Raw genomic sequence first — 57,671 nt, 5'->3', positions numbered from 1 at the left:
CTGGTCGGATGACACGACCCACGCCATCCATGAATCGCAGACCTTGCGTATCGAGCGCGTCCACGAAGCCCCTGCTCACGAGATCGCATGGACTGTGGCCGCCTACGAGACACCCGTCTCCGACCGCATGTGGGTCCTCACCGCGACGGGGGCCACCCCCGCGCCGGTGCTGCAGGATCTGCTCACCCACCTCGCCGACGGCGACGGCTGGAACACGGCCGTCGGTGCCCCGGCGGACAAGAAGATGGTCGCCGCAGCCACCCAGCCCCTCTCCGAGGCCGGATGGAAGCACACCATGGACGGGCGATGGATCCGCTGGACCTCCCCCGACGGGGACGCGGGCGTCCAGTTCGACGCCTTCACCACACAGCACCCGAATCAGAACCTCGCCACCTGGACCGTCTGGGCCGGCCCCGACCGGAACCGAGCCACCTGGACCATCACCGCGTCCCCGTGCACACCGAGCGCACTGCTGGCCGACCTCTCCGAGAACCTCGCCCACGCAACCGCCACCCGCCAGCCCCAGCCGAGGAAGACCACCTCGCCGAAACTGCCACCGTCTCTCCTGCCCAGGTCCCCGGCATCACACCGCCTGTGACCAAGCGCGTTCCCGAACGTCTCACCGTGTATCGGATGACGCCGTGGTGGGGCCTGCGGTGGGAGCAGCCAGCGGAAAGCTCGGGCGATGTACGTCTTCGTGCGAAACCTGGCTGATCTCGCCATCTATATAGGTGAAACCTCTCGGCCCCGAGGATGCGGGTGAGCTGCGACGCGTGCACCCGGGCGCCTTATTCGGCCATTCTCTCCCGCCCGCATACGACCACCCTCGCACCTATGTGCTTTTCCTATTTATCTCTCCATGGGGGGCGAGAACACCCCTTCGAGGGACAGCGTGACGAGATCCAAAAGAGCTAGACTCCTGCACGTTCTCACCGGAGCATGCAAATTTCACGCAGCCAGTGAAAACAACGACAGCAGAGTCCGGACTGACCCAGCCATTCAGGCATCCACGCTGGTCAGGGCACGAAAGCGGGTAGGCCATGGAGAAACTTTTCAACGGCATGAGCGCCGCGAAACTGGAGGGGGTGCGATGGATCAAGGCATCTCGCAGCGACGGCTTGAACGAGTGTGTTGAAGTCGCCAAGGCCGGTGAAAACGTCGCAGTGCGCAACTCCCGCGACCCCGAGGGTCCGGCGCTGATCCTCACACGGGGCGAGTGGGCCGCGTTCGAAGATGGCATGCTCAAGGGCGAATTCCGGGCAGTAACTGCCTGAAAGACCTTTGGCCTGAACTTGCTTTGAGCTGAATGGGCGAATAATGCTGTGTGCGCCGCGGCACAGGTGCCGCTCAAGCACAAGGAGTTCGCCTCGTGGCTGGTCGTCTCATCTCGCTGCCCGGTTCAGGTAAGAAGAAGTCGTCGCGGACCGCACCGCATCCACTGGCGCGGTCCGTCGGCGCGATCCTCCGGCAGTACCGCAAGCAACGGAATTGGACTCTGTCCCAGGCGGTCGCCGAGGTGCCCACCATGGGGTCGATCTCCACCCTGAGCCGCTACGAGACCGGGGGCACAGCGCAGGACCCGGCGAAGGTGGACGCCTTCCTGCAGGCGTGCAAAGCCCCGCGTTACGTCCGCGAGGAGGCGGCGCAGTCCCTGCAGCGGATGAAGAGTTCCCCGGCATGGGCAGTGCAGTCCGACGTGGTCTCCGAGCCCGTGGCTGGCCTGTACGCCCTGGAGGCCACCTCCAAGGTGATCCGCACCTATCAGGAGAACGGCATCCCCGGGATGCTTCAGACGCGCAGGCATGCCAAGGCCGTCATGATGGACCTCGTCCTCGCGCAGACCACCGAAGAGGGCCGGCGGACCCTCCAAGCACTGCTCAATCAGCGCCTGGGGATCAGGCTGCAGCGGCAGACGCTCCTCGACGAGGACGACGATGCGCCCGTCTTCGAGGCCATCCTCGGGGAGCCGGCACTCATCCTGGAAGTGGGCGGTCGCGTCGTCCACCGAGAGCAGCTGATGCACCTGCTGAGCCTCACGGTGAACCGGCCAAACATCCACATCCGTATCCTGCCGGGCACCGCCATGCACCAGGGCACAGCTCTGCATCCCTCGATGATGCTGCTCAAGCCGCACGACGACAGCGTTGGCCGCGCGGTCTATCTGGAGACCAGGAACCGCTCCGGCGACCTGCTCCTCGAAATCCCCGACGTCGAGATGTACCAGGCTTCCTTGGACGACCTGTGGACCAGGGCCCTGCCGAAACAGGAGACCGTGGATCTGCTGGTGCGCCACATCAAGCGCCTCAGCGACTGACCAACACACCCTGGTCCGCCACGCCTACCGGATCTTCCCAACGCCGCCGTACTCGATCCACTCGTCGGTGCGCTGACGCGGCGCGAGGTCGCTGTCGGGCTGCCAGCGCGAGACCTCCACCGGCTTTGCGGCGCCCACGAGTTCGAGGCCCTCGAAGAACCGGTTGACGTCACCGATCGACCGGACCTCCCCCCACTCGCCTCCGGTAATCTCCGCCATGAACTGCGTGATCTGCGCGCGCAGCCCGGCATCATCGCTGGCTAGCTGGGAGATGACCACGTAGCTGCCAGCTGGGAGACGGCCGGCCACTCGCCGTACGAGATCCCACGGGTCATCACGGTTGGGAATGCAGTGCAGGACTGAGACGAAGAGAGCGGCAACAGGCTGATTGTCCCTCAACAGATGCCGGACTTCAGGACTATTGAAAATTTTGTCGGTGTCACGCATGTCCGCCTGGAGGACGGCCGTTGTTGTCGGGTCCTCGGCAAGGATCATGCGTCCGTGAGCATGAACGACGGGGTCGTTGTCGATGTAGACGACCTCGCTCAACGGGTCGACGTCCTGGGCCACCTGGTGAACGTTCGGTCGGGTGGGCAGGCCGGACCCATGGTCGAGGAATCGCCGTACTCCACATTCGCGAGCGAGATATCGCACCGCGCGCACCAGGAAACCCCGGTTCACAAGAGCAAGGTCCCGAGTACTGGGCGCGAGCTGGAGTAATTCCTCGCACGCATCCCGGTCGACCTGATAGTTGTCGGTCCCGCCAAGAAGATGATCGTACATTCGAGCAACACTGGGTTTGCTGAGGTCAGGAATGAGCCGCTCCCCGCACTCTGGGCCGCACACGTCAATCCCTGACGAGGCGGACTCCGGTGGTAGAGACGCCATGTTAGGAGGTCGTACCAGCCGACTGCTACCCGTCACCACCAACGGGCGAAACCCGATGGGAGCTATCCCGACAACAACCTGACTCGAAAGCGCCCCGGCGCACTTCTCGCAGGTCAGAGTGCATCCGACACTGGCATATGCCCACCCCAGTCGAGGTCCGCGGCCCGGCGCAGTGCAACACGTCTGAGCAGTTCGAAGGTGCTGGGCGAGACCCCCATCGCGCAGCCGCCCTGCTGCGCCGTCAGTCCGAGCCGGTAATACAGTACGAGGGCGTCGGCCTCCCGCGCACTGAGGTTTCGCTGAAGTGTTCGCACGGTGGATGTCCGGCTCGCAGCTGTCGTGGCGCGGAGCAGGGACCACCCGAGCACGCACGGACCGGCGCCACGCTGTGCGGCCGGCCACTGGGCGGCGAGTTCCCGCAGGGCTTCGTGAGCGAGGATCGGCCCGTATGGCGTACTGCCGGTGACGGCGCCGGCGTACTGCTCGTAGACCGGCCGATGGTCGTGGCAGAAGGCGGTGTAGGCGGCAGCCGCCCCCAGACCGACGCCACGGTGATGCGGGAATGGTGGCAGAAGGGGCTGCTCACCGAAAAATTGCGTGGTCTGCGGTCCTGGCTGACGAGCGTGCGGCAGCATGGGGATCACCTCACAGCTGATCGCCTCTTCGCACGCGCAGCCTGAAGGCTCGCGCCGCGCGGCAGAAGCGCAAGTACGGTCGGCGGCATACTCGTTGGGGCCGACTGCCTCCTCGTCGAGCGGCAGCCGGCCATCACGCGGCGTTCCGAACCGGAAGGATCAGTGGGAGCGGCGGACCCTGATACGCGTGAACCCGCTGCGATCACAGGCAGCGCAGACCAGCACCGCGGTCAGGAGCCGCGCGGGGAAAGAGTGCGGGCACATCGCGGCGCCGCCGATCGCTCCCACCGACACGGCGGTGCCAAACCGGAGCGTCAAGGTACTGACGCTCTCAACTCGCGCCTGGATAGCAGCTGAAAGCGGAATGCTAGTCTCCCTGGCTGCCGGTAGGACGCGCGCGACCATCCGGCGGACGTGCTGAGTCATGCCCTTCTCCTTACGTGGGCTCGGCCAGGCACGTCGAGAAGGGCCTCGATGCTGACTCGTAACCACCTCGGGGCCCTTTTCCGTGCCGTGCTGCACGTTAATCGCACTTCAACCGCTCCAGGCACGCCCGAAAGCCGCGAAAACAACCCCGGGAACTCAGTACACCTGTCGGCCAGTTACCGGCGGCACACCTTGGATCGAAGCCAAACACCCCTTCTCGGGGCCCAGTCGGACAGGCTTGCTTTCTGTGCGGGTAAGAAATCCTTCCCAGCCCGGGGTGAAAACGCCTGATGCCCAGCGCTTACGGCGTCACTCTTTCGAGTGATCTGCGCGCCCCGCCGCGCGGAGCGGTGAAAGATCCGGCTCGGCCCGGAATCTTGAGTCAGCCCGAGCAGCGCTGCCTCGGCGGTGGCGCCGGTTCACGTCAGTCGGCCACCGCGGTGTCGGACTGGGCAAGGCCGCGGTGCAAGGGATTTCGCCGGTAGGCTCTCGACAGGCGCACCGCTCGGGGACTAGATCAGGCCGTTCCCGAGTCCTGCCTCCGCGGTACAGGACATCGGCGCATGCGGCACTCGCCCGCAATGGTCGCTAGACCAAGTCGGTCCGCCAGTGGGCGGCGACCGACAGGACAGGGCCCTCCAGACTCCATGGTCGGCCTGTGCGCACCGGGTCGCCGCACTCCTGCCGCGACGCGGCGATCAGCGACCCAATCCGCACCGGCCCCGCGTCAGCGCAAGCGGCTGCTCCCCGTGGGCGGCCGCAAAAAGAACCCGATGGTCCGCAAGGCACTCGTCCGCACCGTCTCCGGCGTGGGCCTCAGCTTCGGAGACCGGTACTGGGCGCTCGTGGCGCAGCCGGTGCGGGCCGCGAGGGCGCGCATGGGTGTCCAGACAAGCGGGGCAACATAGCCCGGGATCGCCGGTTGGCCAAACCGGCGATCCCGCGCACCACTGATGGTCCACCGCCACAACCTGCCCGCACGTCGAAAGGCAACCACCCACGACCGCACGCACGACACGAAGCGCAGCCCGCAAGGAGGCAAGCAGCGGCCCCCGATCACGCCGCCGCGTAGCTCGCCCGGAACAGATCCTGGGCCCGCTCCACATCCCTCTGCGTACGGAGCTGGACCTCCAGGTCGCCCGTCCCGTGGTGACCGAGACCGGACACGTCCCGGGTGAAGCCCGGAACGAGGTCGACGTCCTTCGGGTTGACCTTCAGGTAGACCAGCAGCTTGCTCCGCTGCGGCGGGCACAGGCAGGCGAAGTTCCGCAGCCGCTGGTACGCCCGGTACTGCTTGCGCTCGACACGGTTCACGCCGTCCCCGAGCCCGAGCAGGACCTCGTCGACCGCGCTCGCCAACTCCGCCATCAACGCGCCCTCGGCGCCGGCCGCCGCCCTGGCAACCGCCTGACGGCGCGCCCTGCGCGCTACCTGGATGCCGCCGCTCACCGACGCCACGGTCTCAAGCCCGAGCAGGTCGCTGCCGAAGAGTCGGTAGCGGACCAGGTCGATCGACCTCCGGTGCTCGCGCACGGCATGCACGTCGTAGCGAGTGAAGTCGCCGGCGATGCAGATCAGGCGCGGGCTGCTCCACAGGACCTGGGACGCGGCCGTCGCCCCGAGCCGGTCGCGGACCAGGTACTCGAACTCCGCTCGGTGGTCCATCAGCCACGCCAGATAGTAGAGCGCCTGGTTGATGACGCCGGCGTCGACGCCGCGCTTGTACTCGACGATGACCGGCGAGCCGTTCTCGTCCAGCCCGAGCGAGTCGATCCGGCCCCCGTGCACTGGCCCGGTGCCGTACTCGCTCGCCAGGAACCGGACCCCCAGCAGCGTCTCCATGTACGCCTCGACGAAGCCCTGCACATCGGCCTCGACCTCAGCAAGACGCGGCACGACCTCGGTCATGCCGCCATTCGTCGTATCTGTGCGGAACAGCTTCAGGCCCGACACCTTCCTCTCTTCGGCTCGGAGATCATCAACGCCGACGGGGTGCAGGATTGTTTCCGCGAGAGGCTACGGGGGCGTGAAGATGGTGTGAGATCCTACGTGCGCCCGGTCGGTAAGCGCTCGCGTCTCCTGGGCACCGGGAATCGACGATTCCCCCATGCGTCCCCCGCACCCTGGGGGACAGCGTCCGGAAGCTGCGTTTGCCCACGTCAGCCCCCGTAGCTCAGCGGATAGAGCAGGCGCCTTCTAAGCACTACCCCTATCGCGCAAACCGGATCAAACCACCTCATTCCGGAGCATCGTCGGAGGCCCGCGGTAGGTGGCTTCCGCTGTGCGAGCGGTCGGGCAGACTCACCCAAGGCACGGCAACGCCGCGGGGCACGCCGAGACGGGGGTGGGACATGAGCGACGGTGTCATATTGCGAGGACCCCTTGGGGAAATGGCGCAGGCAGAAGCCGGCGCTGCTGGAATCGATCCGTCGGACCTCTACGCGGCGGCGATCAGCTGGTGGTCTGCTTCCATCACCCCAGCAGTCTCGATCAGTTCATGGCTGGAGGCCCCGATGACGGTCTGGACGTCCTTCGTGCGTTCTGACGGGTGTGCAGGCGAGCCGATCGATCATCTCTTGGGCCGTCTCCTCGACGGGCTGGGTCCGTTGGCAATTCGCCGCGACGTCACGGATGAACGACAATTCGGCGCTGCCGCCCACGCCACCCGCCGAGCGGACAACGCCGGCGCAGGCACGCCTGTGTTCCTCCTGACTGGTTCTCCATTCACGTCAGGTCGCAGCGGCTCCGCGATCAGCACGGCCATGGAGAGGCAGATACGCATGGCATGGGACGGGCAGCACACACTGCCCACGCGGGGCGTCGGACGCTATCGGGCAACGAGGAGACCCGTCCCGCCGCACGTGGGAGCCGCGTGGGACGTGTTCATCCGGGATTGGCGAAGCTTTCTGTCCACGGACGCCGCCACGTACTCCCGCGTCCTGCACTTCGTTCGGCGAGCAGCGCCAGTCGCCCCCCGCGTCGACTCGGCGTCGGGCGACTGGCGGGACGCGCTCGCCGCGGCGTACGCCTGGGCCTTCAACACCCGTCCCGTCCTCACCTACACCACGCGCGCAACATTGCAGTGGGACATGGTTCGCGCAGCGGAGGCCGAGTGGGACACCGTTCTGCCCGAGCCGCACGCCGACTTCTTCGTCCGGGTCGGCGACCATGTCTCGCGTATCGCCGGCACGCTCGCCGCGACTGAACGCACCGCCATCCACAGCGTTCATATTCAAGCCGCCTGGACACTGGTCCGCCGCGCCGTACTGGACACCGCACGCCTCATCGCCATGGACCGAAGCACGGTAGATCGGCTCATCCGAGCCATGGACGACGGACTGGGTGGCATACCGGGACCTGAGGAAGACGCCCCGCTGCTTCTCCCGAACGCACTCGAGGCCGGACACTGGGGGCCGACGGGGAGAAGAGGCACTTACGGGGACCGGCCGCAGGCCGATAGCAGTGCCGTCCGCAAGCTGAAGGAGTGGTATCAAGACCGCTGCCAGATTTGCGGCACCGTCCTGGTCCTGCCCCCGCCTCGCCATCGATCCAGCGAAGCAGCCCATATCCGAGCGAGGGAGGACGGTGGGCCCGACGTCGTCGAGAACCTGCTGTGCCTCTGCCCGAACTGCCACACGCGCTTTGACGCGGGAGCATTGGTCCTGACCGACGGTCTCATGATCCTCGACACGGTGACAGGCAAACTCGGAGAGAAGATCACACTCCACCGGTGGCACTTCATCGACCCCCGGTACGTTCGTCACCACCGCCACCGCTGGACCGCCAGCGGCCCGGCACCGCTCGCAAGCGCACCGAAGCCAGCGGAGCACTGAGGCAGACGGGCAGCACCCGCCCTCAGGAACTGTGCGCAGTGCACACCTGGGGAGACACCACCGCAACACCTGGAAACTTCCCGGTGGTTCCGGGAGCCGGGGCGAGACCTTCACCGAGGCCGCGGTCCAAGAACTTGCCGAGGAGTCCGGCCTCGAAACGGGCGGGCGGAGCACGGACGTTCGCTTACGACAGCACCCACGGGGATCGCTCGCTGCGCCACCGTGTTCAGGCCAAGATGTCCGCCGTACGTTTTTGGACGGCCCTGCCTGCGCAGCCTTCAGCGCAGCACCAGTGAGTGGACACTGGCTGCGCCAGGGGGATGTCACCGTGCCGACTGAGCCGACCGAAACAGCGTGGAAGATCCAGTCAGCCGTCGCGGATGCGACGGCCAGGGCGGACTCGAAAGCCGCGCTCGCCTTAACCCTGCAATCCACCACGCTGGCCGTACTGAGTCTGCTGGCGAGTTCCCGGCGGACGGCGGGCGGGTTCGAGTCCGTCGCGGCGCAGACGCTGTTGTGGCTCGGTGTCGTACTCATCATGGCGGGTGCCTGTTGCGCCGCGTGGGCTGCTTCTCCCCGGCTCGGCAAGGAGCGGCGAGGGCCAGAACCAGATGGCGACTTCCTGTACTTCGGACACCTGCGGCTCATGGAACCAGCCGAGCTGGAGAGGGCGCTGCGGAACACGGACCCGCTGCCTTCGCTTACACGGCAGGTGGTGGTGATGAGCGAGATCGCCTGGGCCAAACACCGCCGGGTGCAGTGCTCTCTCGTCCTGGCAGTCGCGGGCTGCGGCTGCTTCGCCGTGGCCACCGCCTTCGCGTGAGGACGAGGAGGTATCACGGTGAACTTCCTCTCCCTCGTCTCTCCTGAGGTCTGGCGTGATTTGATTGAACGCGGGCATCGGCGCGCCTACCGGAGCCAGGCGGTGCTCCTGGCCCAGGGCGAGTCGCCCGACGGTGTGATCGCGCTGGTCGACGGTCTCGTCAAGGTGGTGCAGGGCAATGAGGCTGGGGACCGTCTGACGTTGATGCTCCGCGGTCCCGGCGAGGTCCTCGGTGAGATGGGTGTGCTGCTCGACCGGCCGCGTTCGGCGACCGTGACCGCAGTACGCCCCTGCGCCGGTGTCGTCATGGCTGCACACGCCTTCCGCGGATTCGTGACCCGGCATCGCCTGGAGTCTGTCGTGTACAGGCTGAGCGTGGACCGGCTGAACAGTCAGGAGCGTCTGCGCGCCGACCTTGCTCATCTGCCGCCGCCGGCGCGCTTGGCACGGGTGGTCGTCCATCTCGCGGACGAGGTGGGGCACCGTGACGGGACGGGCGGTGTCGTCGTCGAGCTGGGCATACCGAGGGAGGATTTGGCCACGATGGCGGGCATGAGCCGGTCATCAGCGTTTACCGCCCTCGCGCGTCTCCAGTCCGACGGCATTGTCACGCTCGGCCGTCGGCGGCTCATTGTCAGAGATCCTGCCCTGCTGAGGGCCGCCGCCCAGGACGACGGGGTGGGTGACGGCGACCGGCCGCCGCGCGGAGCTCCTGTGATGTGACGCGGCGCACGCCCGTACCGTCCAGCGCTGGACGGTCGGCTCCCGGCTCCTCGAACAGGGTGGTGCTCTCCCGCCGCGTGGGCGGGGAGAGCGACGAGAGGAGCGGCGCATGCTGCCGTCATGGGAGCCCTTGTGGCCCTACCGGGCCGTGCTGGCCGTGGACGCCAGGGACTTCGGATCACTCGACAGCAAGGGGATGCAGCGGGTAAATGCCGATATCCCACCTCTGTTGGCCCAGGCGTTGAGCGCCAGCAACGTCAGCGCGCACTGGGAGCGGCGCGTGTTCGGCCAGCACACGGGTGATGGCTACGTCGCCGGCATGGACCCCGAGGTCCTGCCCGCGCTGGTGGGGCACTTTCCCGACGCACTTCGCCAGGCGCTCGCCCTGCGGCGGGCTGAGAACCCGCATCTCAAGCCGCTGCAGCTGCGGGTCAGTATCCACGTCGGGCCGTTGCCTCAGAGCGGGTTGGGCGTGCCCATGGTGTACACCCACCGGCTCCTGGACGACAAGACGCTGCGGGCTGTGCTCGAGCGCGGACATCCCGACATCACCAACACCGCCGTGATCGTCTCCCAGCGGGTGTACGAGGACGTCTTCGACAGCGGTTGCGTCAACGAAGACGTACTGCCGGCGCACTTCCACCGGCATCTGGTGAGGGTGAAGAAGTTCGAGCAGCCAGCCTATCTCCACCTTCCGGGTTTCGACTGGGGGCTCGCGGATCCGGACATCTTCGAGCCGTCCGCTGCGGCGGGCGATGAGGAGGAGCCGGGAGCCGGGGCGCACGTGGCGTCGGCTCCCACGACTCCAGTGGGTTCCGGCGCGGTGACGTTCCACCAGTACGGCGAGCACGGCAAGCAGGGTTACAACTTCTACGACAAGCGGGGGCGGCAATGAGCGACCTCAGCAGCGAAGCACCCGACCCGACGGACCACGGAATCGATCCGGTGAGGCCCGGGGCGCACGAGGACCCGGCCGGCGCGCCGCCATCGAATGCGTCGGAGTTCCACCAATACGGCGACCACAGTGTCCAGGCGGTCCACTACGCCGTACACCTGAACGGTGACTACGTCCAGACCCTGTCCATCGACGGCCGCGACCCCGCCTACCGTGCGAGCGAAGACGGGCGCTTCGTCGAACCCCGGGAGCCGAACCGTCTGCCCGACGCCGCCAAGATCCTCGAAGGGCACGGCGTCGTGGTGCTGTGCGCGCCCACCGGCAGCGGCCGGCGGACCGCGGCGGTACGGCTCCTGCGCCGTACGGCGGTACCGCGAGAGCCGGAGCTGTTCGACCTGGAACCGGAGTGGGCCAAGCCCGGGACCCAGTGCCTGCCGATGCGCCCGGCGACGGGCTACCTGCTCGACCTCTCCGACCTCCCGGACGAGCCGCCCGCCCGCTTCGGCCAAGACCTGGTCCGTCATGGAGCGGCGCTGCGCAAACAGGGGTCCTTCCTGGTCGTGCTCGCCACCCCGGGCGACTGGCAGGGCGCGTGGGCCGATGCCACCGGCGACGTCACTGTACGGCTGGAGTCCCCCAGTGCGCGGCGTCTGGTCGAGGCCGAGCTCGACGCGCACGGTCACGGGGACCGGGTGGCCTGGCTGACGGACGAGAAGCTTTCCCCCATCTGGGAAGCCGACCCGTCCGCCCGTGAGGCGTGCCGGCTGGCCGGACTCATCGATGCGGCCAAGGGCAGGGAACAGCTCAAGGAAGCCGTGGACCGATTCGGCGACTGGCACATCACGGTAGAGAAGCTCCTCAACAAGCGCGGTGCGGTCGACGGGAGTCCGTCGTTGCTGTCCACTCGGGTCACGGTGTGGGCTGGAGCGCTGCTCGACGGAGGGCGGCGCGGTTCCATCGTCCGCGCGTCCGACGACCTGCTCGCCTCCCTGGGCCAGGCCCGCGGACCGGCCGACGTGCTCACTGACGCGACCTCGTCCCGTCGGCTCCAAGCAGCCGAGATCGAGCCCGTCGGCGAACGTGCACACCACGACCGCAAGTGCCAGGGGCTGCCCGCCGCCATCCTGCGTCATCTGTGGGACGAGTTCCCCACCCAGCATGACCTGCTGACGACGTGGGCGGTCGGTGTCGCCGCGAATCGGTCCGTCCCGGAGGACGACGCCCGACTCGCAAGCGAAGCCCTCCTGCGCCTGGCGGTACGTCGGCACGACAGGAAGGTGCTCGACGCCCTCGCGACGGGGCTCACCGGCCCTCGGCGCATCTTGGCCGTCGAGGCGCTCACGAAGGCCGCAACGGACGCCGAACTCGGCCGCTACGTCCGCGACCGCCTCCTCAACTGGGCGGAGTCCAGCAACAAGGAGAAGGTCGACCTGGTCGTCGACGTCTGTGGCGGGCCCTGGGGCCAGCAGCAGCCGGCGCTCGCCCTCACCCGCCTGGGCAAGGCAGCGGGTGAGCAGGATTTCGGCGCCGAGAAACTGGTCAGCGCTTTCCGGGAGCTCGTCCGACAGGCCCCCGACCTCGTGGCCAAGACGGTCGTGCAGTGGCTGAAGAAGCACGGGACCGAGGCCGCCGGAAAGGCGCACCGCCAGGCGTTGGGGGCCTTCCTCGCACTCGTCTTCAGCGACACGGGTACGGACCTGGTCCTCGCCTCGGCCGGCGACGCGTCCAGCAGGGAGCACTTCGTCCGTGCCTGGCAAACGCTGCTGTCCACCAACGAGGCCGTGGACCCGGTGCTCGACCAGCTTGCCCGGTGGCAGGAGCGATTCGAGCACGACGCCGACCAGGGGGACGCGGTGATCGCCCTGCTCGCGGAGGTTTTCGCCCCGCCACGGCTGCGGTTGCGGCTCGACCGGCTGCTGGTGGACGAGGGGGCGGTGGTACGGCCGTTCTGGCGGGACATCCTCGGCCACGCCATGCAGCACTACAGCCTCGTTCGGAAGGCACCGGAGGCGTGACCGATCGTCCCGGTCCCTGGTGGAGACGGCGGGTCGGCCGGTTCACGGCGTACTGGCCCACCTGCCTGCCGGGCGTCCGCTTCCTCGCGCGCGGCACTCTCACCCATCTGGTCCCGCCCCGGGCGACCGGGACCCACCACGCGACCGCCGCGCGAGCGGCGGCGCGCCTGGCCCTGGACGAACTCGGCCGCGGCATCACCGAGGAGCACCGTCCCGAGGAACTGGAATGCGCTCAACAGAAGCTCACCCTGGCGGTCTCGCCATGGCACAGCCCCGGCAGCCACCCCGGCCTCTGGCTCAGGGCACGAGTCACCCTGCTGCTCCCCCAGCAGGACGCCGATCGGGCCCAAAGGCACCAGGACGCCCTGCGCGAGGTTGAACTCCGCCTCGCACAGGACCGGTTACGCCGGCAAGAGCTGGCTCGGACCGTGTGCACCGACGGGGACAGCGCCCGCCTCTGGTGGCTCGAGCAACATCTGGACGACCTGTCGGCCCTCAACTGGGCATCGTTCAGGGAGACGATCCTCCCTTTGGTGGGGACGTCGGTCACCGAGCGCACGCAAGCCGAGCGGCTCGCCCACACCCTCCTCTACGTCTGGGAGCGATTGGAGGACGTGCCGGGACGGCAGGCGCGGTTCATGGCCACGGCCCGCACGCTCTTCGAGCAGATGGGTTGGGCCGACGGGTTCCCCTGGCCGTCGCCCTCCGGCGACCTGGAGTTCGTGGCGCCCTCCCCCACGGCCGTCTCCTTCGCAACGGAGGACGATCAGTGAAGACCTCCGTACTGCGCTGGCTGCTCGACCCGCTCACCAGTCTGCTCGCCCTACGCCTGTGGTCCCGGGAGCGCGGCCGCAGGCCGTACGACGCGGCGTGGCGACTGGCCAGGGTCATGCGCCACCCGGACGAGCTCGTGTACCGCGTTCACGGCCACCAACCTGACGATCCTGGAGACGCGCTTCCTTGATCACGGGCAGTGCTGCTGCGAGACATGTGCCAAATGGGCGCGGCATAAGTCATTGCCGGCGAGCCGGACGTCTCGAAGGGACCGGTGCTCACGCGATCCGGTGGTACTGCCAGACATCATGGGCAGCACGGGGCCCAGGATGGTGACTGCGTTTAAGTTCGCAGTCACCTCCGCCCTGGGTCCTACGAAGCCGTCGGGGGAGGCGGAGCCCAACGTGCCCGCCGGGCCTCAGAACGCTGCGTAGTCGACGTTCGCACGGCAAGACGACGGCCCCAGCGGTGGCTGCTCCCTCTCAGCGCAGCTTTCGCTGGGGAGAATCTGGGGAGAATCGACCGCGCAAATCTGCGGCACGGTGAAAGCCCCGGAAAGATGCAAAGCCGCAGCTCAGGATGCCTTCCGGAGCCGTCTGCGCAGGTCAGCGCCCCGAGGACGACAACTACCGTCGACATCGACGTCCACTCCGCCCTCGCGCGGGAAGAAAGACGACCCCGCCTTGCGCAGCTCGTACCCCCGCCGCACCGCCTCAGCCGCCAAACCCTTTAGCAGCAGAAGCGACCTACGGCGCAGCGCAGACGGCATCACCAGACGGCTCTCGTCGTCTTTGAGCGCTATCACCACCGGATGCAGGTGCCCGAGCCGCGCGGGGACAGGCACCACACCCTCGACCGCCTGCGGCCGCTGACTCCGTGCATTGGGATGCGGGCCCTCCGCGAGAAACAACTCCAGACCTGGCCCGCCGTACGGAACCTTCTCGATGCGCTTGCCCACAGGCTCGAGACCGTGCCGCTTCGCGTAGTTGACGACACGCCGCCACTCCGCGACCTCGCCGTCATCGGGATCAGTGATCCGCACACGCCCCTCGGCAACGAGCCGATCGATGAGCTCCTGCGCCTTCGCCCGCCGGGCCCGCGCGACGGGCCGCTCACTGTAGGCCGCCCGAGGATTGGCGGGCACCGCAGAGTCATCGTCGATCATCAGGAACCTACGATCCCGCAAGGCATCCACCGAGCGCCAGTCACCCGACGCCAGGGGCCAGCGCTTTCATCGACAACAGAGGCGTCTCCGACGAACCCACATTGGTGTATAGAGCCGAAAGGGCGTCCGTCAGCACTGGGAGCCCTCTGGGACTTCTGGGACTTCCGGCCCCAGCAACCGGCACGAACGTGAAACAGCTAGCAGGTCATTCGCGCAGGCCGGCAGCCATCAACTCATTGAGGCAGGTCACCGCCTTCACTGATCTCTTTCTGATCTGCAGGACCGGCGGCTCCGCTTTGAGCGTCACCAGCCTTCGGCACTGCATCGTTACTCGCAGCCTTGACGCCGCCTGACCTGCCCAACGTGCGCCTGACATCCCATCAGAAGGAGCGTCAAATAAGCGTCACGAGCGTCATTTCAGCGTCAAAATATCGCCCGTAACGCCCACACCGCACATAATGCGCACGGACAAAACCGCAGGTCAGCGACCCTTCTCGGCAGGCTCAAGGATCGCCACGCACTCCACATGATGCGACAGCAGGAACGTGTGGAAGGTGGTCTGGAGGGAGTTGATAATGAACCGGCGGGCAGTGCCGGACGGCTTTCAGCTCCCGCTCCCCCACGGCGAGCGACATCTGACGCACCGCCTCGGTGATCAGCATGCCGGTCACATGGGACCCGGTGGGGTGATCGAGCACCATCTCCTACTCGTCGCAGATGCGCAACGTCGCCCGGTACACGCCGTCACCGGCCCTGTGCAGCCCAGCAATAAGGACGTTCTCCGGGCGGCGCTTGTGCACCTTGGAGCAGTGCAGCGCCGCCAGCGGCGGCACGTCCATAAGCCTCGACTCGTACAGGCCGCGCCGGCGCTGCGCCGGCGCGGCCGGCCGCACGCCCGCGCTCCTCGATCCCCTGTCTCGCGACGAGCACCGGCAGCGGCCCCACTCCGTCGAGGAAGCCGTCGAGCTGGGACAGGGCCAGCAGGTCGCGGGAGTCAAACCGTTCGCCCAGATTCTCGCCCACGACGAACACGAACTCTCCAATCATGATTCTCCGCCTTCACTTCTTCGCGATCGGGGCCACTGCCGGACGGGAAGCCCGGACGGTGCGCGTGGGCTACTCAACGGGGTTGCGGGGGGACGTCAGCTCACGGGCACCAGCAGGACCTTCCCGCGGGTGCCGCCCGCTTCGAGGAGGGCGTGCGCCCGCGCCGCGTCCTCGAACGGGAGGACGTGGGCGACGCGCAACGCGAGCTTCCCCGCCTCCACTTGGCGGGCCAGTCCGTCCAGCATGCGGCCGTCGGTCCGCACGCCGTAGATCTCCACGTCGACGGACCGCTCGGCCTCCGGTACCGCGAACGGCGTGAGGGAGATGAAGCGTCCCCCCTCGCGCACCGCGCCGATCGTCCGCGGACGGCCCGCCGCGTCGATGACCGCGTCGAAGGAGCCGGCGGGCGGGGGCTCGGCGTCCGAGAAGACCTCCTGGGCGCCCAGTACCGTCACGGTGTGCGCGTCGGACGGCCTTGCCAGGCCCGCCGGCCGCAGACCGCGCAGGGCGGCCAGCTGTACGAGATGACCGCCGACTGCTCCCGCGGCGCCGCTGATGAGCAGCCGCCCGCCGAAGCCCGTCCCCAGCCGGGACAGCGCCTGCTCGGCGGTGAGGGCCGCCAGCGGCAGGGCTGCGGCGTCCCGCAGCGGGGTGTTCTCGGGGGCGCGGGCCGCGAGGTCCTCGTCCAGGGCGATGTACTCGGCGCTCACGCCGACTCCGGTGGCGAGCTGTGAGCGCGCGGCGATCACCCGGTCGCCCGCCCGGAAGCGGGTGACGCCGGAGCCCACGTCGACCACGGTGCCGGAGACGTCCCAGCCGACGACGGTCGGCAGCACCGGGGCGGGGATCTCACCGCGGCGCACCGCCAGGTCGACCGGGTTCACGCCCGCCGCCGCCACCTGAACCAGAAGCTCGCCCGCCGCGGGCCGCGGCTCGTCCAGCTCGGCCACGGTGAGGACCTCGGGCGGCCCGTACCTTTCCAGGGTCACCGCCTTCATACGGCCACCTTCCGGGGTCGGCCCAGCCTGCGCATGACCGGCTTCTCCACCGCCACATACAGCAGCCAGGCCACGCCGAGCGTCAGCAGCGACTGCGCCAGCAGCACTCCGGTCCCTGCCAGGGTCCCAAAGTACCGGTCGGGACCGAGAAGGTCGCGGACGACGTTCAGCAGGATGAGATGGATCATGTAGAAGGCGAAGGACACCTCACCGAGCCACACCATCGCCCGGCCGCGCAGGGGGGAGCGCCGGCCCGTGGTGTCCATGAGGGCGACCGCGGGGATCAGCAGGGCCATCGGAACGACGAAGACCGCGTCGAGGGCGTAGAGCCAGGGGACGTGGAGGGACAGGGCGTACGCCGCCACACAAGCGAGCGCGGCGGGCAGCGCCCTGACCGGGAACTTGCGGCCGCTGAGGGTGATCCGCGCCATCAGCATGCCGAGGACGAAGTCCAGGGCTCGCACCGGCGGGAGCATGTACACGCTCCAGTACTGCCAGACGGACGCCGGGGATCCCTCGGGCATCGGCGGGTTCGACGGCAGCACCAAATAGGCCAGCGCCGGTACGGCGATCACTGCGGCGGCGACTCCGGCGGCCCAGCCCCACAGCCGGGCCGCCGGGATCCGCTTGATCCAGCGCAAGAGCAGCGGGAAGCATAGATAGAAGAACAGCTCGCAGGCGAGGGACCAGCTGGGCGGGTTCACCCCGAGGAAGACCGTGAACTCCGGTATCCAGGCGTGCACCAGGACGAGGTTGGGCACCGCCTGCCACCACTGGGTGGCGGCCCCGGAGAGCAGCGACAGGGCCAGGACCCAAGTGACGAGGTGGTTCGGGTAGACCTTGAAGAACCGGCGGCGCCAAAAGTCCCGCGGCCGGTCGCCCTCCCGGGCCGACCAGGTCAGCACGAAGCCGCTGAGGATGAAGAAGAAGCTCACCCCGGCCCAGCCTGCGTTGCTGAACAGCCGACGGTATCCGTCGGCCAGGCCGGGCGACGCGAACGGGTTGAGGGCGGGCAGGGCCAGCGACGAGTGGTAGCAGAAGACCAGGAGGGCGGCGATGAAACGCAGCCCGGTCAGTGAGGGGAGGCGGCTGTGCACCACCTGCGGCGGCTGGGGGGCGTGCCCCGTGGTTATCGCACCGGGCTGGGCGGATCCGGACTGGGCAGATATGGACAAGGTGTCTCTCCGGAGGATACGGAAGTGGGCAGGCCGGTGCGGCCGGGAGCGGCCCGGCCGCACCGGCGGACTGCCGACCGGGGTCAGTCCCGGTCGAGGAACTCGGTGATGAGCCGGACCAGTTCGGCCGGCTTCTCGAAGACAGCCATGTGACCGCTCTCCAGCTCGGCGTACTCGCTGTCCTTGACCGCCCGGTGGATCTCGCGGGAGTGCTCCACCGGGATCAGCAGGTCCCGGCTGGAGCCGATGACAAGGGTGCGGGCGCCGATGAGGGGCAGGAGATCGGTGATGTCGACCCGGTGGTCCAGCTCGATCTGGCGCAGGGTCCCGATCTCGGCCTTGATCCCGGCCACGGTGGACTTGACGCCGTCGCTGCCGAAGCCGGCCAGGAAGGGCGGCGAGAAGATCAGCAGCGCGCTGTAGGCGGCGAACGCCTCTTGGTCGATGTCCGGCAGCCGCCGCCACAGGTCGACCGCGAGCTGCTGGCGCGGGTCGTCGTTGCGGGCCCAGCCGTTGATGACGACCAGCCGTCGGACCAGCTCCGGGTACTTGGCCGCCGCGGCCGCGGCGACGACCGCGCCGAGCGAGAAGCCGACGATGTCGAACGACTCGTCGGTCGCCGCCCGCGCGGCGCCGACCACCTGTTCGACCAGCTCGTCCAGGCTCAGGTCGTCGGCGTGCAGGGGGGTCTGGCCGCTGCCCGAGTAGTCGGGGGTGATAACGGTGTGGCGCTCGGTGAAGTGGTCACGCAAGTGGCCCCAGTTGCTCTCGCCGTCCGCGGCCGTGCCGTGGACGAAGAGGATGCCGGGTCCGTCGCCATGGGTGGTGTAGTGAACGGGGGTGCCGTGGACGTCGATCGTGGGCACGGGTTTCTCCTGACTCGCGGGTGCTGGGTGTGCTGGGTAAACCGGGTGAGCTGGTGAGCTGCGACTCGGGGGGCGGGCAGCGGGGCCCGCCGGCTGGTCAGCGCAGGGCCGGGGCGGTGCGCGGTTCCTCGTCACGGGGGGCGGTCCGCGCGGCCGGTCTGGCCCAGCGGCGCATCACGGGGCGTTCGACGAACACCAGGAGCGCCCAGCCGACCAGGAGGGTCGCGCAGAAGAAGCCGAGGAGGACGAGGACGCCGACGGGCGGACTGAAGAGCCGCTCGTCCATCAGCCTCGTACGGATGGAATACATGACCACGTACTGGGCGAGGTAGAAGCCGAAGGAGACCTCGCCCAGCCACTGCATCGTGCGGCCACGCAGCACCGTCGGGGTGCCCTCCACGTCGGCGCGGGCCACCGCGCAGATCAGCAGGGCGATCGGGACGACCGTCATCAGGTTCAGGCCGTACAGGAAGGGCACGGCCATCGCCGCGGCATAGCCCACCAGGCACAGCAGCGCGGCCGGGACGATACCGACGCGGGGAGCGGCTCCGCTCATCACCAGCCGGGCCAGGATCATGCCGAGCACGAACTCGAACATCCGCACGGGCGGGAAGTTGTAGCCGAACCAGAACTCCCACAGCGAGATCCCGAAGCCCTCCGGGGTGGGCGGGTGCTGCGGCATCAGGAAGTCGGTGACCAGCTGCACGGCCAGCATGCCGGCCACCATGACCGCCGCCCACAGCCCCAGGGCGCGTTCCTTGATCCGCAGCACCGGGCCGAGGAGCAGCGGGAACAGCAGATAGAAGAGAAGCTCGCTGCACAGCGACCAGCTCGGCGGATTCACGCTGATGAACGTCTCGTGCTGCGGGAACCACGAGTGAATCAGGAAGAGGTTCGGCAGCCACGCGGACACCGGTGTCATCGACCCGGCGAACAGCACCATGGCCGCCGCCCACATGACCACGTGGTTGGGGAAGATCTTCAGCAGGCGGCGCCGCCAGAACCCGGTGGCCGTGTCACCCGGACGGGCCGACCAAGTCAGCACGAAACCGCTGAGGACGAAGAAGAACGACACCCCCGTCCAGCCCGCCTTGCTGAACAGCCACCGGAAGCCCTCCTCCCACCTCTCGTCGGCGAACGGGTTCATGGGCGGGTCGCTGAAGGTGGCGTGGAAGAAGAAGACCAGCGCGGCGGCGATGAAACGCAGCCCGGTCAGCGAGGGGAGCTTGCTCCGGCGGCTTGCGGACGCGTCGCCGGCGGCGGCGACGGGGGACGACGAGGCCATGGTGCCCTTTCCTTCAGGAGGCGGCGGTGAGCCGCTGCGGGGTCGCGGAAGGCTCGGCCGGCTCCGTCGTCCCTCTGCGGGACCGGGCCCAGCGGCGCATGACGGGGCGTTCGACGCAGACCAGGAGGAGCCAGCCGAGGGCGAGCGAGCCGGCGAACTCGACGGCCACGAGGCCGATGCCCGCCGGGGTCGAGACGGTCCGGTTGTCCATCAGCGTGGTGCGTACGAACGAGAGCACGAGCTGCTGGGCGAGGTAGAAGCCGAAGGAGACCTCACCCAGCCACCGCATCGCCCGGCCGCGCAGCACCGTCGGGGTGCCGTGCGTGTCGGCGTGCGCCGTCGCGCAGATCAGCAGCGCGATCGGGGCGATGGTCGTCAGGTTGAGGCCGTACAGGAAAGGCACGGCCATCGAGGCGGCGTAACCGGCCAGGCACAGCACGGCCGCCGGGACGATGCCCACCCGGGGGAAGGCCCCCGCGAGCACCAGCCGGGCCAGGATCATGCCGAGCACGAACTCGAACATCCGCACTGGCGGGAAGTTGTAGCCGAACCAGAACTGCCAGACCGTCACATCGGTGCCGGGCGCCGGGGGGCTAGCGGGCGCCAGGAAGTCGGTGATGAGCTGCACGGCCAGCATGCCGGCGACCATGGCCGCCGCCCACAGCCACAGGGCACCCTCCTTGATCCGCAGCACCGGGCGCAGCAGGAAGGGGAAAAGCAGGTAGAAGAGCAGTTCGCTGCACAGCGACCAGGCAGGGGCGTTGAGACTCAGGTGGACGGCCGGATCGGGGAACCACGAGTGCACCAGCAGCAGGTTCGGCAGCCAGACCCTGACCGGGGTCGCCGCTCCGGCGAAAAGCAGCATGGCCAGGGCCCAGGTGGCGACGTGGTTGGGGAAGATCTTCAGCAGGCGGCGCCGCCAGAACCCTGTGACCGTGTCACCCGGGCGAGCCGACCAGGTCAGCACGAAACCGCTGAGGACGAAGAAGAACGACACCCCCATCCAGCCCGCCTTGCTGAACAGCCACCGGTAGCCGTCGGCGACGCCCCGGTCGGCGAAGGGGTTCATCGATATGAAGATCAGCGAGGAGTGGAAGAAGAAGACCAGGGCGGCGGCAATGAAGCGCAGCCCGGTCAGCGAGGGAAGTTTGGCTCTGATGAAGGACGCGGAGCTGCTCGGCATGAGGGTGGCTTTCTCGTGAGAAAGATCCGGGCAGAGTGGCTGGTTCAGGGGGTGGGCGCGGCGGTGGTGCCGGGGTCGGCGTGCTGCCGGTCGGCGGCATCAGCGTCGGTGCCTCCAGCGGCGGACGGGTCCCGGCGCCGTACGCCGCGCACCGTCTGGGTGATGAGCAGGGCGCCCAGGGCGGTGAACGCCGCGGCGCCGATCGTCACCGCGCGCATGCCGAAGCCCTGGTCGATGATCTGGCCCCCGGCCCAGGAGCCGAGAGCGGCGCCGAGTCCGAAGGCGGACATGTTGGCGGTCAGGGACAGCGTCGGCGCCTGCGCGGCTGCGGAGAGCACCTTGGCCTGGAGGCCGGGGATGAGCGCAAAGGTCGCGATGGAGAAGAGGACCAGGAGGACGGCGCCGCCCACCGGCGAGGGAGCGGCGACCCAGTACAGGAGGCAGACGGCGGCCAGCGCCGCGGACAGGACGAGCACCGCCGTGTCGACGGACCGGTCGGCGTACCTGCCGCCGATCATGTTTCCGACGAGGGAGCCTAGGCCGTAGGCGACGAGCACGACCGGCACCCATGCCGTCGGGAAGTTGCCGACCTCGGTGAGCAGCGGCACCATATAGGTAATTAGCGTGAACATGCCACCCGAACAGAGCACGGTGGCCAGGACCGTACCCATCACCTGCCACGTCCCCAGGGCGCGCAGCTCGTGCGCCGCCGACGGGCCGCCCGGGCCGCCACCGTCCGGAATGACCAGCAGGATCAGAACGGTGGCAATCAGGGCGAGAACGGCGACGCTTCCGAACGTGGCCCGCCAGTTCAGCTGGTGGGCCACCAGGGTGCCCAGGGGCACGCCGAGCACGGTCGCCAGATTGATGCCCAGCTGGGTGCCGGCGATCGCCGACCCCTCCTTGCCCTCGTCGGCCATGCTCCCCGCGATGACGACACACACGGCGAGGAAGGTGCCGTGGATGACGGCGGTCAGCACGCGGCCCACCACCAGCAGGGCGAAGTTCGGCGCGAGGCTGGAGACGACGTTGCCCGCCACGGAGACCAGCAGCAGCCCGACGAGCAGGTGCTTGCGGCGGACCCGGGTGGTGGCGGCGGTGACAAGCGGCCCGCCGACCACCACGGTGAGCGCGTAGACGGTCACCAGGAGCCCGGCGGTGGGAATGGTCACCGACAGGTCCCGGGACAAATCGCCCAGCATGCCGCTCGGCGCGAGTTCAGCCGTGCCGACGCAGAAGATCGCCAGGATCAGGACAGCCATACGGGACCGCATGCGGTGCCTTCCGTGAGTGACGAGCCGGGGGGCCGGCGACCGGAATACGGCGTCCGGCAACCAGTGGGCCGGGGAACGGAGTCGGCCGGGCGGCCGGGGAATCCTCGGCGGCCATTTCACCGGCCAACAGGCATCTACTAAGGACTGAGGATTACTTTAATAGCTCACTGTCCACTATACAAGCAGACTGCCGTCCTATAGAGCATCCTTGCCGTTCACAGGCACACCCGAACAGTTCAGGAGCCCGGCACCGGGCGACGGAAAAGCACGACCGTCAGCACTGCCAGGGCAAGCACGGCGGAGATCAGTGGGAGACGGCCGACCGGCTGCCCGACGAGGGCGGCCCCGAGGCCGGAGCCGCCCGCGATGCCGACCTGGAAGCCGGTGACATAGACGGAGGACGCGCGGTCCGCGCCCACCCCCGCCAGCCGCATCACGCCCGTCTGGAAGACGGGCCCCGCCGCTGCGAACGCCCCTCCCCACACCGCGACGGCGACGACCGCCACCGCGGAGCGCACCACCGCCGGAGCCGGGACGAAGGCCAGGGCCAGCAGGCCCACCCCGGCCGCGAACGCGGCCATGGTCACCGCCGCGGCGCGCCGCGGAGCCCGGTCGTTGTGACGGCCGACGAGGTACGTCCCCACCGCCCCCGCGCCGCCGAAGACGGCCAGCAGCACGATGACCGCCCCCGGCGCCCCGGTGACCTCGGTGACGATGAGGGCGAAGTAGGTGTAACTGAGGAAGTGGGCGAGGACCAGCACCACCGCGACGCCGCACAGGGTCAGCACCGCGGGCCAGTTCACCGCCCCGGGCGGCACACCCGGCACCGGCCGCCCGGCCGCGGGGCCCGCACCGGGCGGCACGCCCGGCACGGGCCGCGGCCGGAGGGCCCAGACCAGGGCCGCGGTCACCGCCGCCGTGGCCACCGCGAGCAGCAGGGAGGTGGTCCGCCAGCCGAGGAGTTCACCGACGAACGTCGTGCCGGGACTGCCCACGATTGCCGCGAGCGAGGACCCGCCGAACACCACGGCGGTGGCGGTCCCCACCCGTTCCCGGGGCACCAGGCCGGCGGCGGCCGGGGCGACCAGCGACCAGAGCACCCCGTGGGTCAGCGCCGCGGCGACCCTGCTGGCCGCCATCATGGCGAACCCCGTGGCGGCCGCCGCGAGCAGCTCGGCGGCCACCAGGAACACCAACGAGACCACCAGCGCCGTACCCCGGGGAACACGCCTGGCGAGCGCTACGGCCGGGATTGTGACGAGCCCGGCGACGACGGCGTAGCCGCTGATGAGCAGTCCGATCCGGCCGACGCCGACGTCCAGGTCCACGGCGATGTCGTGGATCAGCCCGACCGGGAAGACCTCGAAGGTGACGTAGACGAAGGTCGCGGCGGCGAGCACGGCCAGGCGTACCGCGGTCGGCGGGTCGATCCGGGTTGGCGCTGCCGTCACAGCCGCCGCGCTCACCGGCTCTCCCCGGCCGCGGCGCCACCCGTGGCCGCCCGCGCACCGGCCGCGCCCCGGGAACCCGGTCCGGTCAGGACCCGCGAGTCCGCCGGGTCCCGGAGGGCCGGATCGGTCCCCGCCCGCGGATCCGCCGAGCCCCCCAGGGCCGGATCGAGCTGGACCAAGACCTTGGGCCGGGCCCGCTCGCCGTCCGTCAGACGGGCGAAGGCCGCGTCGAGGCCATCGAGAGGGAAGACCCGGTCGACCAGCGCGTCCAGGTTCACCGCGCCCGATCCCACCAGACCTACCAGCCGGTCCCAGTGACCGAGACCGGACAGCACCCCGTGCAGCGTGACGTCCCGGATGACCAGGCCCGCAGCGTCGAATCCGTCGACGGCGCGGTGCGGCGTCCCGAGTTGGGCCACACGCCCGCCGTCGGCGACCAGCCGGACCGCGGAGCGGACCGCCGCGACGCTGCCGGACGCCTCGATCACCGCGTCGTACGTCTCCTCGTCGTCGGCCGCGGGCTCGGCGGCGGTGAGGCCGAGGTGGTGCGCGAGCTCCCGTGCCCCGGGCTGGGGGTCGTAGACGACGGTGGCGGCACCCACGGCCCGTGCCACCTGGGCCGCGGCGAGCCCCAGGGTTCCCGCGCCGAGGACCGCGACCCGGTCCCGCGCGGTCACCGCGATCCGGTCGACCGCGTGGACCGCCGCGGCGGTCGGCTCCAGCAGCGCGCCGGCGGTGTCGGACAGGGCGTCGGGTATCCGGGTCAGCGTGCTCACCGGGGCCGTGATCAGCTCCGCTCCGGCACCGGGAAGCGGGCCGAGTACGCCGATCTCACTGCGGTCGGGGCAGTATCGGACGCGGTTCGCCCGGCAGTGCGGGCAGCGGCCGCAGACACGGAAGTTGTGCCCGGCGACGCGCTGCCCCAGCAGGACCGGGTCGGCCCCGGGGCCCAGCCCGGTCACCGTGCCGATCCACTCGTGGCCCGGGACGAACGGGTAGCTCTTGAGGCCGTCACGGAGGTAGTTGCTGCTGCCGTCGTAGAACCCGAGGTCCGTGCCGCACAGGCCGAGCAGGCCCACCCGGACCAGGACCTCTCCCGGGCCGGGTTCGGGCGGATCGACCTCGGTGATCGTCACCGCGCGGGGGCCGGTGAGCAGGATGGCTTTCATCATTCGTCCTTGGCGTGGCTGAGTCCGACGGCGGCACGGCACAACGCGATGTCCGTCCGCAGGCGGTTCGGTGAGTGCTGGTAGTCGTTCTCCACGAGTACCGAGCGGGCGCCGGAGCGGCGCAGCAGGCCCGGCAGTGCGGCGAGGACGGTCGTCGGCGTCCCGGTCATGTGGCTGCCCGCGCCTGTACTCACCGCGCCGGCGATCGCGGCATCCTTGACGTGCAGGTCCGGCAGGAGCAGTCCCGCCGCGCCCACGAGACCGGCGAAGCGCAGCGGGTCCTCACCAGCGTCCAGCAGGTTGCCGGTGTCCAGGACCAGACGCAGCGCCGGGTGGTCGACGGACCGGGCCAGCGCGAGGGAGTCGGCGGGCCCCAGGGGTGACTCGTAGGCGAGGGTCAGGCCCGCCGCCGCGGTCCGCTCGCACAGGACGCGCAGCGCCTCGGCGGTGCCGGCCCGCAACCTCTCGGTGACCGGCAGACTCCGCCGGAAGCCGGGGACGTGCAGCACCCAGACGCCCAGCCGCCGCGCGCAGTCCAAGGCACTCTCCAGCAGGGCGACGGCCTCCGGGTTCGCCGCGCCCTGCTCCTGGGCCAGGCCGATGTCGTTGACGTGGTTGACCGCGAGGACGGGCACCGGGATGTCCTTCGTGATCGCCTCGGCCTCTCGCAGCTCACCGGTCTCGGACAGCGGCGGCCCGCGGTGGGCGCCGCCGTAGTCCAGGTGGAGCTGGTCGGCCCCCGCGGCGAGCGCGGCACGCGCCGTCGCCCGCCGGTCCGTGCCGATCCGCCACTGGGGTGCGGCCAAGGCCACCGTGGCGGGGGGCGGAGCGCCTTCCTCGGTGGCCGTCACCGTCCAGCCGCCTGACCCGGCGGTGGTCATCGTCTGCCCGCCCGGCTCAGCCGTCATCGCCGCCTCCCGTCCGTATCGCCGTCTTCAGCACCCGCCGCCCCTCGGCCGCCCTCCGGTCCCCGTCGAGTACGGAGTTGACGAGGTCCGCGGCACCTGCCAGGTCCACCACGTGGGTCAGAACGCCATCGCCGCACGGCTCGCCACCTTGGGCCAGCAGGAGGTGCACCGCCTGCAGCAGATGTCCCCCGGACACCCCGCGGTGTCCGTACAGGACCAGTGGACCGCCCGGCCGGTCGAGGCGATGCACCCGGGGCGGCGCGGGCTCGCCCCCGCAATTGCCGGCGCGCAGGGCGGCGACGTCCACCGGGCCGGCGGACAGCGGGACTGGGCCCGCGGGCAGGCCCGCATGCACATCTACCAGGAGCGTGCCGGGCACATGGCGCTCCACGGTGGTCAGCGCGTCCCTGGTACCGGTGCGCGGCGTGGCAATCACCGCGGCCACCGGTCCCGGCAGGGCGGCGAGCAGCGCGGGCAGATCAGGATCGCCTGGCTCGGTCGCGTCGGTGCCGTGGCCCACTAGCAAGCACCGCAGACCGGGCAGTTCACGCTGCCAGGCGTCGCGGGCGAGCCGTCCCACGATGCCGTCGCCCCACACCACCAGGGCGGCTGGCCGGACCGCCCCGAGGGCGATCTCCCGTCCGTAGAGCACCGAGGCGAGGGGCTCGGCCAGGGCCGCCACCTCCGGACGGTCCGCGCCGTCCGGCACCGGCAGCACCAGGCCGGCGCGCACCGCCGCGGCGGGGACTCGGGTGCGCTCCGCCCACAGGCCGGGCAGGTTGTGCCCGAGCAGGAACGAGGGATCGCCCGGGTGGGTTGGGTTCACGGTGACCAGAGAGCCGGTGCGCAGACCAGTGCCGCCGGGCTCGACGACCCGGGCCACACCCTCGTGGCCCAGCACATGGGTGGAGTCGTCCCGCAGCCCACGCAGGATCTGCCAGTCGGTGCCGCAGACGCCCACGGTCACCGGCGCCAGGAGGACGTCCCCGGGTTCGAGCCGGGGGGTCGGCACCGTGCGGACCGCGACGCGGGTGCGGCCCCGGGCGTCCGCCGGGAGCCGCACCAGCGCGCGGTGGACCGCGGCGCTCACGGCACGATTCCCGGCAGCCAGCGCCCGACGCGCTCCGCGCCGCGCAGCGCGTCGACCGCGCCGGGAGGGCACCACACCAGCCGGTCGGCGAGCCAGTCCCGCTGCCGGCCGCGGTCAGCGTAGGAGGTGGCGCGCCCGAGCTGCCGGTGCAGTTCACCTTGGTAGTGGGCGCCGAGGCCCTCGACGACGCCGCCGCCGAGGCCGAGTAGGTCGAGGTGCGGATCCAGGCACCACAGGGTCCGCAGCATATTGGCCACCGGTTCGACGCACAGCTCAAGGAGCCGCCGTGCCCGGGGGTCGTCCGCCGCGAGCGCCTCCGCAATGCGGTCCGGGAACGTGGGCCCCGTCTCGATGCCCAGCAGTCCGGCCACGCGCGCGATGCCGGGCCCTGACGCGATAGAGGCGAGGTGGTTCGTCGCCCCGCACTCGCACGGCAGGGGTGCCCGCTGGATCTCCGGGCCGGTGCTCATGGCTGGAAGGTGACCGATCTCGCCCTGCAGGCCCCGGCCGTCGACCGGGATCCGCCCCCGCTCCAGATCGGCGACGCGCATCGCGATGCCGCTGCTGACGGTCAGATAGCCGACCCGGCGGACGCCGGGCCGGGCGTGCGTGGCGGCGAAGTCCACCAGGGCGGCCGTGACGTCGTTGACCAGGTGCCAGCTGACGTCGGGCCGGCGCCCGCGCAGCACCGCCGCCAGGTCGTAGGGTTCGGCCTCGGCACCCCACAGCGGCGCCGACCCGAGGACCGTGCCGGTGAGGTGGTCGATGGCCGCGCCGAAGGAGATCGCCGCGTGGGCGCCGGGCGGCGCCGACCGGCACAGCAGCTCCACCATGTCGTCGCGTAGCCGCGCGACCGGCCGGCCGGGGTGGTTGAGCCGGCTGGGCGAGCGAAGGCGCTCGACCGGGGCGCCCGCTCCCCCGGCCCGCAGGCGCACCCAGGTGCCGCCGACGTCCGCCGCGAAGGCGGTCGCCGTCCGGCTCCTGCCGTCGAGGGTCGCCGCCGCACCGGTCATCGCCACTCCCCGGCCCGGCCCACGAGCGGCCCGGACACCGTCAGGGACACTCCCCCGGCCCCGGCCGACGCCGTATCGGCGCGCAGGCCGCGGAAGTCCGGGAACCGTTCCGCCTCCCCGTCGAACGTGTCCAGGCCGCCGATGACCACCGTGCGGGCGCCGCTGGCCAGGCCCGCCCGCACCCCTGCACCGGAGTCCTCGAAGACGATCGTGTCGGCCGGTTCGACGCCAAGCAGGGCGGCCGCCCGCAGATAGCCCTCGGGGTGCGGCTTGCCGTGGACCACGTCATCGGCGCTCACCATGGTCTCGGGCAGGGGCAGGCCCGCCGCGGCGAGCCTGACCTCGGCGAGCCTGCGGCCGGCCGACGTGACGACCGCCCAGGAGCCGGGCGGGAGCGAGGCGAGGAGCGCGCGGGCGCCGGGTATCTCGGTGATCCCGGTGGTCTCCGACTCCTCGTACGCGGATAGCCGCCGGGTCTCCAGTGCCGCCAGCTCCGGGTCGGCGACGAAGTGGCCGACCGTCTCCCGGGTGGGACGGCCGTGCGCGTAGGCGAGGACGTCGCCGAGGTCGGTTCCGTGCCGGACGCTGAAGTCCGCCCAGGTGGACTCGACCAGGGCGGTCGAGTCCACCAGCGTGCCGTCCATGTCGAAGAGCAGCGCCGAGGCGCGCAGGCTCGGACGGGGGGTCTCGGGGGTCGCCGCCGGGGCGGCCGGCTGTGCCTCGGGCATCTGTTCGTTCCTGTCTATCGGAGGGGACGGGCCAGGGGACGGGACTGGGAGATCGGCAGCCCGTCGGCGACGGGCGACCACGTCCCGTCGTCGTGCACGACCAGGGCCTCACCCGCGTACGGCACACCCCGGGTGGCGGCGAGTTCGGCGGCGAGCGGGGCGAACGAGGCCGGGGGCATGTAACCGCTGTAGTCGAAGTCCGGTGACCGGCGGGCGCGGATGCCCGGGGTGTCGACCATGCCCGCGGGCAGCGCCTCGACGAACGTCACCTCGTCCGCGTCGATCTCGCGTGACACGGATTGGACCAGCGAACTCGCCGCGGCCTTGGTGGCGGCGTATCCAGACCGGTGCGGACCGGCGTTGTACACCACCTCGGACGAGATGTGCAGGAAGAGTCCGGGAGCGGCGGCCCGCAGCGCAGGCAGTGTCGCCCTCAGGGTCCTCGCCAGACCGTGCACATTGACGGCGAACTGGTCCAGCCAGTCACTCTCGTCGGTCTCCAGGAAGGGCTCGCGCCGGGCGGTGAAGTAGATCGCCGAGTAGCAGACCAGGGAGACATCGGCGGGCACGTGGTCCCGCAGCGCCTGCTTGGCCTGGGCGGGGTCCCGGAAGTCGAGCCGGTGCCAGACCAGTTGGCCGGCGCCAGGGCCGGCCGGCCTGCCACGGCTGAAGACGTGTGTCTCGATACCCCGCGCGGCCCAGGCATCGGCGACGCCGCGTCCGATGCCGGTCGATCCGCCGACCACGACCGCCGTCGGCGCGCCGCGCTCCGCGCGGCTCACGCGCCAACCTGCTGGGGTACCAGCGACTGGGCCGAGGGGACGTGGTCCCGGGCGTGGTCGCGCAGCAGCCGCGCGGCGTCGCGGAGTTCGCCGGGCGTGACGTCGTTGACGAAGCGGTGCCGTCCGATGCCGATGGGCAGGGGCAGCCGCTGCTGGCCGTCGCGGTGGCGCACCGTGTCCCGCAGGGCCTCCTCCAGCAGCGTCGAGTCCTCCAGGATCTCGTTCCACAGGGGCAGCCCGAGCCCGTGGATCACCCGGTAGACGCGCTCGGCCTGGGCCTCGGCGACATCGCCGCGCAAGGTCGCCAACGCTGTGGTCAGGGCCATGTCGATGACGACCGCCTCGCCGTGCAGCAGCTCGGGCAGGGCGTGCATCTCCAGCGTCGGGCTGAAGGTATGCCCGTAGTCCACGCAGCGCTCGAGCGCGGACTCCCAGAGGTTGGGCTGGAGTTCCTCCAGCATGAGGTGGATGGACTCGGCGACGATGGCGTCCGCGGCTCGGGCCAGTTCCTCGGTCGCCCCCTGGAGCCGGTCGGCGCGGACGGCCGCACCCCGCGACTCCAGCAGGGCAAACAGGTCCTCGGAGCGGATGAGCGCCATCTTCAGGATCTCGGCGAGGCCGTTGCTGATGTGCCGCAGGGACAGACTGCGCAGGAAGGACCGGTCCAGGAAGGTCGCCGTGGCCGGCGCGTAGGTCCCCAGCCGGTTCTTGCCGCGCTCGTAGTTGACCCCGGTCTTGACCCCGACACCGGCGTCGACGAGGCCGACGAGCGTGGTGGGGATGCGGATGTACGGCGTACCGCGCCGGTAGAGACTCGCCGCGAAGCCGACGATGTCAGTCAGCACCCCGCCGCCGACGGCGAGCACCGGCTCCCGGCGCCGGTCGATCCCGAAGTCGTTCATCGCGTCGACGACCCGCGATACGGCGTCCCATTGCTTCACCGACTCGTCGGCACGCAGGGCGACCACCATCACGTCGACCCCATGAGCGTGGAAGAACGCTCGCACCTGGGCGCCATAGAGCGCGTCGACGTTCTGATCGATGACGACGAGCCGCCGGTCACCCGGACGCAGCGGGGCCTCCGGGCATCCGTTCAGCAGGGCGGTGTTGCCCGGTTCGAACAGACCGGTGGAACTGACGACGTGGTAACGCACTTGACGGACGGCCTCGACCGTCCAGGCCGGGCTGCCCCCGACATCCTGACGAAGCCCTTGAGTGAAGACAGTACCGCTACGCATATCCCCTCCAGCGCGAGCTGCCATCTTACGAGCACTACAGGCTCTTTATTGGCTCGCTGTCCAATATAGTAGCAGGAAAGACAGTCGCTATGTCACGCGTGTTACACTTCACCCAAGAGTCGACATAACGAGCGGCATGAGCACTCATGAGGGCAGCCCGGCGGGTAACACGCGCTCTGCAACTCACATGGAGAAACCCCGAGTCGCCGAAGCCTACGGAGGTCACCACCATGGTCACGCTGGCAGAACGCCTGAACTCCTGGTTCGCCGACGCCGCCACCCCGGATGCCGTCGGCCGGCTGCGCGAGCCGTCCACGTCCGAGGTCGCTCGCGCGATCTCCGACGATCCAGGCCATGACGTGACCATCTCCCGGAGCTATCTGACCGCCCTGCGCAACGGCTCACAGACCAACCCGACGGTCAGTGTCCTCTCCGCGATCGTCAAGTACTTCCGGTCCCGGGACATGACCCTGCCGGTGTCGGTGAGCGCCCTCATCACCGAGGAGCCGGCGGCGGGCCCCGCGAAGCCCGCGGACGGCTGGGCAGAGGCGCTCGCCGACCGGCAGGTGCAGTCGATCGCGATGCGGGCCGGCCGACTGACGCCCGAACTGCGCGAGCAACTACTGTCGATCATGGACGTACTGGACAACTCGGCGAAGGCGCCCTCCACCGGGACCACGGAGCCCGCCAACGGCGCTGCGGGAAACGGAGGTTCGAGGAGCGCGGGCGCCACGGACGGCAAGGCGTAGGTGGGAGGCGCGGCGGCTCACCGGCCGGCGGCTCACCCGTCGAGGGACCTTCCGGCGGCCCCCCTCTCGGCGGAGGCACGGGCCGGGGTGTCCGAACGCAGGGCGCGCAGTTCGCCGGAGAGACGGACAAGGGTCCGCAGGTCCTCCTCGTAGTCATGACCGTCGACGCTGCACCGACTGCGGGGTGCGAGAACGAAGACGGCCTCCACTGGTGAACTGCCGTCGGATTCCTGGTCGTCGTGCAGGCGCAGGGCACGCGCAACCAGACGGGCCGACCCCGCCAGATTGTCCTGCGACATCGGCTGGCCCAACTCCTCGGCCGCGAGCCGCAGATAGGGGCCGAGCCGGGTGAGACCGTCCCGGCACTCCACATAACGCCGGTACATGGCAGAGGAGTTGACGACGAAGGCCTGCCGCCAGCGGCCCCGGTGGTTTAGGACCAGTTCGGGGTAGACCGCCACCAGCCGGCGCCACAGTTCCTCAAGTCCCTGGAACTGGCTGCGGTGTTCAATATTTTCCCGCGCGATCTGCACCACGCTGAAGAAGAACGGCAGGCTCAAACCCACACAAACCACGATGGCGGCGACCTGCCCGAAGAGGAAGACATCCGGGTAGTCGATCAGCTGGCCCGGCTCCCGCAGCGTGGGCAGATTCACCCAGAGGAAACGAAAGATGCAGGCGAGGGCCAGCCCCGCCAGACCGACGGTGATGATATTGAGGGACAGCCGCCGCAGCGAACGCCCCCGGCGAGCATGACGTCCCGCCAGGTAGGCACTGGCCGCGTAGCCGAACAGCAGATAGAAGTTGCCGAAGTTGTAGAACGTACGCACGCGCCAGTCGGCGAGATACTGGGATGTCAGCGCGTGATCGCGCAACGGGGCTGGAAGCAGCACCGTCACCGCGAACATCGCCGTCAGGCAGACCAGACAGGCGCCCGTTTCCCAGGGCCACGGCGGCGCCCAGCGCCGGAGCGGACGTTCCCGCAGGAATCCGACCATGAAGCTGAGGCCGAGCAGCACCTCGGCGTTGTAGGTGAACTTGGAGAAGCCCTCGAAGGTGAAGCCGTCGACAAATTGCAGGACCGGCGGCTGGGCCAGTACGTTCCCCGCCCCCATCAGCAGCAGCGCCAGAAAAAGGTGCAGCCGCATGGGATCGCGCAGTCGGCGTCGTATCAAGGCGGGCGTCGTCCAGACCGCACCCCCCAGCAGCGTGGCTATGGCAACGAGGTTGAGCCCGCTCACGCCGCTCCGTCGGTGAGGACGAGGCTGTTGTACACCGAGGGCCGCCACGGCTCGTCCAGTCCGTGACTTCGCATGCGCCGGCTCATCGAGATGGCCTGGTACATGATCGTAGAAGCGATGATCTCGGCGTCGCGCTCGTCCCTGTCGGAGTAGCAGGACCGCTCCACCGCGCCGGGCGGCCGCCCGCCCGCGAGGTCGAACGCGACGATGTGCCCGACCTCGTGGAGAATGATGTGTGCCTGGTGCGCCTTGGTGGTCTTGGCCTGATAGACGATCACATCCTCGGTCTTGCGGGATATCAGCACACCGAACGGTCCGTCGGCCGACAGATCCCACTCCATGAGCCTGATCGGCCGGCCACGCATATCACCCAGTTCCTCGCACAGAGCGGTGACGCTCAGGGGCAGCCGGGGAGTGAGCCGACGCATCAGACGGCGGCTGTACCTACACAGTCTGGCGTCCCGCAGCCGGTTCTCCCGCACACCGCTTAACCGCTCCGAGGCACGACTGACCCGTCGACCCAACACGTGACGCCTCCCCTATGCGACACCAGACTCCAGCCCCGCACATCGACACACTGCGTAGTTCGCACATCCGATCACGGGAAATCTACGCCACGCGATGCCACCCTCCAACGAAACGTGATCAACATCATCCGTTGTAACGAAACTTTCACGCGGGGTAGCGGGCGTGAGGCCGAAACTACGCCGTGGCGAGGGTACTGAACTTGAATTCGTGATGTCGGTCAGTCGTTGATAGTCAGGCCGGTACCGGTGAGGCAGCCGTCGACGATATCGGGCCGGTACTGGATCTGCTTCAGCTTGCGCTTGACGGCTCGGGCGACCTGGGAAAGGGCGGAACACCCGTCAGGTTGAAAACGGCTCAGTGTCCGGCTGCGATCCCGGCCGAACCAGCTTCACCGTGGCCCTGGAGGCCGCGCGCGACACGGTCGTCAGCGCCGCTGGAACGACCGCGGCGGCAGCCCCGACCAAACGCCCCGACCTGGTCGGACACATCGGCACCCGCGTCCTGCGGGCGCTGCTGCCCAAGCGCCGAATGCGGCTGTCCGCTCGCATCGTCAAGTGCGGAACGTCCCCCTATGCCATCTGGAACCGCGATGAGCGACCTCGCGACAGCACGCCGATCACCGCCATCATGATCACCGTGCATCCACCAGCTCTCCCCACCGCGCCATACCTCGGACCGGCTCGCCACCGGTCGCTGGGGGCAGGTCTGCCGGATCCTGACGGAGAACTTCAATCAGGCCATGCACACCCGCGACATCGCAGGAAACCTTGGCCTCACCGCCTCCGGACGCGTACTCAGCGGCTTCAACGCGCAGCTCCACTGCTGGGCACGCAACGGCCGACTCGTACGCACCGGCACCGAGCACGTACAAGCTCCCATTTCCGGAGGTCTTGACAACGTCAACTGAGGCCTAACTTCGCGGCATTGGATACTGGACGCGGTCCGCTATGTGGCCGACAACTGCGTCAAGTGAGCCAACCTGCCCGCCGGCTTCCCGCCGTACCGGCGTGTGCATGCCTTCGCCCGCCACTGGCAGGTGACAGGTCTGCTCGCCGAGCTCCACGACCGGCTGCGCGACCGCATCCGGGCCAAGGAAGGCCGCGCGGTGGACCCGACGGCCGCGATTGTGGACTCACAGTCGGTGCGGGCAGCGGTGAACATCCCGCGCTCGACGTGGATGCTCATGCGCTGCGTCGGCAGGGCTGGACGATCTCGGCCATCGCCCGGCACTTGGGTCGGGGCCGCAAGACGATCCGCGCCTATCTGAACGGCGAGCGGCTTCCTGGCTATCGGCATCGGTCTGGGACGCGTTCGTGCCGTTCCTGGACTACTGCCGCCAGCGGCTGGCGGACGAGGCTGCGCCGGCTCACCGCAGCCAGCGACCGCAGAGCCGTCGTCGATCCTCGGGAGCCCGCAATCCCGCATCGGCCGAACGCCAGTTACTCGACATCCAGGTTCCAGCGCCCTCGTCGACAGCAGGGTTCGAGGAGCCCGTGTTGCCGTTCGATCAGGGCGGACCACTGGTGCACAGGCTCCAGCCCACGCCGCGCCGCCTCACCCCGGATAAACCGAAAGGGCGTCCGTCAGCAGCGGGAGTCCTCTGGGACTTTTCTGGGACTTCCGGCCCCATCAACCGACATGAGCGTGAAACAGTCGAAAGGTCATTCGTGCAGGTCAGCAGCCGTCGCTCGCCCATCGCGGCAGGTCACGGCGTTCGCCCGTCTCTTCCGGGACATCTGACCAGCAGGACTCAATACGTCTGCGCTCAGCGTCGTCTACCCTCGGCGCCCCGTTGATACTCGCCGCCTTGACATGGTCTGACCTGCCCGAGAGGCAGCCTGACATTCCATCAGAACGAGCGTCAAATGAGCGTTACGAGAGTCATTTCAGCGTCAAGATATCGCCCGTAACGCCCACACGGCACATAATGCGCGCGGGCAAAACCCCAGGTCAGGAGCCCTTCGCGGCCGGTTCGAGGATCGCGACACACTCCACGTGGTGGGTCATCGGAAAGATGTCGGCCTGGAAGCGGTCAAGAAAGCAGCAGGTCAGAGATGCTTTGGGGTCCCTAACGAGGACCGTCGGGCGCCCGGAGCGTCAAATGAGCGTCATGGCCCTACGTCGGTTCGGTATCGGCAACCACGGGGCCGAGGTGTTCCACATGCAGTGATCGCCGAAGAAGCACGTCTGCTGGTGCGTGACGTAGCACTTGGCGAGGAACTCGACGAAGTGAGTGCCCTGGTCCGACGGACCCTGATAGTTCTTGAACTTCCGCGCAAAACTGGTCGCCACGTACGGAGCGCCCCGCATCAACGCGTAGTCCGGGGTTCTCAACCCACCGGCAGTACGGCGGCCCTCGCGCCGAACCTCCGCCAGGAGAAGACCGTGAACAGGCCCGCGCGTCGGTGCCGGGAAGTAACCTGAACAACTCAGGTGTGTGACCGTGATGTTGTCGCCCGAGCAAGGTACGGACGGCACGGAGATCGGCGACGGGAGCGGCGGAGCTGTGGCGTACCGGGTGCGGGAAGTGGAGATCGGCGGCGAGACTGTCCTCGCCCGAGTGGAGACACTCGACCCGGACGAGGTGGATCTGCGCAAGCGGCTCACCGAATACGGCGAGGAGGAGGAGGTCACGGCCCTCGACACCCTGATGGAACGGGTCGACAGCGTCCAGCGGGTGATCCGGTCGGTCGGCACCTCCGTGCTCGAAGCCGCCCGCGAGGCCGCCCACCCCGACGAGGTGAGCGTCTCGTTCGGTGTCGAGCTGGCGGCCAAGTCCGGTAAGGCGGTCGCGTTTCTCGCCGACGGCGAGGCCAAGGCCGCCCTCAACGTCACGCTCACCTGGCGGCCTGGCGACCGGAACGACGGTACGACCGCCGGTGCGCAGGGGAATGCCTGACCAGATTCCGCGCCTGGACCGGCTGGCCAGGGCGGCAACGGCGGCGATCGGTGCACAGGACGGCAAGCACTGGGGGTCCGCCGGGCTGATCGCACCCGGCTGGGCGCTGACCGCAGCCCATGTAGTCCGGGCCGCGGGAACCGCCCCGTACACCGTCACCCTATGGAACGGCCGCTCGATCCCGGCGAGGACCGGCTATCTGCTGTCCGGGGTGCCCGACAGCGGCCCCGTCCCCGCGGAGTCGGACATCGCTCTCGTACGCCTGCTGGAGGACGACACCGATCACGCCTGTGTCTGGCTCAGCGACCGTGGCGACCCGCCCTCGCGCGAGGTGCGGGCCTACGGCTGGTACGTCGCCGGCGGCAAGCGCGGCGAGGAACTGCTCGACTGGAACGGCGTCTGCGTGGTCGCCGGGAACGACGGTCCCTACAGCTTCCGCCTCGGTCCGCAGACGGAGATTCCGAAAGGGGCTTCCGGGGGACCGGTCATCGACCTCTCGCAGGGCGCCCTTGTCGGCCTGACCAAGGCCAGCAGACGCACGTCCGAGGGCGACATCAAGGACGGCGGCCGGGCCGTGCGCAGCACTCTGCTGCGGGAGTTCGTCAGCCCCGTCGTCGTGGACCCCGACCATGCCCTCGGGCCGGACCCGTACCACGCCCTGATCTGCGCCCATGACCGATGGCACGCCGAGAGCGACCTCCGCGACGGATGGACGGACGTCCAGGGCGAGCTGCCGGGCAACGGTCTGCCGGACAGCACCACCTCCTGGTCGCCGGGCGACCGGCTGGAGCTATTCGAGCTGCTGGCCGCTCTCCCGGCGCCCGACGACCCGACGCTGGTGCGGAGCCTACTTCGCGTGGTGTTCCACAACCGCGCGAAGTTCCCGGCCACTTCCGCCCTCCGACACTGGCGGGACGGGCACGGCGAGATCCATCAGTACCGGATGCAGTTCACGATCGAGGCCCTGCCCTATCTGCGGTACGCCAAGCTCGTCGCCCTCGCCGTCGCATCGATGCCGGGCGGGGCGTCCACGGCGGTCGACCTGGACCGCTGGGTGGGACGCCGCATGCGCCGCCTGGGTCTGGAGGCGGACGTCAGCGTGGCCGAGGTCACCCTGCCCGGGCGGGTCGACGGAGACATCACCGTGCGGGGCGGGACGAACGCGACGGGGATCCTGGTGCTCCCCGGCGGGCATGCCCAGGACCCGCCGCTCGCCGCAGAGCCCGTACAGGTCGGCATCCTCGTCGCCCGGCCGGGCGACGGGCCCAGCGTGCTGCTGGAGCTCGAACCCTCCCTCTGGTCGCCCTCGGTCGCCTTCCACTGGCGGCTGCGGGTCCTCGACCCCGAGCAGGACGACGACGCGGTCGTCGACGCCGACGAGAACGGCGACGGGGTCCCGCCGGACGACCTGCCGCTCCGGCTCCAGCGCCCGCTGGCCCGGCTCTTCCTCCAGTTGGACACCCCCGAACGCCACGCCCCGCTGGAGGTCGTCCTCCCGCCCGAGCACTTCGACCTAGCCGTACAGCACTGGCTGCCGCAGGCCGCCGTCACCGACCTGGACCTCTCGGACCCCGCCTGCTGGCCGCTGGGCGTACGCCGGCAGGTCGTCGTACGGGACGCGTCCCGCCGAGGCGGCGTCGACCCCCTATGGGAGATGCGGTGGAAGGAGACGGCCGCGGCGGCGCCGCTGCGTGCCCTGCCTACGCCGCAGCCCGGCCGGCTGCTGCGCCGCGCAGGTCTCGCCGGTGCCGGGCCCGACCAGGTCCCGGTGGTCTGCCGGCCGGCCGCCGACGCCACCGGCCGCGAGGTCCTGCGCCTGGCCCTGGAGACCGGGCACGGCGTCTTCCTGTGGAACGCCGGGCCCCACCCTCCGGACGGATGTGACGAGCGGTGCCGCAGCTTCAGCGGCAACGCCGCCCGACTGCTGGCGGACGCGGGCTCCGCGGCCGAGCTGCCCGAGCGGCTGCGCGTCCTGCGCGAGCGGATCCACCGCCGCGATCCGCACGCCTACTGGGCCAAGCCCTTGGCCCTGATGTACGACGACGCCGACCGGCCCCTCACCGAGCCCGCAGGTGTTCTCGACGCACCTTGATCCTTGCCCGCACTCCGCCGCCCCCGCTTCCCGCACCGAAGGAGTTCCGTGAACAGCGACTGGTTCATCTACCAGGGCGTGAGCGAACCGCATGACGGCATCAGCCGGCTGCCCCCGCCACCCCCCTGGCGCACGTTCGACGGTGAGCTCGCGGGGTCACCGCCGGCCCCCCCGCTCGACAGCGCCTCCACTCGCAGGCTCGGTACGTCCCGGGGCCGGTTCGCCGTCCGTGGCCCGTTGGACGAACTCGAACTGATCAACGCGGCCCTGTATCTGCGCCGCCCGTTGCTGATCACCGGCGACCCCGGCACCGGCAAGAGCACGCTCGCCCACTCGATCGCGCACGAGCTCAAACTCGGTCGCTTGCTGCAGTGGCCCATCGTCAGCCGCAGCACGCTGCGCGACGGGCTCTACCAGTACGACGCCATCGGCCGGCTCCAGGAGTCCCAGCTGCCCGGCACCACCGACACCGGCATCGGCCGCTATCTGCGGCTCGGTCCGCTCGGCACCGCGCTCCTGCCCGCAGAGCGGCCTCGCGTGGTGCTGATCGATGAACTCGACAAGGGCGATGTCGACTTGCCCAACGACCTCCTCAACGTGCTGGAGGAGGGGGAGTTCGCCATCCCGGAGCTGGAGCGCGTTCGCCGGGACGACGAAGGCGGGACGGTATCCGTACTCACCCACGACGGGTTGTCCGCGACGGTCGTGGACGGGCGCGTGCGCTGCCGTGAGTTCCCCGTGGTGGTGATGACCAGCAACGACGAACGAGACTTCCCCGCCCCGCTGCTGCGTCGCTGCATCCATCTCGACATGCGCACCCCGAACGCCGACCGGCTCGCAGCGATGGTCCAGGCACACTTCGGCAGCGCGTCCGCGGAGGAGAATGAGGACATCATCGAGCGGTTCCTCTCCGCGTCGCCCGGCGGGCTGCGTGCCGCCGATCAGCTCTTGAACGCGATCTATCTGACGCAGTACAGCGCCCAGGAGGATCCTGTGGGGCGCGAGCGCCTCGCGGACCTGCTGATGCGTCCGTTCGGACCGGGTCGACCATGAGCACGGAACCGGGAACGCCCGGAGCCGCGCGACCGGGGGAGAGGGGGACGCCCCCGGGCCAGGACACCGAACCGGCCCGCCCACCGGTGGAGGAGCTGGTGCGCAGGCTCACCGGCGCGGGCCTGTCCACGGCCCCTGACACGGTCGCGGACGCTCTGTGGCTGGCCCGGTTCGTCTCGCCTTCCCCCATGGGGCCCGGAGACGCCGGGACGGAGGCGCCGCCTCCCACGCCCGGGAACGCGCCCGCCGCGTCCGCCGCCGCCCTGCCGCCCTCGCCCCTGCCCGACCTCGGTGCCAGCCCGGAGGACGAACACTTGGTGCGTGTGCGGGCGCAGGCTGGCCAGGCCGCCGCCTCGGTCGGCGTCCAGCTGCCGGGCGGCACCGCGTTGCCGGACACCCAGCCGCTGCGCCGCGCCCTGCGCCCGCTCCGGCACTACAGCCCGCCGACGGGGGCGCCCTCCGATCCCGCGCTCGACGAGGCCGCCACAGCCGAACTCGCCGCCGAGACCGGCTTCCTCCTGCCCGTACTGGAGAGATGGGATCGGCCCGCGGCGCGTCTCCAGCTCCTCATGGACGTCTCCACCTCGATGGCGCCCTGGCACCAGCTGCTGCGCGAACTCCGGCGTGCCTGCGGACGTTCGGGTGCCTTCCACGACATCGCCGTGCACTACTTGCACGAACTCCCCGGCACCGGGACGGTCGTGGTCTCCAGTTCCCCCCGCCCGGACTCCGTGTCCACCCCGGCCACCGGACTCCGCGACGCAGCCGGGCGGACGATCACCCTGCTCCTCTCCGACTGCACGGGCCCGCTCTGGCGCAGCGGCCGTATGCAGCGCGACCTCCACCGGCGGGCACAGGCCGCACCCGTCGCCGTACTCCAGCCGCTGCCACAGCGCATGTGGTCACGCACCCACCTGCCGCCGGTCCCGGGCACCCTGCGGCGGCAGGAACGCAGTGCCGGCTGGGACTTCCGCGCCCACGGCCAAGAGCCGCCCGATCCGGCGTCGAACGCACTCGCCGTCCCAGTCCTCTCGCCGACGCCTACGGCGCTCGGGGCCTGGTCCCGCGTGCTGGCGGGCACTACCCCGGTGGTCAGAGGAGCCGCCGCCTGGGTGCTTCCCCGCCACCTGGCCTCCCGTGCACCGAGGGCCGCCACTGCCGTGAGCGACCCCGCACGCCTCCTGCGCGCCTTCTTCACGGCCGCCTCGCCTGACGCCGTCCGGCTCGCGCACTACCTGGCCACCGCCCCCCTCATCCTTCCGATCATGCGCCTCGTGCAGCGGGTGATGCTGCCTCACACCGGCCCCTCCGAGCTGGCGGAGGTGCTGCTCAGCGGCCTCCTCGTACGTCGTCCCGAGGCATCGGCTGATATCGACGACATCTTCTTCGACTTCCAGGACGGTGTGCGGGAGCAACTGCTCCACAGGGTCGACCGCGGCGAGGCCGCCCTTGTCCTGCGCGAGGTCTCGCACTACGTGGAGCGCCAGTTCGGCCGTGGCACCCGGAACTTCCCGGCGCTCGCCGCGACTTACCTCGACGGCACCACCGGACACATGAGCGACGTGGCGGGAGCGGGCAAGGGGTACGCGCACCCGGCCGAGCAGGCGTTCGCCCACGTGGCAAGCCAGGTGCTCCGACGCTTCTACCCAACCGCGAGCGATTCGCCCCGCCCTGCGTCGGTGGAGTCCGCCGGACCCGTCCGGCTGCTCAACTCCGAGTGGTTCGCCCACTTCCGGCGCGCTGACCGCCATCTGCACCGTTACGACGAGGACGGTGCCGTACGCGATCTGGAGGAGGCCATCCGGCTGCTCCGCGTGTTGCGGGAAAGCCCGTGCGACAACACACGGTCCACATGGCTGCGCGGGCTCCTCTCCGGCGCGCTGCTGCGCCGCTGGCGGGCCCTCGGCATGCCGGAGGATCTGACCAACGCGGTGGAGACGGCCTACGAGGGCGCCCGACTGCGGGACCCGAACCGCCCGGTCGTGCCTGGCGACTTCGTTACCACCGGAGCCTTGGGGGACGCGCTCGTCGCCTTGGCGGGCGAGCATGACAGGACGGAGGACTGGACGCGACTCGTCCCCCCGGAGCTGCTGGGGGGCCCGCCCGGGCATCCCAGCCCATCCTGGGCGGAGTACGGGCTGCTGACGCGGGCGGCGGACGCCTACGGAGTCGTGGCGGACCATCCCGATCAGGAGGTCCACACGGAGCATGCCGAGCGCAGGGCCGCCACGATGGTGCTGGCGGCCGACGCGCTGGCCCGAATTCCCGCCGGGGAGGCTGGTGACGACAACACGCTCGCCGTCGACTATGAGGGATGTCTCGCCGGCGCCCTGGCTCTGCTTGAGCACGGACCCGCCAAGGATGCGACTCTCCTAGCAACGACCGCGATGAAGCTGGCCCGTCACTTCAACGGGCAGGGCCCTCTCATCCGCTCCGAACGGCCCGATCTGGCGGAGGGCCACGCCCGTAAGGCCGCCTCGGCACTGGCCGAGCTGCTGGCGGACCAGACCGAGCGGCTGGGCCCCGACCACCACGACACCCTCGCCACCCTTCGGAGGCTCTCCTTCTGGCAGCGGTGGACCAGGGACAGCGACCGGCCGCGCGAGGCGCACGGCCCGATCCCCACCCGTACCCGCGACGACGAGGCCCTTCCGCCCGGCCAGCGTTCGGTGGCGGGCTGGCCCACGCGCCACTACGGCCCTGTCCCGAAGTTCAAGCCGGAGCGGTGGGACTTCCGCGTCTTCGGCGCCACGGCCTCCGGCGACAAGCACATCTGGAGCTTCGAGGAGTTCACCGAGCTGCCGCTGTCGACGGTCGTGGCCAACCTGCACTGCGTCTCCGGCAAGACGGTTCCGGACAACGAATGGTCGGGGGTGGCCACGTCGACCCTACTGGCGCTCGCCCCTCCCGCGCCGGACGTCACCCACGTCATGGTCTGGGCCGAGTACGGCTTCAGTGCCAACCTCCGCCTGCGCGAATTCGCCTCCGACCAGTCGCTCCTGGCGCGGTTCCGCAACAGGGAGGCCCTGACACCGGAGCACGGATTCCCGGTCCGGCTGGTGGTACCCCCACTGTACGGCTGGAAGGGCCCCAAGTGGGTCCGGGGCATCGAGTACATGACGCGTGACCGCAGGGGGTTCTGGGAGGAGCGCGGCTACCACAACATCGGCGAGGTCTGGCGCGAGCAGCGCTACAGCTATCAGGAGGAGCCGGGTGAAGGGCCAGTCCTGTAGAAGGGCGCCTACCTCTCGTAAGAGGCCCCAACACCCCTCGATCGGCGCCCCTTTCACCTATGTGGGCGACCCCGTCGGGTGGTACCGGAGTGATGCAATGAGCAGCGTCCGCACCGCAGGCCGACTTGCTGCGCGAGATCGCGGCGGCTTCTGATGCCGCGTATATCCCACCCGCCCGTACACGCGCAATCGCGCACGCGCTGGTCGGCCGTCTTGCGCAGTCACAAGCAGGGGCGTTGATGTCGATCATGGCGACCAGGGTCCCCACCCCTTGAAGCGAACTGGTCATACCAACGGGGCGTGAGAATAGATGACTCCACGAGGAGCCCGGCGGCACGAGCTGGCGGCTCATCACCGGTATCCGCAGCACGCTGAACGCGTGTAACAGGAGACCGGATTCGACAGGCACTACCGAGGGCACACCTCGGTAAATGAGTTGATCACCGTTGATGCCTCACGAGCGGCGCAACTGTTCGCCCAGCCCAATGGCGTGCTGATGCAGCTGGAGAGGCAGATGGAGGGTAGGGCCATATAGTCCCCGCCCGTCGACCTGTGTCATAGACATACAGACCGTGAGGCTTCCGCCAGCCTCCCCACCCGGAACCAGGAAAGCAACGCGGGCAAGACGGTCGTGAGCCCTTCGTGGGGCCGCCCCCGCGCTCCCACATCGGATGATCCTTCAGCTCACCCTTAGGCCCCTCGATTACCAGCTTCGTCAACTGCGCAGCAGACCACCCTCGCCAGTGCCTTGCGCTCGACCGCTCGGCGCCAGACTTCTGCCCTGCCCTCGCAGACAGTCACTCAGCATGCCTTTCACAGCGCCTCCGATGACATAACCTCCCGTGCCACCGCAGCCCGCCGCAATGACACTTCCTGGGGAGAATCCGGGGAGTATCGACGAACCTGGGGAGCGCGTGGGGAGAATCGACCGCCTAACACAGCACGATCCCGAAAGACGCTGAAAGACGCATCTGCGCTGTTCAGGGGTGGGTACAGCCGTATCGATGCAGGTCAGCGCCATCAGGTAGACAACTTCATGACGTAGGTCCCGAAGTCGTCGGCCTCGACGAGTCCCGGCAGCGAGCCGCCCTCGCGCAGGGGCGTGATGTAGCGGGTCGCGGCGACCTCTTTCAACATTTTCCCAGGCCCTCCCCAATAGTCCGTCAATGGCCGTTCGCCCCTTGCTTCCACCCTCGGGCATGAAGTGAGCATAGTAACCAAGCGTGATCGCCGGCGAGGAGTGCCCGAGCCAGCGTGCCAAGGTCACGACGGACCCGCCCGCCTCCAGCATGATCGAGGGATACATGTGCCCCGGCCGCCGGCACGACCAGCCGTTCAGGCTCAGCCCTCACCGCGGTGCTGCTGGCCCGCGGTTGCTGCCGACGTCCGCCGCCACGCCGCCACACTCGGCCCACACCCCGCGCCGTCGCACGGGCGAGCCCGCCGGCGAGCCGGGACCGTCTGGCAAGTGAGTGACGGCCCATTCGGGCCAGCGCGGCAGCAATGGGTGAGGGGAGGGGCCCGCAGGCATGTGCACTCCGGCCGCTGGGCGGGGCGAAACACCTGAGACAAAGCGTGTCTGAACATACCAAATCTGACTTCGCTTTTAATGTGATGCTCATGAGAGACAACTTTTTGCCACCGTTGACTCGGAGGCTGTCCGCGCTGACAGCCTCCGCGGCCATCTTGGTAGCGGCTGCGGCAGGTGCCGCCTCCGCCGATGGGACGTTCCTCGGTCGACTCCGCACCGTGCACGAGATCGCCTCAACGGTCCCCGCGAACGGCGACGTCAATCCCTACGGCACAGCCGTGGTCCCGCGTGACGCAGGGAAGCTTCACAAGGGCGACGTACTGGTCAGCAACTTCAACAACAGCCAGAACCAGCAGGGCACGGGCACCACCCTGGTGCAGGTCAGCCCGCGCGGCACGACGACGCTGTTCGCGCAGATCGACCCGGCCCACCTGCCCGGCCCCTGTCCCGGCGGTGTTGGTCTCACCACGGCCCTGAGCATCCTGCCCGGCGGGTGGGTGGTAGTCGGCAGCCTGCCGACCGCCGACGGCACCTCCGCCACCGCGCGGGCGGGCTGCCTGCTGGTGCTGGACAACCAAGGCAAGGTCCGCGAGACGCTCGCCGGAGGCGGCATCAACGGACCATGGGACATGACCGCCAAGAGCTACGGCGACCGTACCGACCTGTTCGTCACCAACGTGCTCAACGGCACCGTGGCGGGCGGCGGCAACGAAGTGGACCGGGGCACCGTTCTGCGCATTGCCCTCCAGCTTCATGCCAACCAGCCGCCGCAGCGACTGAAGACCACCGTGATCGGCTCGGGTTTCGCCGAGAGGACCGACCCCGACGCCCTGGTGGTCGGCCCGACCGGCGTCGGTCTCGCCAAGGATGGCTCGCTCTACGTTGCCGACACGGCCAAGAACCGGATCACTGTCATCCCGCGCGCGGTGACCCGGGAATCCAGCGCCGGAACCGGCCGGGTGGTCAGCAGCGGCGGCAGGCTCAATGGTCCCCTCGGCCTGGCCATCGCCCCCAACGGCGACATCCTGACCGTCAACGGCGGTGACGGCAATATCGTCGAGACCACGCCTGCGGGCCGCCAAGTGGCCTTCCGGCAACTCGACAACAGCGGCACCCCACCCGGCACCGGAGCGCTGTTCGGTCTGGCCGTGGACCTGGACGGCGACGCCGTGTATTTCGTCGACGACGCCACCAACACCCTGAACGTCCTGAAGTGACCCACGAGAGACGCGTGAAGCCCTGGATCCCTCCAGAGCCTCACCCTGCGCCTCCTCGGCAGGGGGGAACCTGCGGCCTTCCCGGGGATCGCGAACACGTCGAGGAATCCGACCAGGGCCGACAGCGGGCGTCCATGGCCCGACCGCGGGTGGCCGTACGGGTCGGCGCGAGGCGCTGACCGGACGCTGAAGCTGTGCCGCGTCCGACCGGCACTCGCGCCGCTGGTCGACTCGGGCGAGGAGTACGGCGAGCTGCGCGGGGCCGAGCTGGCGGGCCGGGCGGAGTTCGTCGGCGAGGCGCCCCGCACCGGGGAGCCGTGCCCCCGGCTCGACTCCGCGGAACGGCTGTTCGCCCGCAAGTACTTCGGCCTGGACGAGATGCCGCACGACGGCCGGCACGCCTGGGCGCGGATCGTCCCGGAGCGGATCGTCTCCTGGGACTTCCGCAAACTCGGGTCTCTGTGAGGAGTGCCGGGACAGCACACCCGGGCCTCGGCGCGGGTCAGCCGACCTTCCGCGCGGCCGTGCGCAGGGCGTCGACCGCCGCGCGGATGGAGGGGCGGCGGTCGGCGTCGGCGCGCCAGATGACGTAGACGTGCCGGCGCACCCGCTGGGTGAGGGGGACGAGGACCACGCCCTCGGGCACCGGATGGCGGCCCAGCAGCGGTGCGATGCACACCCCGAGCCCCGAGGCCACCAGCTGGAGCTGGGTGTGGGTCTCGCCCGCGCGATGGCCGACGATCGGCTCGACGCCCCGGGAGCGCAGGGTGAACATCAGCCACTCGTGGCAGAACTCGCCCGCGCCCCAGGTGATCCACTCGTCCTCGGCGAACTCGGCGAGGTCCACCTCGTCGCGGTGGGCGAGCCGGTGTCCCGCGGGCATGGCGACCTCGGCCGGGTCGTCCAGGAGCGGCGCCTTGACCAGTCCGTCGGGCACCGGCATCGGCTTGTTGTACCAGTCGAGGACCACCGCGAGGTCGAGGTCGCCGCGCACCACGGCGGCGATGCCCTGCTCGGGCTCCAGCTCGCTGGAGCGCACCCGCAGCCCCGGATGCTCGGCGCGCAGCTCCCGCAGCGCCACCGGGAACAGACCCCGGGCGGCGGTGGGGAACGCGGACAGCCGCAGCTCGCCGACGACCTGCCCGCGATGCGCCTCCAGGTCCGACTCGGCCAGTTCCACCTGCGACAGGATGCGCGCCGCGTGCTCCGCGAGCAGCCGGCCGGCGTCCGTGAGCCGCACGCCCCGGCCGTTCTTGGCGAGCAGTTGCTGGTTGATCTCGCGTTCCAGCTTGCCGAGCTGCTGGGAGACCGCGGACGTGGTGACGTGCAGCGCGTCGGCGGCGGCGCTGACCGAGCCGTGCCGGGCCAGGGCGTCCAGGGTACGCAGCCGCTCCAAGTTCAACATGTAAGTTATCCTACGAGATACCCAGTGGGATTTCTCGATTGTGCTAAGAGGTTCGGTTGCCGCATGGTTGACACCATGAGCACGGTCGCCACGCCCCGAACCCAGTCCCCCGCCACGCCGGACCCGGCACTTCCCCGCCCCCGCCTCGACTGGCGACTGCGCTTCGGCGCGCTGTCCCTGATCTGGGGTTTCAGCTTTCTGCTGATCAAGGTGGGGACGAGCGGGTACGCGCCGTTCCAGGTGACGCTCGGGCGGCTGGTCTTCGGCACCGCGGTGCTGGTGGCGGCGATGGCCGTCAAGCGGGAGCGGCTGCCACGCGGGGGGCGGCTGTGGGCGCACATGGCGGTCGCCGCGTTCTTCCTGAACGCCCTGCCGTTCTCCCTCTTCGCCTACTCCGAGCTGACCATCCCCTCCACGCTCGCCGGCATCTGCAACGCCACGTCGCCACTGTGGGGCATGGCGCTGTCCGTCGTCGCGCTCTCCGAGGACCGGCCGACGCGGGTCCGGGTGGCCGGCCTGGGTCTCGGGTTCCTCGGCGTGCTGACGGTGCTCGGCGCCTGGCAGGGCTTCCACGGCCTCGACGCCACCGGCACCGCGATGGCCCTGCTCGCCTCGCTGAGCTACCCGGTGGGCTGGATCTACGTCCGGCGGACCCTGTCGGGCACGGGCAACTCCCATCTGTCGATGACGGGCGGGCAGTTGCTGGTGGCGACGGTCCAACTGGCCGTCGTGACCCCGCTGTTCACGGGTCTGCCGAAGCACTTCGCCCTGGTGCCGCTGCTGGCCGTCGCCGCGCTGGGGGCTCTCGGGACGGGGCTCGCCGTACTCCTCCAGTACGGTCTGGTCGCCGAAGTCGGGCCCACGACGGCGCAGATGGTCACCTACTTCATCCCGGTCATCGCGACCGCGGCGGGCGTCGCGATCCTCGGCGAGTCGCTGGGCTGGAACACACCGGTAGGGGCGGTGATCGTACTCGCGGGAGCGGCGCTCACGCAGGTGCGGAGCAGGAAGGCAGCCTAGTCCGGCTACCCGTAGACCCGCGGCGGTGACGGCCGTACCGCCGCCTGGACCGCGTCCGCCAGGGGCTCGATGTCCCGCGGGGTCAGCGGGGACACCGTGATGCGGATGGCCGGGGAGCTCGTCAGGCGGAAGCGGGCGCCGGGGGCGACGCCCCAGCCCGACTGGAGGAGGCGGGCGACCGTGGTGGTCTCGTCGGGGACCGGGACCCAGATGTTCATGCCGGAGCGGCCGTGGGCCTCGATGCCGCGCGCGGCGAGGGCGTCGAGCAGAGGCCCGCGCCGGGAGCGGTAGGACTCCGCCACCGCCGTGCGGTCCACCGCTCCCGCGGCCCACAGCCGGGCGACCGTGCGCTGGAGCAGGAGGCTCACCCAGCCGGGGCCGAGGCGCTGGCGGCCGCGGACCCGGTCGACGGTCACCGGGTCGCCCGCGAGGACGGCGAGGCGCAGGTCGGGGCCGTAGGTCTTGGCGGCGGAACGCACGAAGGCCCAGTACCGGGTGACGCCCGCCAGGGGGTGCGGGGGCAGGTCCACCATGCCGTGGCCGTGGTCGTCCTCGATCAGCAGGGTGTTCGGATGCCCGCGCAGCACCGTGCGCAGGGCGTCCGCCCGGGAGGCGGTCACGGCGGCGCCGGTCGGGTTCTGGGCGCGGGCGGTGACGAGCAGCGCACGGGCCCCGGCGGCCAGCGCGCGGGCCAGGTCCTCGGCGGACGGGCCGTCGTCGTCCACGCTCACCGGGACCGCGCGCAGGCCCAGCGCCGGCATCAGGTCGAGGGCACTGCCCCAGCCGGGGTCCTCGACGGCGACCGCGTCACCGGGTCTGAGGTGGGCGGCGAGGACGCGTTCGACGGCGTCGAGGGAGCCCGAGGTGACGGTGAGGGACCCCTGCGGGACGCCGTCGGCGTCGAGTTCGGCGCGGGCCACGCGGAGCAGCTCCGGGTCGACGGGGTCGTCCCCGTACAGCACGGGCCGCCGGTCCCCCGCCTCGGCCGCCGCGGCCAGCGCCGGGGCGAGCGGGGGCAGCAGGGCCGGATCCGGATTGCCGGTGGACAGGTCGCGGGCGCCCGGCGGCACCTCCACCCGCAACTGGTCGCGCCCGGTGGTGACCGGCTTGGGCCGCACCCGGCTGCCGCGCCGCCCGGCGGTCTCGATCACCCCGCGTTCGCGCAGGGTGCGATAGGCAGCCGCGACGGTGTTCGGATTCACCCCCAGCCGGACCGCCAACTCCCGCATGGGAGGCAGCGGTTGACCCGGCCGCAGCTCCCCGGTACCTACCGCGCGCTCGACGTCGGCCGCGATCTCTGCTGCGCCGCGCCCCTCGATCCGATACTCTCCTAGCACAAAACACATTATGCACTAGTACAAAAGCGATCGCCTGTCGGCTTCGCCTTGGAGGGACCGTCATGCCGGGCACGACCGCGGAAACCCAGCCCACCGCCTACCACCCGACCGACCGCACCGTGCCCACGCGCGACGCGGAGCGGGCGTCGTACGACAAGGACGTGGTGCACGCGATACTGGACGAGGGGTACGTCTGCCACCTGGGCTTCGTCCGTGACGGCAGGCCCGTGGTGCTGCCCACGCTGTACGGCCGGGTGGGCGAGCGGCTCTACGTCCACGGCTCGACGGGTTCGCGCCCGCTGCGGATGACCGGCGCGGCCGACCCGGGCCTGCCGGTGTGCCTGACCGTGACCCACGTCGACGGCCTGGTGCTGGCCCGCTCCGCCTTCCACCACTCGATCAACTACCGCTCGGTGGTGGTACACGGCATCGCGCACGAGGTCACCGCCCCCGAGGAGCGGCGGACGGCGCTGGACGCCCTGGTGGACCATGTCGTACCCGGGCGCGCCGCCGACTCCCGGCCCGCGAACAAGAAGGAGCTGGCCGCCACCGCGGTGATCCGCCTGGACCTGGACGAGGTCTCCGCCAAGATCCGCACCGGCGGCGCCAACGACGAGCCCGAGGACCTCGCCCTCCCCCACTGGGCCGGTGTCGTCCCGCTCCGCAAGGGGTACGACGCCCCGATCCCGAACGACAACCTGGCGTCCGGGATCGGGCTGCCGGACTACCTCGCCGGGGAGTAGGCCTCCGCCGGCGCGGCCGGGTCGCCGGTGGGCTCCGCCGCGCCGCCGCGGCGGAGCGACCTCTCGCTCACGGTCAGGCCCGCGACCGCCGTGAGCATCAGCAGGGTGCCGGCCACCGTGGTGACCGTGAGCCGCTCGCCGAGCAGGACGACGGCGAGCACGGCCGCGGTCACCGGCTCCAGCAGCATGATCACGGAGACGGTGGCGGACCGTACGACGGCCGCGCCCGCGAAGTACAGGGCGTACGCGAGCGCCGTGGGCACGGCGGCGATGTAGCACAGGAGCCACAGCAGCCGGGCCGGGTGACCGGTGTGCGGGAGCAGCCCCTCGTGCAGCCCGAGCGGCAGCAGGCACAGGGTGGTCACCGCGAAGGCCCACACCGTGGTGTCGGAGGCGTCGGCGCCGCCGTCCCGGCCCCACCAGCGGGTCAGCAGGGTCATGACGCCGTAGCCCGCGGCCGACAGCAGCGCGAGCAGCACGCCCGCCGGGCGGACGGTCGCGGCCGAGTCGCCGAAGGTCAGCACGGCGAGTCCGGCGAGGGCCCCGGCCACCGACAGAACCCCGCCGGTGCCGAGCCGTTCACCGAGCAGCAGCCGGGCGCCGAGCGCGATGAGCACGGGCCCCGCGCCGAGGGTGACGACGGTGGCCACGGCGAGTCCGGTGGCCGCCACGGCCGCGAAGTAGGCGGTCTGGAACACCGCGAGACCGAGGCCGGTGGCGACGGCCTTCAGCACCCGGCGCACCGCCGGTTCGGTCGCGGCCGGGCGGGTCCGCGGGCGCAGGCCGCGGCCGGCGAGCAGCAGCAGGAGCCCCAGCGCGCAGCGCCAGAAGGAGAGGCCGAAGGCGCCCATGTCGCTGGTCCGGTAGACCAGGGAGGCGGCGGCGCCCGCGGTGCCCCAGGCGGCACCGGTGACGATCAGATAGAGCAGGCCACGCCCGACGGGCAGGCCGGCGCCGGTGTTCGCGCGCACGTTGGCGTTCGAGTTCGAGTTCGAGTTCGACAAAGGAGTTTCTCCGCAGGAACGCACCCGAGGGGTGCGGAAGTTCGAGGGCGCCCCGCTTAAGCGGGGCGCGCGGACTTCGTCTGCGGGCAGCACCGTCCGGCCCGGTGCTCATCGCACCGGGCGGGTTGTCCCGGAGGCCCGCCTCAGGCGGCGGGGGGCGGAAGAACGAGCGTGGACGGCATGACCAGCACTTTAGGCGGACGTGCGCTGCCCGGACAACTCCCTTGGCGGGCCGCCGGCGGCCACCGGCTCGGCGGACACCTGGGCGGGAGTGGCGGACTGGGCGATGAACGCGCCGACCAGGACGATGACGCCGCCGAGGATCTGCGGCGCGGACAGGTGCTCGCCGAGCAGCACCCAGGCCAGCACGGTCGCGATCACGGCCTCCAGACAGGCCACGACCCCGGCGACCTGCGGGGACAGCCGTCGTACCGACAGCACACCGGTGACGTAGGCGAGCACGGTCGCGACGAGCACGAGCCAGGCGAGCAGGGCCAGGGCGGGTACGGCGGTGCCGTTCATCCGCGCCGAACCGGCGAGCGCGTCCCAGCGCATGTCCCAGGGGCGGGCGACGGCGGTGAGCACCACGGCCCCCACGAGCATCCCGTAGGCGATGACGCCGAGCGGGTCCGGCGCCTCCTCGCCCGCGTCGCTGCCCTGGTCGGCCAGGACGAAGTAGCCGACCTGGCAGAACGCGGCGGCGAGCGCGAACGCCAGGCCCAGCGCGTCGAAGCTCAGCCCCGACCAGACCTCCACCACGCAGGCGAGTCCGCCGGCCGCGAGGACCACACCGAGCGCGGCGGCGCGGCTGACGGGCCGCCGCTGCACGAACCGCACCCAGCCGAGCACCAGCGCGGGCGCCAGGTACTCGATGAGCAGCGCGACGCCCACGGGAACGCGGGAGAGCGCGGCGAAGTAGCAGGCCTGGACCCCGGCGACGGCGAACAGCCCGAACCCGAGGAGCAGCGCGGGGCGGCGGCGCGGCAGGGCGCGGTGGCGCCAGGCGAGCGGCAGCATGACCAGGGCGGCGCCGGCCACCCGCAGCCAGACCACGTGGAGCGGGTCGAGCCCCGACTCGATCAGTGGCTTGGCGGCCACCCCGGACCCGCCGAAGGCCAGCGCGGAGACGAGCGCGAGGCCGAGCCCGACGCCCCTGCCACCGCTGGCACTGCTCTCAGACGTATGCACCGGGTCATGATGACAGGCGACGACAGGAGCGTCATCCTCGTTGACACCTGTCTCAGGAGGTGGACGGCGGGGTGCTCAGCCGGTCGTGTCCTGCGCGAACTCCCCGGAACCGGCCTCGATCCGGGCGGACAGCCCGCGCGCGTCGACGCCCGCGCGGGCGAGGACCTCGACGGCCCGCGAGTCCGGGTCGGCGACGAGCGCGGCGAACAGGTCGGGCGCGCCGGCCGCGTCCCGGCCGCGCCGCCGTGCCCGGTCCCGGGCGCGGTGCAGGGCGGCGGCCGCCGCCGGGGACCAGTCGGCCGTCTCCCCCGTGGCGGGACGGGGCACGACGGGGATCGCGCCCGAGTCCTCCACGCTGCCCTGCCAGCGCAGGCCGTAGCCGATACTGCGCTGCACCAGATACCCCAGGAGCCGGGCGAGTCGGGGTGGACCGCCCACGGCGGCGCGCACCTCGGGGTCCTGTTCGAGGAGCGAGTGCAGCAGGTGGGCGGTGTCGGCCTGGCGGTCGCCGTCCCGTACGGCCCTGCGGCGGGCACCGGCGAGCACCGTCGCGAGCTCGGCGCCGAGCCCCGCGGCGTCCTGGTGCGGGTGTGCCCCCTCGGGCACGGGGGCGGTCGTACGGGCGGTACTGGATTGCACAACCCCACCCCATCAGTCACAAGCGGCCGAGTCATCCACGAGCGGAACCATTTGGACGTCCCGCACAGAGTGGACATCAGCGCGACCGATCTCATCCCTGGGGAGGAGATTTCCGCCGATTCACCCCGAGGCGCGCGCGCCGGTTTGCCCGGCGCCGGCCGGCGGACCGAGCCGGAAAGCGGGCCAGGACTCCCGAATTGGCCTTGGTCCGGGGGAAGGCGGAGCCGCTAGCTTCGGGCCATGCGCATTCGAATCGTGGACGCCTTCGCCGACCGGCCCTTCACGGGCAACCCCGCGGGCGTGCTGCTCCTGGACGACGTCTTCCCGGCCGACGACTGGATGCAGGACGTCGCCATGGAGGTCAATCACGCCGAGACGGCGTTCGCCCACCGGCTGCCCGCGGGCGGTGACGCGGACTGGGCGTTGCGTTGGTTCACGCCGGTCACCGAGGTGGCGATGTGCGGGCACGCCACGCTGGCCACGGCGCACGTCCTGCACACGAGCGGCGCCCACGAGGGGCCGGTACGGTTCGCCACCCGCAGCGGGGTGCTGGTCGCCACGCCCGCCGAGGCCGGCGCGATCACCCTCGACTTCCCCAGCGCGCCGCTCACCCCCGTGGAGGTGCCGGACGGCGTCGCCGAGGCGCTGGGCGCGGAGCCGGTCGCCGTCTTCGACACCGGGGCGAACGTCGGCGACCTGCTGGTGGAACTGGCGGACGAGAAGACCGTCCGCGGACTCGCCCCGGACCACAAGGCACTCGCCGCGTACTCCACGCGCGGGATCATCGCCACCGCCCGCGCCGACGACCCGTCACGGGGCTACGACTACCTCTCCCGCTGCTTCTTCCCGAACGTCGGCATCGACGAGGATCCCGTCACCGGCAGCGCCCACACCGCGCTCGCCCCCCACTGGTCCGCCCGCCTCGGCCGCGACGACCTCACCGGCCTCCAGGCCTCCCGCCGCACCGGCCTGGTGCGCACCGGGCTGCGCGGCGAGCGCACCCTGCTCACCGGCCGGGCGGTCACCGTCATCGAGGGCGACCTGCGCGCCTGAGCGATCCGCCGCGCCTCAGGCCGTCGGCAGCCAGCCCACCCTGCCGGCGAGGAGCGCGTAACCGACGAACGCGCCGATGTCGAGCAGTGAGTGGGCGACGACCAGCGGGCCGACCCGGCCCCAGCGGCGGTACAGCCAGACGAAGACCACGCCCATGACCATGTTGCCGAGGAAGCCGCCGACGCCCTGGTAGAGGTGGTACGAGCCGCGAAGGACCGCGCTGGCCACCAGCGCGGTCCCCGGCGCCCAGCCCAACTGGCCCAGTCTGCGCAGCAGATAGCCGACGACGATGACCTCTTCGAGGACCGCGTTCTGCACCGCGGACAGGATCAGCACCGGGTACTTCCACCACACGCCCGGCAGGGCCTCGGGCACGACGGTGAGGTTGAAGCCGAGGCCCCTCGCGGCCAGGTAGAAGGCGATCCCGGTGCTGCCGATCACCGCCGCGATCGCCGCTCCCCGGCCGAGGTCGGGCCAGGGCCGGGTGCGGTCGAAGCCGAGGGTGCGCAGGCTGCCGCTCTCACGGAGCAGGAAGTGGGCGACCAGGGCGACCGGGACCAGGGCGGTGGCGATGCCGAACAGCTGCCAGGCGAGGTCGAGCCAGGGGCGGCCCGGCGCGGCCGAGGCGTTGAGGGTGGCGGCCTGGTCCTTCAGGCCGCCCGGCCTGGTCACCGAGCCGATGAAACTGATCAGCGCCGAGACCCCGCTCGCGCCCAGCGACAACGCGAGCACGAGAACGGTCTCGTCCCGCAGGATCCGCCTCGTCCGCCGCTGCTCCAGCCCGCCCCCCAGCCCGGCCGCCACCTTCACCCCTGCCTCCCACACCTCACGAGCCGACTCCCGCATTGCCCGCAAGGATCGCAGAAGCGCCCTGGAGAACCGCGCACCGGGCCACCGCGCACGGCACCGGCACGCCTAGGCGGTGTCCGGCGGATCTTGGCGCAGACGCGGGGTCCGGCACGCCGATCTGCGGTGTTGTCGTCGGTCGCCGACTCCCCCACGCTCGGCTTCGCTCGCGCGGGGGCGCCCCCATCGCGTCGACTCCCTCCTCCGCCTTGCATCTCGACGCACCAGACCCCGCTCACCTGGGTCAAAACCGTGCCGCGACTTCCCTCCACCAAGATCCGCCGGACACCCCCTAGTCCCCGACAGGCCCGCGGCTCACCCCATCGGCACCGGCTCCGGCAGCCCCACCGGCCACATGTGCACCGGCTCCCCCACGTGCATCAGCTCGGCATACCGTCGCGTCGTCGCGGCCAGCGCGGCCTCGCGGGACAGGCCCCCTTCCAGAGCGCGGTGGAACGTGGCGGCCTGCCAGGACGCGCCGTTGACCCGGCGGCGGCAGCGTTCCTCGATGACGCCGAGGTAGAGGTCGCGGTCGGCCGCCTCGACGCCCCACGCGTCGAGCCCCGCCGAGGCCAGCGGCAGCAGCTCGTCGCGGACCAGGGTGACCGCGTCGACCTCGCCGGTGCCGCCGTACCGCCCCCGCCGGGGCCAGACGAAGCGGGCGTCGACGCCGTAGCGGCACGCCGCGTCGAAGTTGGCCTCGGCCGCGGCGAACGGCAGCCGGGTCCACACCGGCCGGGACTCCTCGGCCAGGGCGCGCACCAGGCCGTAATAGAACGCCGCGTTGGCGATGATGTCGGTGATGGTCGGCCCGGCCGGCAGCACCCGGTTCTCCACCCGCAGGTGCGGGACGCCGTCCGCGATGCCGTACACCGGCCGGTTCCAGCGGTAGATCGTGCCGTTGTGCAGCACGAGTTCGGCGAGCTTCGGGGTGCCGCCCGCGTCGATGACCTCCAGCGGCTCCTCGTCGTCGCAGATCGGCAGCAGTGCCGGGAAGTAGCGCAGGTTCTCCTCGAACAGCTCGTACGCCGAAGAGATCCACCGCTCGCCGAACCAGGTCCGCGGCCGTACGCCCTGCGCCTGGAGCTCGGGCGGCCGGGTGTCGGTGGACTGGAGGAACAGCGGTGGCCGCGACTCGCGCCACAGCTCGTGACCGAACAGGAACGGCGAGTTCGCCCCCACGGCGATCTGCGCGGCGCTCGCCGCCTGCGCCGCGTTCCACACGTCGGCGAACCGGTCCGGCGTGACCTGGAGATGCAGCTGCACGGAGGTGCACGCGGCCTCCGGGACGATGGACTTGGCGGTGCAGACCAGATGCTCCACGCCCTCGATGTCGAGCCGGAAGTCCTCCCCGCGCGCGGCCACGATCTGGTCGTTGAGCAGGGTGTAGCGGTCGACCTCGGAGAGGTTGGAGGAGACCAGGTCGTCCCGGTCGAGCGTGGGCAGGATGCCCGTCATCACGATGCCCGCGTCGACCTCCGCGGCCTTGCGGTCCGCGTAGGCGAGCGCGGTCCGCAGCTCCTCGGCGAGGCGGTCGAAGACCCGGCCGCCGAGCCGGTGCGGGGCGATGTTCACCTCCAGATTGAACATGGCGAGTTCGGTCTGGAAGTCACGGCTGGCGATGCGTTCGAGCACTTCGCCGTTCAACATTTTGGGCATGCCGTCCGGACCGGCGAGATTCAATTCGATCTCGACGCCCATGAGGTTCCTGGGGCGGTCGAATCGCTTCTCGACCAGCAGCCGCTCCAGCCCCGTCAGACACTTCTGGAGCTTTTCGCGATAGTGCTGGCGATCGGACAGGTCGAACTGCCCTGCCACGACCTTCTCCCCCATCGAAGTATCCCTCCTCGGATGGGCGAACCGACGTTCCGGCCGCCCGGGGCTCCCGGGTCAGGTGAAGTAATGCCCAGTGAAAGCGATCGATAACGTCCCGCGCCACCCGTACGCCCGCTACGCTGTCGGAATGTTCCCGGCGGCACATTCACGGGGCATGTCGCGAGCGCACCTTCGGGTGCCCGGAAACGCGTCGTGAAAAACGCCGATGATTTTCGGCCGTCCGCGAACGGAACGTGGGGCGAGGTCAACGGCGTGTGACCTCCGGAAACCGGGATGATTTCCGCGAATCAGCGGCCTGTTCGCGCCTTGTGGGGTCCACGGCAATGGGATAGGTGAAACACCGTCTGCACACCTGTCGTATAAACTTCGTCCACAAGGCGGAAGGGTGGCGCCCTCGGTCCTGGTCCTGCCGTATTCCTGCCGCTCGGGTTGACGGGCGGCGGGGCGAGCCGCACCCTCGTTCTTCACCGACCCGGCCCCCACCTCTCCGGCCTTCCGTGAGCAGACAGCGCCGTCCGCCCCACCTCCCTCGCGCCCCGCGCCTGTCGAATGAGAGGCGACCCACCATGCCGCTGCACGTTCCCCCTGCCCCCGCGCCCGCCCTGCGCTCCGTCCTCGCCGCCCTGGGCTCACCCGCCGCGGTCCGTGAGGCCCACACCCCTTCGCTGCGTGCCGCGCAGGGGCCGGCGACGCCCGAACTCCCTTTGCCCGTCCATGTGTTGGACCGGATAACCCCGCAGGGCCTGTCCGCCACCAGACTGGCCGGCTGGCGCTTCCTGATCCGCTGCGGCGACCGGGCGGTGGCCGCGGCCGAGACCATGCTCACCCCCGACGGCTGGGCCTTCTCGCACTTCTTCGAGGGCCCGTACGTCGCCTCCACCGAGCTGGCCCTGAAGCAGGCGGAATCGCTGCAACAGCCTTACCAGCCAAGGCTGTTGTCGATGCCGGGCCTCTACATGCTCACCCTGTGGCTGCACGGCGACACCGCCGCCGACGGCGCCGAGGGGCATCCGGCCGCCACCGATCTGCTCGTGCCGCTCGCCCCGGCACCGCCCGGCATCGCGGCGCACCTGCCGCACCAGGTCGCCGACCTGCTCCCGGTGCTGACCCTGCGCGCCAACCGGCTCCCCCTGCTCGGCTCACCGGCTGCCTGATTCGGGCCACGAAGGACCAGGGCCTCTCTTTCGGATCCTGTCGGCGGTCGCGGGGCCTGGCCAGCCACAAGGCACCGTCGGCCCGAGCGACCTGATCCGAAAGAAAGACCCTAGTAGTGCTTCGTTATGTCTGTTTGCCGGGGTCGTGGTGTGTGAGGCACGGTGGATAGATGGATGTGCGGCAAGTTGCGGAGTTGCGGGCTGA

49 protein-coding genes and 5 pseudogenes (1 of these 54 running past the window's edge) are annotated in these 57,671 nt (G+C 70.4%); 23 read left to right on the top strand and 31 right to left on the bottom strand.

Annotated features, from left to right (window positions below):
- The 3 genes from AB0927_RS11745 to AB0927_RS11735 form a co-directional block, all read left to right on the top strand.
- On the top strand, positions 1-598 hold the 3' end of the coding sequence (locus tag AB0927_RS11745) for a DUF317 domain-containing protein (protein WP_366667393.1). Its footprint begins 752 nt before the window's first position; only the last 598 of its 1,350 coding nucleotides appear in the window; its start codon lies off the left edge, out of view; the stop codon is at positions 596-598.
- Positions 599-1,040: 442 nt separating this feature from the next.
- Positions 1,041-1,274, top strand: a complete 234-nt coding sequence (locus AB0927_RS11740; protein WP_366667392.1) for a DUF397 domain-containing protein — start codon at positions 1,041-1,043, stop codon at positions 1,272-1,274.
- 95 nt (positions 1,275-1,369) lie between these two features.
- Complete coding sequence (locus AB0927_RS11735; RefSeq protein ID WP_366667391.1) at positions 1,370-2,314, top strand: helix-turn-helix transcriptional regulator; 945 nt, start codon at positions 1,370-1,372, stop codon at positions 2,312-2,314.
- A 24-nt stretch (positions 2,315-2,338) separates the two neighbouring features.
- Here AB0927_RS11735 and AB0927_RS11730 read toward each other — a convergent pair whose 3' ends face one another.
- The 4 genes and pseudogenes from AB0927_RS11730 to AB0927_RS11715 form a co-directional block, all read right to left on the bottom strand.
- On the bottom strand, positions 2,339-3,202 hold the full coding sequence (locus AB0927_RS11730; protein WP_366667390.1) for an SAM-dependent methyltransferase: 864 nt from the start codon (positions 3,200-3,202) through the stop codon (positions 2,339-2,341).
- A 113-nt stretch (positions 3,203-3,315) separates the two neighbouring features.
- Positions 3,316-3,837: a hypothetical protein gene (locus AB0927_RS11725; RefSeq protein WP_366667389.1), complete on the bottom strand. Its 522-nt coding sequence runs from the start codon at positions 3,835-3,837 to the stop codon at positions 3,316-3,318.
- A gap of 1,020 nt (positions 3,838-4,857) precedes the next feature.
- A pseudogene (locus AB0927_RS11720) lies at positions 4,858-4,980 on the bottom strand (IS5/IS1182 family transposase); the annotation flags it as partial.
- Between the two features lie 339 nt (positions 4,981-5,319).
- Positions 5,320-6,216, bottom strand: coding sequence for a DUF5655 domain-containing protein (locus AB0927_RS11715; RefSeq protein ID WP_366667388.1), 897 nt, complete (start codon positions 6,214-6,216; stop codon positions 5,320-5,322).
- A 437-nt stretch (positions 6,217-6,653) separates the two neighbouring features.
- On the opposite strand from AB0927_RS11715, the gene AB0927_RS11710 reads away from it, so the two are divergent.
- The 8 genes and pseudogenes from AB0927_RS11710 to AB0927_RS11675 all read left to right on the top strand — a co-directional run bounded on the left by AB0927_RS11710 (position 6,654) and on the right by AB0927_RS11675 (position 13,516).
- Positions 6,654-8,096: an HNH endonuclease gene (locus AB0927_RS11710; protein ID WP_366667387.1), complete on the top strand. Its 1,443-nt coding sequence runs from the start codon at positions 6,654-6,656 to the stop codon at positions 8,094-8,096.
- A gap of 31 nt (positions 8,097-8,127) precedes the next feature.
- Positions 8,128-8,244 (top strand): annotated as a pseudogene (locus AB0927_RS11705) (NUDIX domain-containing protein); the annotation flags it as partial.
- A gap of 180 nt (positions 8,245-8,424) precedes the next feature.
- Complete coding sequence (locus tag AB0927_RS11700; RefSeq protein ID WP_366667596.1) at positions 8,425-8,919, top strand: Pycsar system effector family protein; 495 nt, start codon at positions 8,425-8,427, stop codon at positions 8,917-8,919.
- Positions 8,920-8,937: 18 nt separating this feature from the next.
- Positions 8,938-9,642: a Crp/Fnr family transcriptional regulator gene (locus tag AB0927_RS11695; protein WP_366667386.1), complete on the top strand. Its 705-nt coding sequence runs from the start codon at positions 8,938-8,940 to the stop codon at positions 9,640-9,642.
- Between the two features lie 109 nt (positions 9,643-9,751).
- Positions 9,752-10,537 (top strand): hypothetical protein, encoded by a 786-nt coding sequence (locus AB0927_RS11690; protein WP_366667385.1) that lies wholly within the window; start codon positions 9,752-9,754, stop codon positions 10,535-10,537.
- Positions 10,534-12,552, top strand: a complete 2,019-nt coding sequence (locus AB0927_RS11685; protein WP_366667384.1) for a hypothetical protein — start codon at positions 10,534-10,536, stop codon at positions 12,550-12,552. The genes AB0927_RS11690 and AB0927_RS11685 overlap by 4 nt, the downstream gene beginning before the upstream one ends.
- Positions 12,549-13,325: a hypothetical protein gene (locus AB0927_RS11680; protein WP_366667383.1), complete on the top strand. Its 777-nt coding sequence runs from the start codon at positions 12,549-12,551 to the stop codon at positions 13,323-13,325. The genes AB0927_RS11685 and AB0927_RS11680 overlap by 4 nt, the downstream gene beginning before the upstream one ends.
- Positions 13,322-13,516 (top strand): hypothetical protein, encoded by a 195-nt coding sequence (locus tag AB0927_RS11675; RefSeq protein ID WP_366667382.1) that lies wholly within the window; start codon positions 13,322-13,324, stop codon positions 13,514-13,516. Before AB0927_RS11680 ends, AB0927_RS11675 begins: the two co-directional genes overlap by 4 nt.
- Positions 13,517-13,900: 384 nt before the next feature.
- On the opposite strand, the gene AB0927_RS11670 is transcribed toward AB0927_RS11675, so the two are convergent.
- From AB0927_RS11670 to AB0927_RS11590, 17 genes are all read right to left on the bottom strand, one after another.
- The gene (locus AB0927_RS11670) at positions 13,901-14,491 is read right to left on the bottom strand and encodes a hypothetical protein (protein WP_366667381.1); all 591 of its coding nucleotides are present in this window, start codon (positions 14,489-14,491) and stop codon (positions 13,901-13,903) included.
- Between the two features lie 503 nt (positions 14,492-14,994).
- Complete coding sequence (locus tag AB0927_RS11665) at positions 14,995-15,153, bottom strand: hypothetical protein (RefSeq protein WP_366667595.1); 159 nt, start codon at positions 15,151-15,153, stop codon at positions 14,995-14,997.
- A gap of 42 nt (positions 15,154-15,195) precedes the next feature.
- Positions 15,196-15,384 (bottom strand): hypothetical protein, encoded by a 189-nt coding sequence (locus AB0927_RS11660; RefSeq protein WP_366667380.1) that lies wholly within the window; start codon positions 15,382-15,384, stop codon positions 15,196-15,198.
- A 249-nt stretch (positions 15,385-15,633) separates the two neighbouring features.
- Positions 15,634-16,536, bottom strand: a complete 903-nt coding sequence (locus tag AB0927_RS11655) for an NADP-dependent oxidoreductase (RefSeq protein ID WP_366667379.1) — start codon at positions 16,534-16,536, stop codon at positions 15,634-15,636.
- The gene (locus tag AB0927_RS11650) at positions 16,533-17,711 is read right to left on the bottom strand and encodes an acyltransferase (protein WP_366667378.1); all 1,179 of its coding nucleotides are present in this window, start codon (positions 17,709-17,711) and stop codon (positions 16,533-16,535) included. Before AB0927_RS11650 ends, AB0927_RS11655 begins: the two co-directional genes overlap by 4 nt.
- A gap of 83 nt (positions 17,712-17,794) precedes the next feature.
- Positions 17,795-18,577, bottom strand: coding sequence for an alpha/beta hydrolase (locus tag AB0927_RS11645; protein WP_366667377.1), 783 nt, complete (start codon positions 18,575-18,577; stop codon positions 17,795-17,797).
- Between the two features lie 97 nt (positions 18,578-18,674).
- Positions 18,675-19,862 (bottom strand): acyltransferase, encoded by a 1,188-nt coding sequence (locus AB0927_RS11640; RefSeq protein WP_366667376.1) that lies wholly within the window; start codon positions 19,860-19,862, stop codon positions 18,675-18,677.
- 13 nt (positions 19,863-19,875) lie between these two features.
- Positions 19,876-21,045, bottom strand: coding sequence for an acyltransferase (locus tag AB0927_RS11635; RefSeq protein WP_366667375.1), 1,170 nt, complete (start codon positions 21,043-21,045; stop codon positions 19,876-19,878).
- 44 nt (positions 21,046-21,089) lie between these two features.
- Positions 21,090-22,307, bottom strand: coding sequence for an MFS transporter (locus tag AB0927_RS11630; protein ID WP_366667374.1), 1,218 nt, complete (start codon positions 22,305-22,307; stop codon positions 21,090-21,092).
- 248 nt (positions 22,308-22,555) lie between these two features.
- A complete protein-coding gene (locus AB0927_RS11625; protein WP_366667373.1) occupies positions 22,556-23,770 on the bottom strand; it encodes an MFS transporter in 1,215 nt (404 codons plus the stop codon).
- Positions 23,771-23,781: 11 nt separating this feature from the next.
- A complete protein-coding gene (locus tag AB0927_RS11620; RefSeq protein ID WP_366667372.1) occupies positions 23,782-24,942 on the bottom strand; it encodes an alcohol dehydrogenase catalytic domain-containing protein in 1,161 nt (386 codons plus the stop codon).
- Positions 24,939-25,847, bottom strand: coding sequence for a TIM barrel protein (locus tag AB0927_RS11615; protein ID WP_366667371.1), 909 nt, complete (start codon positions 25,845-25,847; stop codon positions 24,939-24,941). The genes AB0927_RS11620 and AB0927_RS11615 overlap by 4 nt, the downstream gene beginning before the upstream one ends.
- The gene (locus AB0927_RS11610) at positions 25,837-26,937 is read right to left on the bottom strand and encodes an alcohol dehydrogenase catalytic domain-containing protein (RefSeq protein ID WP_366667370.1); all 1,101 of its coding nucleotides are present in this window, start codon (positions 26,935-26,937) and stop codon (positions 25,837-25,839) included. The genes AB0927_RS11615 and AB0927_RS11610 overlap by 11 nt, the downstream gene beginning before the upstream one ends.
- On the bottom strand, positions 26,934-27,950 hold the full coding sequence (locus AB0927_RS11605; protein ID WP_366667369.1) for an ROK family protein: 1,017 nt from the start codon (positions 27,948-27,950) through the stop codon (positions 26,934-26,936). Before AB0927_RS11605 ends, AB0927_RS11610 begins: the two co-directional genes overlap by 4 nt.
- A complete protein-coding gene (locus tag AB0927_RS11600; protein WP_366667368.1) occupies positions 27,947-28,678 on the bottom strand; it encodes an HAD-IA family hydrolase in 732 nt (243 codons plus the stop codon). The genes AB0927_RS11605 and AB0927_RS11600 overlap by 4 nt, the downstream gene beginning before the upstream one ends.
- A 14-nt stretch (positions 28,679-28,692) precedes the next feature.
- Positions 28,693-29,460, bottom strand: coding sequence for an SDR family oxidoreductase (locus AB0927_RS11595; RefSeq protein ID WP_366667367.1), 768 nt, complete (start codon positions 29,458-29,460; stop codon positions 28,693-28,695).
- Complete coding sequence (locus tag AB0927_RS11590) at positions 29,457-30,698, bottom strand: sedoheptulose 7-phosphate cyclase (RefSeq protein WP_366667366.1); 1,242 nt, start codon at positions 30,696-30,698, stop codon at positions 29,457-29,459. The genes AB0927_RS11595 and AB0927_RS11590 overlap by 4 nt, the downstream gene beginning before the upstream one ends.
- A gap of 230 nt (positions 30,699-30,928) precedes the next feature.
- Between AB0927_RS11590 and AB0927_RS11585 the strand changes: the two genes are divergently transcribed.
- Positions 30,929-31,447 (top strand): hypothetical protein, encoded by a 519-nt coding sequence (locus tag AB0927_RS11585; RefSeq protein ID WP_366667365.1) that lies wholly within the window; start codon positions 30,929-30,931, stop codon positions 31,445-31,447.
- A 32-nt stretch (positions 31,448-31,479) separates the two neighbouring features.
- Here AB0927_RS11585 and AB0927_RS11580 read toward each other — a convergent pair whose 3' ends face one another.
- The gene (locus AB0927_RS11580; protein ID WP_366667364.1) at positions 31,480-32,688 is read right to left on the bottom strand and encodes an MAB_1171c family putative transporter; all 1,209 of its coding nucleotides are present in this window, start codon (positions 32,686-32,688) and stop codon (positions 31,480-31,482) included.
- Entirely contained in the window at positions 32,685-33,029 is a 345-nt protein-coding gene (locus tag AB0927_RS11575; protein ID WP_366667363.1) for a hypothetical protein, read from the bottom strand. The genes AB0927_RS11580 and AB0927_RS11575 overlap by 4 nt, the downstream gene beginning before the upstream one ends.
- Before the next feature lie 2,633 nt (positions 33,030-35,662).
- Between AB0927_RS11575 and AB0927_RS11570 the strand changes: the two genes are divergently transcribed.
- From AB0927_RS11570 to AB0927_RS11550, 5 genes and pseudogenes are all read left to right on the top strand, one after another.
- Positions 35,663-36,115 carry a CU044_2847 family protein gene (locus tag AB0927_RS11570; protein WP_366667594.1) on the top strand — a complete coding sequence of 151 codons (453 nt, stop codon included), beginning with the start codon at positions 35,663-35,665 and terminating at the stop codon, positions 36,113-36,115.
- Positions 36,108-38,207, top strand: coding sequence for a trypsin-like peptidase domain-containing protein (locus AB0927_RS11565; RefSeq protein WP_366667362.1), 2,100 nt, complete (start codon positions 36,108-36,110; stop codon positions 38,205-38,207). Before AB0927_RS11570 ends, AB0927_RS11565 begins: the two co-directional genes overlap by 8 nt.
- A gap of 48 nt (positions 38,208-38,255) precedes the next feature.
- Entirely contained in the window at positions 38,256-39,260 is a 1,005-nt protein-coding gene (locus AB0927_RS11560; RefSeq protein ID WP_366667361.1) for a MoxR family ATPase, read from the top strand.
- Positions 39,257-40,744: pseudogene (locus AB0927_RS11555) on the top strand (SAV_2336 N-terminal domain-related protein); the annotation flags it as partial. The gene AB0927_RS11560 and the pseudogene AB0927_RS11555, both read left to right, overlap by 4 nt.
- A 1,134-nt stretch (positions 40,745-41,878) precedes the next feature.
- Positions 41,879-42,493 (top strand): molybdopterin-dependent oxidoreductase, encoded by a 615-nt coding sequence (locus AB0927_RS11550; protein ID WP_366667593.1) that lies wholly within the window; start codon positions 41,879-41,881, stop codon positions 42,491-42,493.
- A 1,150-nt stretch (positions 42,494-43,643) separates the two neighbouring features.
- Here the strand turns inward: AB0927_RS11550 and AB0927_RS11545 are convergent.
- Positions 43,644-43,802 (bottom strand): annotated as a pseudogene (locus AB0927_RS11545) (site-specific integrase); the annotation flags it as partial.
- Between the two features lie 440 nt (positions 43,803-44,242).
- On the opposite strand from AB0927_RS11545, the gene AB0927_RS11540 reads away from it, so the two are divergent.
- Entirely contained in the window at positions 44,243-45,241 is a 999-nt protein-coding gene (locus AB0927_RS11540; RefSeq protein ID WP_366667360.1) for a hypothetical protein, read from the top strand.
- Positions 45,242-45,448: 207 nt separating this feature from the next.
- Positions 45,449-45,706: pseudogene (locus tag AB0927_RS11535) on the top strand (pyridoxamine 5'-phosphate oxidase family protein); the annotation flags it as partial.
- Positions 45,707-45,743: 37 nt separating this feature from the next.
- Here AB0927_RS11535 and AB0927_RS11530 read toward each other — a convergent pair.
- Complete coding sequence (locus tag AB0927_RS11530; protein WP_366667359.1) at positions 45,744-46,646, bottom strand: LysR family transcriptional regulator; 903 nt, start codon at positions 46,644-46,646, stop codon at positions 45,744-45,746.
- Between the two features lie 75 nt (positions 46,647-46,721).
- Between AB0927_RS11530 and AB0927_RS11525 the strand changes: the two genes are divergently transcribed.
- Complete coding sequence (locus AB0927_RS11525; RefSeq protein ID WP_366667358.1) at positions 46,722-47,666, top strand: DMT family transporter; 945 nt, start codon at positions 46,722-46,724, stop codon at positions 47,664-47,666.
- 5 nt (positions 47,667-47,671) lie between these two features.
- Here AB0927_RS11525 and AB0927_RS11520 read toward each other — a convergent pair whose 3' ends face one another.
- Positions 47,672-49,003 (bottom strand): aminotransferase class I/II-fold pyridoxal phosphate-dependent enzyme, encoded by a 1,332-nt coding sequence (locus AB0927_RS11520; RefSeq protein ID WP_366667357.1) that lies wholly within the window; start codon positions 49,001-49,003, stop codon positions 47,672-47,674.
- 62 nt (positions 49,004-49,065) lie between these two features.
- On the opposite strand from AB0927_RS11520, the gene AB0927_RS11515 reads away from it, so the two are divergent.
- Positions 49,066-49,746 carry a pyridoxamine 5'-phosphate oxidase family protein gene (locus AB0927_RS11515; RefSeq protein ID WP_366667356.1) on the top strand — a complete coding sequence of 227 codons (681 nt, stop codon included), beginning with the start codon at positions 49,066-49,068 and terminating at the stop codon, positions 49,744-49,746.
- Here the strand turns inward: AB0927_RS11515 and AB0927_RS11510 are convergent.
- From AB0927_RS11510 to AB0927_RS11500, 3 genes are all read right to left on the bottom strand, one after another.
- Complete coding sequence (locus tag AB0927_RS11510; RefSeq protein ID WP_366667355.1) at positions 49,728-50,750, bottom strand: EamA family transporter; 1,023 nt, start codon at positions 50,748-50,750, stop codon at positions 49,728-49,730. The genes AB0927_RS11515 and AB0927_RS11510 overlap by 19 nt on opposite strands.
- A gap of 192 nt (positions 50,751-50,942) precedes the next feature.
- Positions 50,943-51,938, bottom strand: coding sequence for an EamA family transporter (locus AB0927_RS11505; protein WP_366667354.1), 996 nt, complete (start codon positions 51,936-51,938; stop codon positions 50,943-50,945).
- A 75-nt stretch (positions 51,939-52,013) separates the two neighbouring features.
- Positions 52,014-52,544, bottom strand: coding sequence for a Clp protease N-terminal domain-containing protein (locus tag AB0927_RS11500; RefSeq protein ID WP_366667592.1), 531 nt, complete (start codon positions 52,542-52,544; stop codon positions 52,014-52,016).
- Positions 52,545-52,817: 273 nt separating this feature from the next.
- On the opposite strand from AB0927_RS11500, the gene AB0927_RS11495 reads away from it, so the two are divergent.
- Positions 52,818-53,630, top strand: coding sequence for a PhzF family phenazine biosynthesis protein (locus tag AB0927_RS11495; RefSeq protein WP_366667353.1), 813 nt, complete (start codon positions 52,818-52,820; stop codon positions 53,628-53,630).
- Between the two features lie 15 nt (positions 53,631-53,645).
- Here AB0927_RS11495 and AB0927_RS11490 read toward each other — a convergent pair whose 3' ends face one another.
- On the bottom strand, positions 53,646-54,476 hold the full coding sequence (locus AB0927_RS11490; RefSeq protein WP_366667352.1) for a type II CAAX endopeptidase family protein: 831 nt from the start codon (positions 54,474-54,476) through the stop codon (positions 53,646-53,648).
- 315 nt (positions 54,477-54,791) lie between these two features.
- Entirely contained in the window at positions 54,792-56,309 is a 1,518-nt protein-coding gene (locus tag AB0927_RS11485; RefSeq protein WP_366667351.1) for a glutamate--cysteine ligase, read from the bottom strand.
- A 569-nt stretch (positions 56,310-56,878) separates the two neighbouring features.
- Here AB0927_RS11485 and AB0927_RS11480 point away from each other — a divergent pair.
- The gene (locus AB0927_RS11480; protein WP_366667350.1) at positions 56,879-57,466 is read left to right on the top strand and encodes a hypothetical protein; all 588 of its coding nucleotides are present in this window, start codon (positions 56,879-56,881) and stop codon (positions 57,464-57,466) included.
- Positions 57,467-57,671 lie beyond the last annotated feature (205 nt).

The sequence above is a fragment of the Streptomyces sp. NPDC048106 genome, assembly GCF_040706415.1.
GTDB lineage: Bacteria > Actinomycetota > Actinomycetes > Streptomycetales > Streptomycetaceae > Streptomyces.
This window is presented reverse-complemented; position numbering and strand designations above follow the sequence as displayed.

What these genes read in the sequence shown, in the direction of transcription:
- AB0927_RS11640 (WP_366667376.1), bottom strand. Translation starts at nt 19,862, where the DNA reads ATGGCCTCGTCGTCCCCCGTCGCCGCCGCCGGCGACGCGTCCGCAAGC.
- AB0927_RS11490 (WP_366667352.1), bottom strand. Translation starts at nt 54,476, where the DNA reads ATGCGGGAGTCGGCTCGTGAGGTGTGGGAGGCAGGGGTGAAGGTGGCG.
- AB0927_RS11530 (WP_366667359.1), bottom strand. Translation starts at nt 46,646, where the DNA reads ATGTTGAACTTGGAGCGGCTGCGTACCCTGGACGCCCTGGCCCGGCAC.
- AB0927_RS11565 (WP_366667362.1), top strand. Translation starts at nt 36,108, where the DNA reads ATGCCTGACCAGATTCCGCGCCTGGACCGGCTGGCCAGGGCGGCAACG.
- AB0927_RS11710 (WP_366667387.1), top strand. Translation starts at nt 6,654, where the DNA reads ATGGCGCAGGCAGAAGCCGGCGCTGCTGGAATCGATCCGTCGGACCTC.
- AB0927_RS11585 (WP_366667365.1), top strand. Translation starts at nt 30,929, where the DNA reads ATGGTCACGCTGGCAGAACGCCTGAACTCCTGGTTCGCCGACGCCGCC.
- AB0927_RS11515 (WP_366667356.1), top strand. Translation starts at nt 49,066, where the DNA reads ATGCCGGGCACGACCGCGGAAACCCAGCCCACCGCCTACCACCCGACC.
- AB0927_RS11570 (WP_366667594.1), top strand. Translation starts at nt 35,663, where the DNA reads ATGTTGTCGCCCGAGCAAGGTACGGACGGCACGGAGATCGGCGACGGG.
- AB0927_RS11670 (WP_366667381.1), bottom strand. Translation starts at nt 14,491, where the DNA reads ATGATCGACGATGACTCTGCGGTGCCCGCCAATCCTCGGGCGGCCTAC.
- AB0927_RS11485 (WP_366667351.1), bottom strand. Translation starts at nt 56,309, where the DNA reads ATGGGGGAGAAGGTCGTGGCAGGGCAGTTCGACCTGTCCGATCGCCAG.
- AB0927_RS11690 (WP_366667385.1), top strand. Translation starts at nt 9,752, where the DNA reads ATGCTGCCGTCATGGGAGCCCTTGTGGCCCTACCGGGCCGTGCTGGCC.
- AB0927_RS11730 (WP_366667390.1), bottom strand. Translation starts at nt 3,202, where the DNA reads ATGGCGTCTCTACCACCGGAGTCCGCCTCGTCAGGGATTGACGTGTGC.
- AB0927_RS11665 (WP_366667595.1), bottom strand. Translation starts at nt 15,153, where the DNA reads ATGCTGATCACCGAGGCGGTGCGTCAGATGTCGCTCGCCGTGGGGGAG.
- AB0927_RS11525 (WP_366667358.1), top strand. Translation starts at nt 46,722, where the DNA reads ATGAGCACGGTCGCCACGCCCCGAACCCAGTCCCCCGCCACGCCGGAC.
- AB0927_RS11740 (WP_366667392.1), top strand. Translation starts at nt 1,041, where the DNA reads ATGGAGAAACTTTTCAACGGCATGAGCGCCGCGAAACTGGAGGGGGTG.
- AB0927_RS11725 (WP_366667389.1), bottom strand. Translation starts at nt 3,837, where the DNA reads ATGCTGCCGCACGCTCGTCAGCCAGGACCGCAGACCACGCAATTTTTC.
- AB0927_RS11600 (WP_366667368.1), bottom strand. Translation starts at nt 28,678, where the DNA reads ATGCCCGAGGCACAGCCGGCCGCCCCGGCGGCGACCCCCGAGACCCCC.
- AB0927_RS11590 (WP_366667366.1), bottom strand. Translation starts at nt 30,698, where the DNA reads ATGCGTAGCGGTACTGTCTTCACTCAAGGGCTTCGTCAGGATGTCGGG.
- AB0927_RS11620 (WP_366667372.1), bottom strand. Translation starts at nt 24,942, where the DNA reads ATGATGAAAGCCATCCTGCTCACCGGCCCCCGCGCGGTGACGATCACC.
- AB0927_RS11615 (WP_366667371.1), bottom strand. Translation starts at nt 25,847, where the DNA reads ATGACGGCTGAGCCGGGCGGGCAGACGATGACCACCGCCGGGTCAGGC.
- AB0927_RS11575 (WP_366667363.1), bottom strand. Translation starts at nt 33,029, where the DNA reads ATGGAGTGGGATCTGTCGGCCGACGGACCGTTCGGTGTGCTGATATCC.
- AB0927_RS11655 (WP_366667379.1), bottom strand. Translation starts at nt 16,536, where the DNA reads ATGAAGGCGGTGACCCTGGAAAGGTACGGGCCGCCCGAGGTCCTCACC.
- AB0927_RS11495 (WP_366667353.1), top strand. Translation starts at nt 52,818, where the DNA reads ATGCGCATTCGAATCGTGGACGCCTTCGCCGACCGGCCCTTCACGGGC.
- AB0927_RS11635 (WP_366667375.1), bottom strand. Translation starts at nt 21,045, where the DNA reads ATGCCGAGCAGCTCCGCGTCCTTCATCAGAGCCAAACTTCCCTCGCTG.
- AB0927_RS11605 (WP_366667369.1), bottom strand. Translation starts at nt 27,950, where the DNA reads ATGACCGGTGCGGCGGCGACCCTCGACGGCAGGAGCCGGACGGCGACC.
- AB0927_RS11480 (WP_366667350.1), top strand. Translation starts at nt 56,879, where the DNA reads ATGCCGCTGCACGTTCCCCCTGCCCCCGCGCCCGCCCTGCGCTCCGTC.
- AB0927_RS11630 (WP_366667374.1), bottom strand. Translation starts at nt 22,307, where the DNA reads ATGGCTGTCCTGATCCTGGCGATCTTCTGCGTCGGCACGGCTGAACTC.
- AB0927_RS11685 (WP_366667384.1), top strand. Translation starts at nt 10,534, where the DNA reads ATGAGCGACCTCAGCAGCGAAGCACCCGACCCGACGGACCACGGAATC.